The organism is Maricaulis sp., from assembly GCF_039978735.1.
GTDB lineage: Bacteria > Pseudomonadota > Alphaproteobacteria > Caulobacterales > Maricaulaceae > Maricaulis.
This window is the reverse complement of sequence record NZ_JBDWAS010000014.1, coordinates 166,649-211,188: the sequence shown is the minus strand read 5'-3', so window position 1 is coordinate 211,188 and position 44,540 is coordinate 166,649. Positions and strand designations below refer to the sequence as shown.

The following is a 44,540-nucleotide window of genomic DNA, read 5'->3' as shown; positions in this document are numbered from 1 at the left end:
CCGCGGCCCACTCAGGACTCTTTGCAGCGCTGCCGCGCGCCCCTCATCCGCCCTGCGGGCACCTTCTCCCCGGTCGGGGGAGAAGGTGTTTCTAAAATTTTATCCTTGAAATTCAATATTATGATGCCATACCGTGCATGTAAGTAATTATTCACTTGCAATTCTACGAACATCGTTTCATAAAATGTGTGAATGATCGTTCACGCGATCCTGCAACACGGGACGAAAGCGATGACCGGAATGCTGAGGAAAGACCTGTTCGACGGTGTGGATGCCGAAACCGGCGTGACGGCGAAGGCCGGTACGACCAAGGCGCGGATCGAGCGGGCGGCGCTGATGCTGTTCGCCCGCCACGGAATGGACGGGGTGTCGATCAAGCAGATCGCCGGAGCCTGCGGCATATCCGACGGCGCCATGTACCGCCACTTCAAGTCCAAGGATGCGCTGGGCCGGCAGATGTTCGAGGCGATCCATGCCCGCCTGGAAAGCCTGGTGACGGACAATCTGGCCCCCGGCGCCTCGCTGGAGGATATCGCCCGCGCCCTTACCCGGGCCTATTGCCACCTGGCAGAGACCGATCCGGCGCAATTCGCCTTCCACCTCACCCACCGCAACTACTTCATCGCGGCGTCGGGCGATGGCGGGGCCGACCCGTCCGACCTGATGACCGCCTGTGTGGCCGATGCAATGGCGCGCGGCGAAATCCCCCGGGGCGATGCCGAACTGAAATCCGCCATGGCGCTGGGCGTGGTGATGCAGGCGGCGGAGTATTCGCTCTACGGCCGGATCGCCAGACCGCTCACCCACTATGTGGACGACTTCACCCGCGCGATCATGGCCGTGCTGCACACGGCCTGATCCGCCCGATTTTCCAACCGATTTCCAGCTGCAAGGGAGGCCGTGATGCGGTCCTTCGTGTTCAACTGTGCCTACTGGTTCCTGTCCGGCGTCTACGCCATTGTCTGCGCCATCCTGGCGCTCGTGCCCGGCCGCCGCGTGCTGATGCACGGTCTGCGCTCCTACTGCCGCGCCACGGTGATCCTGATGCGCGTCGTCTGCGGCATCCGCGTGGACGTGCGCGGCACGCCGCCGAAGGACCAGCCGGTGATCATCGGCGCCAAGCACCAGTCCTGGGGCGACGGTATCGTGATGATGGCCAAGTGCGGCGATGTAAATTTCGTGTGCGGCGACCACATGCTGAAATTCCCGCTGATCGGCTGGGTGCTGAAACGCTGCGGCGCGATCGTTCTGTCCAATGGTGGCGGCGCGGAAGCGCAGAAGAGCCTGACCGAGGGCATTGCCCGCTCGCAGGGCGAAGGCCGTCCGCGCCCGGTGCTGATCTATCCGGAAGGCCATCTCACCCCGGTCGGCGAGGGCCTGCGCTACCGGTCCGGCGTGTGGCGCCTGAGCCAGGCGCTGGACCGGCCGATCGTGCCCGTCGCCACCAATCTGGGCCAGTGCTGGCCGCAACAGGGCTGGGCCAAATTCGCCGGCACCGCCGTGATCGAATTCATGGACCCGATCGCCCCCAGTGCCGACCGCGATGCGGTGCTGGCGGAACTGGAAACCCGCGTCGAGGCCCGCTCGCGCGAGCTGGAAGCAGAGTATGCGGCCCGGTTTGCGCCGCGTGAAGAACGCGCGCAGTCTTCCAGCCGTCAGGTCCGGAGCTGCGCGTGAGACGCCGCCAGGGCCCGGCCACACCCGGGGAGTGTCATGCGATCGACCGTGTTCAACATCCTGTTCTATGCCTGTCTGGCCGTGTTCGTGCTGATCGCGGCCGTCCTCACCCTGCAGCCCTCGCCGCGGCCCATTCGCGCTGTCATGCGCACGGCCTGCCGCACGGTGCGCGGCCTGATGCGATGGGTGATGGGGATCCGGATCGAGGTGCGCGGCACGCCGCCATCGGGACAGCCCGTGATCATCGCCTCGAAACACCAGTCCTGGGCCGACGGTTTCATGATGATGGCGGTGACCGGCGACATCAATTTCATTATCGGCACGGCGATCGCCAAGTTTCCGCTGGTCGGCCGCATCGTCGCCCGGTCTGGCGCGACCATGGTCAACTCGCCCGGCGACCGCGCCTCGGACCAGTCGATGCAGGACGTGCTCAACCGTGCCGCCGACGATCCGCGCCCGCTGCTGATCTATCCGGAAGGCCATCTGGCCGCGGTCGGCGAGGCCAAGCGCTACAGGAGAGGCGTGCACCTCATGTATGAGACGCTGAACCGCCCCGTCGTGCCGGTCGCCACCAATATGGGGCTGCGCTGGCCGAAGAATGAATGGATCAAGCACCCCGGCCCGGCGGTGATCGCGTTTCTCGATCCGATCCCGCCCGGCCTGCCGCGCGATGCCTTCCTGCCGCGCCTGATGACCACGATTGAAACCCGCACCCGCGCGCTGGAGGCCGAAGGCCGCGCGCACGGGAAGACCGACACGGAGACAGTGTCATGAGTGCCAAGATTGCCGCACAGCTGGTGACGCAAAGGCGTTTCCTGCCCCTGCTGGTCGCCCAGTCCCTGGGGGCCTTCAACGACAATTTTTTCCGCTATGCCCTGGTCACGCTGATCACCTTCGAAGGCCTGACGATGTTCGGGCTCGACCGGCTGACCCTGGTCTCTGTAGCGGCCTCGATGTTCACCGTGCCGATTTTCCTGTTCTCGGCCATCGCCGGGCGCATGGCCGACAAGTTCGACCGCACGCGCATCATGCGCTTTGCCAAATTCGCCGAGATCTGGCTGATGGCGATCACCGCGCTGGGCTTCATCCTGGAACAGCCTCACCTGTTGATGACGGCGCTCTTCCTGATGGGCACACAATCGGCCTTCTTCACCCCCGCCAAGAATTCTGCCCTGCCGACACTTCTGACCGACAAGGAACTGGTGCCCGCCAATGCGCTGATCTCCGGCCTGCTGAACGTTTCGGTGCTGATCGGTATCGGCACCGGCACCTGGCTGATCACACAGTCCTTCGGGCCGCAGGCCGTGGGCGGCGGGCTGGTCGTGATGGCAATCATCGGCTGGCTGGCGATCCGGCAATTGCCGGAAGCGCCGGCCTCACAGCCGGACATGCCGCTGACCGTCAACTTCATCGGCGAGACGTTCCGCGTGCTGGGCTATGCGCTGAAAGCGCCGGACGTGCTGCGGCCGCTGATGGGTGTGGCCTGGTTCTGGATGCTGGCCGCCTCGATCATCACGCTGATGCCGGTCTTCACGGCCTCTGTGCTGGGCGCAGACGAAACCGTTGTGCTGCTCTTCTCGGCGCTGTTCACGGTCGGCGCGGCGATCGGAGCCATGGCATGCGGCGCGCTGAGCGGGGATGGCGATGCCCTGCCCTTCTCGATTGCCGGTGCCTTCGGTGTGGTGATCTTCGCCGGGGATGTCGCCCTGCACACCTGGTCCAACCCGCTGACGCCCGAGGGCGCGCCGCTGGTCTCGGCCAATGCCTTCATGGCCGAGCCGGCCAATCTGCGCATCCTGATCGATCTGGGCATGGCAGCCGTGTCGGCCGGTCTCTTCGTGGTCCCCCTGCAGGCCATGGCCCAGCGCCGCGCACCGGCCGAGCTGCGCGGCCGGCTGCTGGCGGCGGGCGGCATCCTCAACGCAGCCACGGCAACCGCCGGACAATTCGTGCTGGCCGCCATCGCCGCCCTCACCCTGCCGATCCAGACCGCCTTCCTGGTGATCGCCGCGATCAGCCTTCTGGCGGGTCTGTTTATTCTCTGGCGGCAATCCCTGCGCTGGCGCTCTGCCCCCGACTCGCCTTCGAGATAGTCAAAACGCTCCCACCACGCTAAACGGCGACTCCATGAATATAATCACGACGACAAAGGGCCTGGAAAAGGCCTGTGACGACCTCCTCCAGAATCCCTACATGGCTGTCGACACCGAGTTCATGCGCGAAACGGTGTACTGGCCGCAGCTCTGCCTGATCCAGGCAGCCGGCGGCCCGACGGAAGTCATCATCGACCCGCTCGCCGACGGGCTCGATCTGGAACCCTTCTGGGAGCTGATGGCCGACGAGCGGATCATCAAGGTGTTCCATGCCGCACGGCAGGATCTGGAGATCTTCTTCCATCGCGGTGGCGACAGCCTGATCCCGCATCCGATGTTCGACAGCCAGGTCGCGGCCATGGCGCTGGGCCTGGGCGACTCGATCGCCTATGACGCGCTGGTCAAGGCGCTGCTGAAACGCCCGATCGACAAGGGTCCGCGCTTCACTGACTGGTCGCGGCGCCCGCTGAGCGATGCCCAGCTGGAATACGCCATGGCCGACGTCACCCATCTGCGCGATCTCTATCCGATCATGCAGGAGCGGCTGGAGAAGAAGGGCCGGGCCGAATGGCTGGCCGAGGAAATGAGAATCCTCACCAATCCGGAGACCTACCGGCTCGATCCCGAGGAGAGCTGGCGCCGGATGAAGCTGCGCAAGAATTCGCCCAAATGGCTGGCGGCGCTGCGCGCCGCTGCCGCCTGGCGCGAGACCGAGGCCCAGACCCGGGACATGCCGCGCCAGCGCGTGATGAAGGACGATGCGATCTACGAGATCGCCAATGTCGCGCCGACAACGCCGGACCAGCTCACCGGACTGCGCGCCGTGCCCAAGGGCTTCGAACGTTCCTCGCCGGCCCGCCGCCTGTTCGAGAAAATGTCGGCGGCGCTGGCCGAGCCGGAGGCCTATGCCCCGAAGTATGAAAAGTCCGCACCGCAGCCGCAGGGCACGGGCCCGACGGTCGAATTGCTCAAGGTGCTGCTGAAATTCGTCGCCGAGGATGCCGGTGTCGCACCGCGCCTCATCGCCACCGTGCCGGATCTGGAAAAGATCGCCAGCGGCGATGACGAGGATGTCGCCGCGATGACCGGCTGGCGGCGCGACGTGTTCGGCGAACCGGCCCGCCGCCTCAAGCGGGGCGAGCTGTCGCTGACGCTGAAGGACGGCAAGGTCTGCGTCACCGAGGTGAAAGCCTGAGGCGATCGGGTGATCGAGCCGGTGAGCCGGTTTTCACGTCACCTGATCACGCTTTAGTCCAAAGGCTTGAGCCGCGCATCCCAGGTACTGCCGCCATTGGCATAGAGCGGCAGGCCCGGCGGTAGCAGCAGGATGTTGTTCCAGTAGACATGCACCAGATCGCGCGCGGGGTCGTCGAGACGCTCGATGAGACCGCGCGCCAGCTCCGGCATGGCAAAGAAGACGAACTCGCCCAGCGAACAGCACAGCCAGCTCTCGAACCCCGATGCCGTGCCTTCCGGATCATAGGGGTTCGGCACAGCCGTGGTGCAGAGTGTGTAGAAGCGGACATGGTCCTCGACGTCCCAGCTGGAAAAATCGAGACAGTCTGAGGGTGTTCGCAGATGGTGGTGGATCGCCTTGCGCCACCCGGCTTCGGCTGCACGTTCCGGCCAGGTCTCGCGCAGGAATTCCGCCACCGCACCAGCCGGATCGCGAAGCACGAGACCGGGGTGTTCGCCACTGCCGCCGCCGATGACCAGACCGCCGCGCGGACAGGAAAACTCCTGCTTGGGCCCGTCAATATCCTCAAGCGGGCGGTAAACCGGCAAATAGCCGAAATAACCCACAAGCTGGTGTTTGTAGCCGTCGATAAAACTCACGCCGCCATCCCCTGCGATCCGTCTCGTCCCAGATAGCGTGCAGCGCGTGCTGTGGCGAGCCCGGTCAGCCGGCGCGGCTCATTCTCAAAGCGCCCTCGCGGCGCTCGGCCTCGACATGTGCGACCAGCGCGTCCAGCGTGAGTGGCCTTGCGAAGAGATAGCCTTGGGCCTGGTCGCAGCCGATAATGCGCACGGCCTCGAACTGGCGTTCGGTCTCGACGCCCTCGGCGACCGTCGTCATCTGCAGGGCCCGGGCGAGCGCGTTGATCGACCCGACGATGGAGATGGATTGCGGCTCGCGGTCCAGCGGTTCGACGAAGGAGCGGTCGATCTTCAGCTTGTCGAAGGCGAATTTGCGCAGATAGCTGAAGGAGGAATAGCCGGTGCCGAAATCGTCCAGGCTGATCTTCAGGCCGATTTCGCGCAGCTTCTGCAGGACGTTCAGATTGGCATCGGTATCCGCCAGCAGAACAGATTCGGTGATCTCCACCTCGATACGGCCCGGCTCGACCCCGTAGCGCGTCAGCGCCTCGATGAAGACGGCAGGCAGGTTCGGATTGCGCAATTGCACCGGCGACACGTTGACGGCCAGGCAGATATCGCGATCGATCCGCGCCGCCGCCGCGACAACCGACCGGATTACCCATTCGCCCATCGGCACGATCAGCCCGCTGCGCTCGGCCAGCTCGATGAACCGGTCAGGCGGTACATTGCCGTGTTCGGGATGTGTCCAGCGCAGCAGCGCCTCACAGCCGGTGGTCCGGTTCCGGTCGATATCGATCAGCGGCTGGTACAAGAGATGGATCTGATTGTTGTCGATCGCGGCCTTCAGGTCCCGCTCCATCTGCATCAGCGCCTGGGCCTCGATATCCATCGTGTGATCGAACTCGACCACATTGCCCTGCCCGCTCGCCTTTGCGCGATACAGCGCAAGATCGGCCTGGCTGAGCACCGCCTGAACGCAGGTGTCACCGGCGCCGAGCTGGCGGATACCGATACACGTCGAACAATCCAGCACGGCATCGTCGATCGTGATCGGCAATTCGATCGCATCGACGATCTGACGCCCGATATACTGGGCTTCGCGGCCCGGATCGGTGAGGACAATGGCGAACTCGTCGCCACCCATCCGGCACACAGTGCCGGCCCGGCCCACGACATGGCGCAAACGGCTGGCAATCGTCACCAGCACGCGGTCGCCAGCCCCGTGCCCCATCGTGTCATTGATGACCTTGAAACGGTCCAGATCCAGCAATAGCAGGCTCGTCCGGCTGTCCGGCAACTGCATGCGCTGATCGAGCAGTGCCGAAAGCGTGGCCCGGTTGGCCAGGCCGGTCAGGGTATCGTGCGAGGCCATATACTCGATCTGTTCAGCGCTCTCGCGCGTCGCAGTGATATCCGAGGCCACGCCCTGATAGCCGGTAAAGCACCCGTCCTCGTAGCGCGGCTTGCCGGTCAGGCTGACCCAGCGCACCGTGCCGTCACCCTTCAGCCGCAGCTCTCGATCGGAGAACGCCTCCTCGCCGGCCATCAGATGCGCCAGCTCGCTGGCGGCCACATCCCGCTCGAACAGCGACAGCAGCGCGGGCGCTGGCTGATTATCCGAGTGGATACTGTCAGGGTCGAAGCGCGGCAGGCCGGAACGGATCCGGCCGGAAGTATCGGTACGCCACAACCAGTCGGACGCGGCTTCCTCGAAATCGTGCAGCAGGAGACCGATCAGCTCGGTCTGCTGTTGTGCAACACGCTCGCCCAGCAAGCGGCGGACAAATTCGGAATAGGACCAGCGGACCGATTGCGCCAGCACGCCAGAATAGACCAGCAGCAGTGCGGCGACATAGAGCTCGACCGGATCCGGGTTCTGGAACAGGGCGACAAGCGATCCTGCAGTGATGATGCCGATCCACGCCATCGCCGCGCGCGGCAGGCTGGACAGCATGAAGGCGCCGCCGCACAGCATGCCCACCGTCACAGCCACGACGGCTGCCTGAAACGAGCCTGACATGGAGTTATAGAACAGGATCGGAAAAGCGGCCCAGACCAGCGCCAGGATCGAACTGTCGCGCAGATTGCGGCTGATCGACCGTTCCGAAGCCGCGGGGCGCAGCGGGCGCCGGCGTTTGCGCAGCCAGCCGTAGAGCAGGAAGAGATTGGGCGCGGTGATGGCGAGCGCCCAGAACAGGCCGGACCACATATGGCTGGTCTGTATCATCACACCCGCAACCAGTACCGCATTGGCGATATTGGCCGCGGCCGCGACCGGGCTGAAGCGCTGAAACGCGTCCAGCTGCCGCGCCCGCACCCAGCCTGCCACGTCCTGCGGCACCGGTACCGGCGCGAAAAGATATTCCCCTAAACGCTTGAACATATGTCCGCAGAGCCGGTTTATCCCGCGACCATACTGTCGGACAAACCTTACGCCACTGTAAGAAATCGCCGGCTTTTGCAGTCCGCGGCGAGGATAAATTATAACCGGCCCGCTGCGTCCTAGACGTACTCGGCACGCCCTTCGCGGCCGATCGCGCCGGCCAGATTGTCCAGCAGGGACAGGGATCGCTCGACATAGAGATCGCGCACGCTCTCATCGACCGCCAGGCGGACCTCGGCCGGTGTGACGGTCAGGGTGAAGCGATCCAGCAGGCGCGGCGCCCGGCCGGACAGTTTCGCGCCCAGACGCAGAGCACAGCCCATCATCTGGGCGATATTGTGCTGCACCTCGCTCAAGAGCTCGAACTCGGCATGCGGCTCCAGCTCGCTTCTCTTGCCGGCATAGCGATAGTGCAATGCGGCAGCCAGGAAGGCCCGTTCGGCATGGGTGACGCCCGCGAATGGCGCATACAGCACGGTATCACGGGCCAGTTCGGCCCGGTGGTCGGGATGGAAGCGCGCACCCAGATCGGTCAGCCGTGCACCGGCCTCCTGCAGCACGCGGTCGCGCGCCGGATCGAAGGCCGTCTCCACCTCGCGCATCGCCGGTGCGATCCAGGCGGCGAGCGCCCGGCCAAAATCCGGTGAGGGCGAAGACGGACGGGCCATCGTCTCGGCCCCCGCGATCAGCGGATCGGTCGCCAGAAGGTCAGGCGGCAGGCCCTCGGCGAGCACACCTTCGCGCACACCATAGGCCGAGAACACGACGCGCCCGAACCCGCCATGCCGGATCACCCGCCGCAGGAGAAGTGCAGCATAGGGCAGCGTGGTCACCCGGCGCGAGGACAGTCCGGGCACACCGGTCAGGGATGCCGCACTGAGACGGGTCGCCAGACGCGCCAGTTCCAGCGCTTCGGCAGCCGACAGCTCGAACTGGTGCACGACATGCAGCGGATGGTCGAACCGGGCAAAGGCCAGCTGCGCCATGGCACGCCAGGCACCGCCGACGGCATAGAAGGTGCCGCCCTGCCCCGTCAGGATGCCGCCTTCGGCCAGACGTTCGTCGATCACGGCCTGGGCCGCCGCACTGTCGAACGGATCACCGGACAGCACGGCCTGCGGGCCGAGCTCGAAGGTCTTGCCCGCGCTCACAGCACCGTCGGCGATCGGTGTGAGTTCCAAGCTGGAACCGCCCAGATCGCCCATCACGCCGCGCGCATCGGGGATCCCGGTCAGCACACCCATTGCAGACAGGCGTGCCTCGTCCTCGCCGGACAGGATCCGGATGTCCAGCCCCGTCAGTTCGGCCGCCTCTGCCACGAACGCGCGACCGTCCACCGCATTGCGGACGGCAGCCGTGGCCACGACATGGCGCTCGCGCACGCCCTTGGCGTCGAGCAGGCGCTGGAAGCGTTTTAGTGCGCGCAGGGCGATGTCCCGGCCTTCGGCATGCAGACGCCCTGTCTCGCGAACGCCGCGGCCCAGACCGGCCATCACTTTCTCGTTGAAGATCGGCCAGAGCGCCCGCCCCTCGACCCGGAAATGCACCAGGCGCACCGAGTTGGAGCCGACATCGATCACCGCGATGTCACGATGAATGGCGGTTTCCGCGATCAGCGGCTCGATCGGCTGGGCGGGCTCGTCCAAGGCGGTCAGCTGCCGGTACTGCCGGTCAGGGTCGGCGGCTGGTCGTTCTTGAGCGCGTGGCCGCGGCCGGACAGGCTGGGATTGGTCATGAAATAGGCGTGCGCACTGAACGGCTTGTCGACATTGGCCGTGTCGACACGGTGATAATCGCCCTCTGAATCCATGTACCAGCTCTGATCGGTATCATTGAGATTGGCAACCATGATCTGGTCCAGAACCTGCCGGTGCACGGTGGGATTCTGGATCGGGCAGAGATGCTCGACCCGGCGGTCCAGATTGCGCGGCATCCAGTCGGCCGAGGAGATGAACACCTTGGCCGCGGGCGATGGCATCGCTGCACCATTGGCAAAGCACACGATGCGCGAATGCTCGAGAAAACGGCCGACGATGGATTTGACGCGGATGTTTTCCGACAGGCCCTTGATCCCCGGACGCAGGCAGCAGATGCCGCGGACCACCAGTTCCACCCGCACGCCGGCCTGGCTGGCGCGGTAGAGCGTATCGATGATCTCCGGATGCACGAGCGAGTTCAGCTTGGCCCACACGGCCGCCGGCTTGCCGGCTCGGGCATTCTCGATCTCGCGCTCGATATGTTCGAGAATGAATTCCTTCATGCCGATCGGCGAGACCGACAGGCGTTCCAGATTCTCCGGGCGCGCATAGCCGGTGACATAGTTGAACACCCGCCCTGCATCGCGCCCGAAAGCCGGGTCGGCGGTGAACAGGGACAGGTCGGTATAGATCCGCGCCGTGATCGGGTGGTAGTTGCCGGTGCCGAAATGGGCATAGGTGCGCAGGTCCGAACCCTCGCGCCGCACCACCAGCGATATCTTGGCGTGGGTCTTGTACTCGATGAAACCGTAGACGACCTGCACACCGGCGCGTTCCAGGTCGCGCGCCCATTTCAGATTGGCTTCCTCGTCGAAACGCGCCTTCAGCTCGACCAGGGCGGTGACATTCTTGCCGCTCTCGGCCGCCTCGATCAGAGCGGCCACGATCGGACTGTCCTTGGAGGTGCGGTAGAGCGTCTGCTTGATGGCGATGACGTCCGGATCGGCGGCGGCCTGGCGCAGGAATTCGACCACCACATCGAAGCTCTCATAGGGGTGGTGGACGATGATGTCCTTCTCGCGGATCGCCGAGAAGCAATTGCCGCCATGGTCGCGGATCCGTTCCGGATAGCGCGGCTCATAGGGTTTGAACATGTGGTCCGGCCGGTCGTCCGGAATCAGCTGGCCGATCTGGGCGAGGCCCAGAAGCCCGTTCACCGGCACGATGTCCTGCGGACCGGCATGCATGTGCTGGACGATCAGATCGCGCAGCGCCGGCGGCATGCCGGTTTCCATGGTCAGGCGGACCACGGCGCCGCGGCGGCGCTGTTTCAGCAGGTTCTCGAATTCCAGCATCAGGTCTTCGGACTCTTCCTCGACCTCGATATCGCTGTCGCGGATCACCCGGAACACGCCCTTGCCGACCACTTCATGGCCCGGGAAAAGCGTGTCGACGAACAGGGTCAGAACCGCTTCCAGCGACATGAAGCGCCGGTCCGGCCGGCCGCCATCACGGCGCGCGCGCGTCGGCAGTTCCACAAAGCGCTTCACACCGCTGGGCAGCGGAATCAGCGCATTCATCAGCTTTCCGGCCTCCCGCTTGCGCAATTGCAGCGCCAGCGCGAAACCCAGATTGGGAATGAAGGGGAAGGGATGCGCCGGGTCGATCGCCAGCGGCGTGATCACCGGCAGGGTGTGTTTGAGAAACTCGCCGCGCAGCCAGGCCTCGTCGGTCTTTGAGATCTGGTGCGGTTCGAGGACCTTCACCCCGGCCTTGCCCATCTCCGTCTTCAGCTTGCGCCAGAGATTCTGCTGCTTGAGCATCAGCTCGCCGGCCAGGGCGTGGATCTGCTCCAGCTGCTCGGCCGGTGTCAGCCCGTCGATACTGGTCGCAGTGACGCCGGAATGCATCTGGGCGCGCAGGCCCGCGACGCGGACCATGTAGAACTCGTCCAGATTGCTGGCCGAGATCGACAGGAAGCGCAGGCGTTCGAATACCGGATGGTTCGGATTCTCCGCCTCCTCGAGGACACGCAGATTGAAGCGCACCCAGGACAATTCCCGGTTCAGATAACGCGCAGGCGACTGCATCAACGCGTCGATGTCGGCGATGTCCCGGGCCGGGAGGTTCATTCCGTCTCTCCACTGTCCTGGCAGGTTTCCAGCACTTCCCGCGCAATAGCACGTGTTATTGGCGTTTTCTTCACGAGCGCCAGCTTGTCCATCCGCTCCACCATGCGGCGTACCGCCGTGGCCGAACGCTCCATGCGCGGAAGGAGATAGTCTATCACGCCGGGCCGGATCGGGGCGCCCCGGTCCTGCAGCTGTTTCTCGATCAGCCGGGTGAGCAATTCATCGTCGGCCTCGTGCAGATCCGCATGCGGCAGCGCCCGCAGCCGCGACACCAGATCGGGCAATTGTGCGGGCCACAGGACCGGCGGTTTGCGGGCGGTCAGCAACAGCGCCGGAATATCGCCCTCGGCGGCACGGTTAAGCGTGTGGAAGAGCGCGTCATCGTCCAGTGCGCGGTCGATGTCTTCCACCAGAACACGGCGCCCCGGCGCAATGTCCGCCAGCCGTTCGGCCAGGTCCGCGGCCTCGACGATCTCGGCATCGCAGCGCAGCGCCCAGACCGTCGCCAGGTGCGACTTGCCTGCCCCTTCCGGCCCGATCAGCGCCATGACATTGCGCGGCCAGTCCGGCCAGCGGCCAAGTGCGGCCAGCGCCTCGGCATTGGACGGGCCGAGGATCAGGCTGGACGCGCTGAAATCCTCGCGCGCCGGCAGATCGAGTGCCAGTTGGGGTGTCATGTCGGCCCGCCGGTTCAAGGGGTCACCGGGTAGCCAGCACCACCCAGCCCAGTTCCGGGTGTTCTTCCAGTGCGGCACCGCGTTCGGCAAGTTCCGAGACCAGCTGATCCAGCGCACCGCGATACTGCACCGTCATGCGTGCACCGTCGCGCGACAGGGCGTCGAGCTGGGCATTGCGCACCAGGGAGGCACGCGCCAGCGCGGTCTGCAGGCGGCGCCATTCGTCGATCCCGCTGTAGAGCACGGTGACCCGCAACTCGGTTTCTTCCATATCGCGCACAATGCTCTGGCGCTTCCAGGCATCCTCGCGCTCGATCACGAAGAAGTCCGCCGCCTCGGCCCAGCCGCCATAGAAACTCATCGGCCCCCAGGTATCGACGGCCATCGTCCCGTCCTGGGCAAACTCCACCATATAACCACCGGCCCGCACCGCCTCGGAGGGCTGTTGAGCCGCGCGCAGGATCGCGATCCGGGTGACGCCATGCTGCATGGCCAGCGCCGAAAGCGCGGCTTCATCCAGCTGCAGCGCCTGGCGCGCCGTGATCGGTGCCATGGCCGGGTCGGCCGCGGGCACAGTCATCGGCGTCAGCGCATGACGGAAGCGCCGGCTCTGCCAGGCCTGACGCCAGGGATTGTCACGCCACAGCACCAGATCGCCGCCGGCATCCAGCACCGGCAGGACGAGCGTGGCCCGGGCGGGGCTGTCGACAAAGGGAATGCCGTAATTCTCCAGCACCCGCGACACCGAGCGGCGATGGAAGCCGACATCCAGCTTGGCGAGATAGCGGGTGCCGCTGCGCTGCTCGTCGCGAATCTGCAGACCGGAGATCATTTCCGCGATGATGGCATCGTCCAGGGTAAACGCGCCGCTTTCGAGCGGCGTGCCGACCCGGTCCTCGGCGAGGGTCAGACGCTCGATCAGCCGGCGGGCAGCAACGCGCTGGCCCTGCTGCATCGCCCGGGTTTGCGCCTGCAGCGCATTGTCGGCGGTCGCATCGATCTCCACGCCGGTGACCGTATAGGGGTCGTCCGCCTGCGCCGCTGCCAGCGGAACAAGGCTCAGACACAAGGCAGCGAGAAGGAATCGCACGGCAGGCTCCTGTCAGGTTCGGATGTCGCGCCACTATAACCGGACGCAGTCCCGCGTGAAGCCCGTGGCTTGCGTCTGGAGCGGGTTTCGACTGTACTCCGCCGCACTTTGACAGAAGGCTGGGGAATCGGCATGGCCGGAACCGATGATAGCGGACGCAAGAACGGGCTCACCTATGCAGACAGCGGGGTCGACATCGACGCCGGCGATGCCCTGGTCGACCGCATCAAACCGCTTGCTGCCGCGACGCGCCGGGCCGGTGCTGCGGCCGATCTGGGCGGTTTCGGCGGCGCTTTCGACCTCAAGGCCGCCGGCTATCACGACCCGATCCTGATTTCCGGCACGGACGGTGTCGGCACCAAGCTGAAACTGGCAATCGCGACGGGCATTCTCGATACGGTCGGCATCGATCTGGTGGCGATGTGCGTCAATGACGTGCTGGCCCAGGGCGCCGAACCGCTCTTCTTCCTGGACTATCTGGCGACCTCCAAGCTCGACCCGGCGCGCGGCGAAGCCATCGTCAGGGGCATTTCCGAGGGCTGCAAACAGTCCGGCTGCGCCCTGATCGGCGGCGAGACGGCGGAAATGCCCGGCATGTATGCCGAGGATGATTTCGACCTGGCCGGCTTCGTTGTCGGGGCTGCCGAACGCGGCCGCCTCCTGCCCGATCATGACGCCATGAAAGCCGGCGATGTGCTGATCGGTCTCGCCTCCTCCGGCGTGCACTCCAACGGTTTCTCGCTGGTCCGCAAGGTGATGGAAGTCGCCGGGCTGGACTGGTCCGACCCGGCCCCGTTCGAGCCGGGCAAGACGCTCGGCGAAGCCTTCCTGACGCCGACGCGGCTCTATGTGAAATCCTGCCTGCCGTTGATCAAGTCCGGCCTGGTGAAGGGCCTCGCCCACATCACCGGCGGCGGTCTGGTCGAGAACCCGCCGCGCATGATGCCGGACGGTCTGGAAGCCCGGATCGACTATTCCGCATGGACCCTGCCGCCGATGTTCCAGTGGCTCGCCGAGACCGGCGGGATCGAGGTCCACGAAATGCACCGAACCTTCAATTGTGGCGTCGGCATGCTGCTATGCGTCGCACCGGAGACTGCGGATGCGGCCCTCGAGGCGCTTGCCTTGACCGGCGAGCGCGCCATGATTGTCGGGCAAGTCGAGACAGCCTGACCCAGGATAATCCCGATGGCGAAGACCAAGATCGCCGTGCTCATTTCCGGGCGCGGCTCGAACATGCAGGCGCTGCTGGAAGCGGCGAAGGACGAGGATTTTCCGGCCGAGATCGTGCTGGTCGCCTCGAACCGGCCCGACGCGCCCGGCCTCGCCGTTGCCGAGGCAGCGGGTATCGCGACCGAAGTCGTCGATCATCGCGACTATGATGGCCGCGAAGCCTTCGAGGAAGCGCTCGATTCGACGTTGAAGATGTATGGTCCGCGCATCGTCTGCCTGGCCGGCTTCATGCGCATCCTGACGCCCTGGTTCACCGAGCGCTGGCGCGACCTCCTGATCAATATCCACCCCTCCCTGCTGCCGGCCTTCAAGGGGTTGCACACGCATGAGCGGGCGTTGGAAGCCGGTGTGCGCATCCATGGCTGCACGGTGCATTATGTGCGTCCGGAAATGGATGACGGCCCGATCATCGGCCAGGCCGCCGTGCCGGTTCTGCCCGGCGATACGCCCGACACGCTGGCCGCACGCGTGCTGGAAGCCGAGCACAAGCTCTATCCGCAATGCGTCGCTCTGGCCTGCTCGGGCAAGGCCCGGGTTGCCGGCGAACGCGTCCGGCTGCAGGTTCGCGAATTCGGCGCCGAATTGCTGATGAACCCGCACGATTGACGGCCCGAGCCGGGGCTCAGCACCTTTCCGTCAGATAGCCGGCAATATCGAGCGCCTGGAAGAAACGGACCGGCGGGGCGAAGCCAGCAGTTTCAAGCAGCTCTGCCAGACGCGCCTCGCTGACCGGGTGAAAATCCTCCGCCATGCGTTCCACGGTGCGTGCGGCAAGCGATGGATCCGGCGCAACCGACTCGATCCAGCGGCTGAAGGCCGGGCGTGTTGCGTCTTCGAACAGCAGTCCGAGATCGGCGAGGATCAGCGGCGCACCGGGCCGGAGACGGTCGGCCAGATCGGCGAAATAGCGCGCCTTTTCGCCGGTGTCGGGCAGGAAATGGGCGACCAGAACGCTCAGCGCTGCGTCATGCCGGTGGAGCGGGGTGTATTCACCCAGCGTGCTGACCCGGAAATCGACCTGTTCCAGACAGCCCAGCATTTCTGCCCGACGGCCGGCAATGGCCAGCATGTCGGCGGCCGGATCGACGGCGGTAAAACACCATTGCGTCGACTGGAAAGCCAGTTCGGACAGTTCGGCGCCGGTACCCGCCCCGCTCAGCAGGATGGATGCCGCACCGCGTCCGATCCGTGCCGCCAGGACCGGCGCGATCAGTTCCTGCAGAACCGAATAGCCCGGTACAAGGCGCCGGATCCGCGCATCGTAGGACTTGGCGCCCGAGCCTGAGAAACGCCCGGTTCCCGGGGCGGCCAGGCCTGCCGCCGCGCGGGCAGCGGCAGGCGGGATTTCGATGGAGTGTGTCATGAGCTCCGGATAGCATTATTGCGAATGTGTCGCAATTGCATTTCTTCAACTTGCCCTTTCCGTGCGCAGCGCCGAAACACGGGCGCAGGAAAGGAGGCGAGCGGTTCCATGCGCATCACCGACACGCTGAGCATCGACGAGAGCGAGATCGAGGAACGCTTCCTGCGCGCCTCCGGTCCGGGCGGCCAGCACGTCAACAAGACCGAGAGCGCCGTCCAGCTGCGCTTCGATGTCGCCCGTTCGAGCCTCGAACCGGGAGTGAAGCAGCGGCTTGTCCGGCTGGCCGGCTCGCGCATGACCCGCGAGGGTGTCCTTGTGATCCGGGCGGAAAATCAACGCTCCCAGGAGCGCAACCGGGCCGAGGCCCGCGCGCGCCTGCGCGTGCTGATCGAACGCGCCCTCACCCCGCCCAAGCCGCGCAAGAAGGCCCGCCCGTCACTCTCCTCCATCCGCAAGCAGAAAGAGGCCAAGGCCCGCCGCTCCCAAACCAAGGCCATGCGTCAGAAGCCGGCACCGGACGGCTAGTTTTCAGAGCCTGCACAGAGCTCCGGATCCCCCGTCCGGGCGGCGCCCTCCGCGCACAGCGCGTCGGCTGCGGCCGGATCGCCGGTTTCGCGCAGGAGCGTGGCGAGTTCGGTGGTGGCGGCGCGGTTATAGGGGTCCCAGTAGAGCACGCGGCGATACCAGAGTTCGGCCGTCACAGCGTCCTCGCGCAGGGCATGGCCGCGCGCGATGCTGAGCCCGGTGGGACTGTACCAGGGCCGGATCAGCACGGTCTGCTCGTCATAGACCCGGCTCATGGCCTCATAGGCCCGCTCCAGATAGGTCAGCGCCAGATCGGCCTCGCCCTTGAGATCGTGCAGATCCGACAGGTTGACCCAGGCTTCCCAGGCATCCGGATCGAGGGTCAGGGCGCGATTGTGCGCCTCGATCGCGCCGTCGAGATCGCCCTGTGCCGACAGGGCCAGTCCCAGCGCCCGATAGCCCAGCGGGTATTCGGGATCCGATGCGATGGCCTGCCGCGCCAGGGCCTCCGCCCGTTCCAGCTGCCGGGCGGCCGCGGTTTCGCGTGTCTGACCGGAGGCCAGCGCCGCACCGATCCGCGACTGCCCCGCCTCGCCGGGCCAGTCGTCCGGCCGGGCGCGGATGACGCGCTGGGTGATCGTGTTGGCGAGCCCGGCGAGCGCACGCGGACTGTCGGGCTCGAGCGCCAGGGCGGCCTCGTAGAGCCGCATGGCCGCGTCATTATCGCCAGGCTGGAACTGGTAATAGAAATCGTCCGCGCGGTCGGTCAGGCTTTCAGCGCGGTCTTCTGGTGCACCGGGCGGGGCGATACGCTCGCGCACCAGCCAGAAGACGGGAAATGCCGCCAGCAGCACCAGCGCTCCCACGACGCCGCGCACCCAGGCGGGAACGGCGCGCACCGGCGCCGGCAGGGTTTCCGGTTCGGCCGGCACCAGCAGGCGATAGCCGCGCTTGGGTACGGTCGCGACATAGCGCGGCGCACGCGCCGGATCGCCCAGCGCCCGCCGCAGCTTCCAGACACAGCGCCCGAGTGCGTCGTCATTGACGGTGACGCCGGGCCAGATGCGCTCGGCGATGGTCTCGCGCGAGACCACATCGCCTTCGGCTTCGGCGAGCAGGCACAGCAGGTCCATCACTTTCGGCTCGACATCCTGGCTGCCGCCGGGACCGGTAATCCGGCCGGCCCGCGGTTCGACACGCCAGTCTGCGAGCTTGAATGCCCTGCCGTACTTCATTGATTTTACAGTCCCCTTGCCCCGGTCAGAAAAAGGTCAGACGATCAGGAAGATTGGGTCATGGCCTTTTGTCAGGCGGCGCCCCCAGTGTCCGGGCAGCCCCACCTGAAAGAAGACACGGGAGACCGGAATGCTCAAGAGCCTGACCCTTTGCACCGCACTGATGACAGCCCTCGCGGCACCGATCGCCGCGCAGGCCCCGACGCCGGACACGGTCTATGAGGCCGACGTGGTCCGCGCTGACTTCGACCGGCTTTATGCCGGCTTGCGCGCCGCGCATTTCGACCTGTTTGCCGTCACGCCGCAGGCCGTGTTCGATCAGCGGCATGCGGAAATGCGGGCCGGTTTCGACCGGCCGATGACCCGCCTGGACATCCGCCGGGAGTTCCAGGAATTCACCGCGCTGGCCCGCCATGCCCATGCGCGTATCGATTTCCCGATGGAAGCCTATGGCGCCTTCCGCGCAGCGGGCGGCCGCGTCCTGCCGCTGACGATCTCGATCCGCGAAGGCCGGGTCTTCGTGGAGACGCGGGCGGCGGACCTTGAAGGCCTGGAGCCGGGCGACGAGATCCTCGCTTTCAACGGCCAGCCGAACACGGTCTGGATCCCGACCCTCACCCGGCACCTGTCGGCCGAGACGCCACGCTTTGCGCATACGCTGCTGGAAACCTATCTGCGTGGCCTGGTCTGGCTGGAATGGCCGGATATGGCCGAAGTCACGCTCCAGGTGCGTCATGCCGACGGATCGGTGGAGACGCTTACCCTGCCCTTCCTGAGCGGAGACGCACTGGCGCCGGCTGAAGCGGGCGAACAGCCTTTCAGCCTCGATGGCCGCGAGGCCCACATGATCGGCAGCGATATCGCCTATCTGCGCCCGGGTCCTTTCTACAATACCGAGCCGGACGGGAATGTCTGGGACCCGTCGGCGTTCACGGCCTTTGTCGATAACAGTTTCAATGAGTTCCGGGCAGCCGGCGCGGAAGCGCTGATCCTCGACCTGCGCGACAATCCCGGTGGCGACAATTCCTTCTCCGACCCGGTCATGGCCTGGATCGCGGACCGGCCCTTCCGCTTTGCCTCGCGTTTCACCGTGCGGGTCAGCGAGGAGACGACCGCGGCGAACCAGGCCCGCCTGGACACGCTGCCGGACGGTGAAGGCGGCATGTCGGCGACCTATGCCGAACTCTATGCGGCCCATGCACCGGGCGAGACCATTGAGATCGACCTGCCCTACGCTCAGCCGCGCCCGGACGGAGACCGGTTCGAGGGACAGGTCTTTGTGCTGATCAACCGCTACAGCTTCTCCAATGCGGTGACCATGGCGGCGCAGATCCAGGACTATGGCTTCGGTGTCGTGACCGGCGAGACGACGGCCGACATGGCCACCACCTATGGCGCGATGGAGCAGTTCACCCTGCCCCATACCGGCATCATAGTGGGTTATCCCAAGGCCCATATCGTGCGCATAAATGGTACATTGGAGTCACATCCGGTGACACCGGACGTCGCCCTCGACTTCCCCGTCCTGCGCGGATCGGAGGATGTCGTCCTCGACCAGCTGGTGACCCGCATCCGTACCGCGCTCGACGGCTAGCCTTTCAGGATGATGGCGATCGTGGCGAGCAGGAGAAGCGCGATCGCGAAATTGAGGATGCGGGCGTGGCGGCGATCGGTCAGGAAGCCATTGATCACGCCGCCCGCCAGCACCCACATCAGCCCGCACGGCGCACCGAAGAGCAGGAAGGTCGCCATGAACAGCATGGCCCGCTCGCCGGCGGTGTCGGCCAGGGCGATATAGGCGCCCGCCGTCGAGATCGTCATCAGGAGCGCCTTGGGATTGACCCACTGGAAGAGCGCCGCCTCCCAGGTGCGGAAGGGCCGCGAACGGCGCTTGGGCGCCTTGGCCTCGCCCGGCTCGGCCGGACGCGCCAGCCCGGCCCGCACGAAGGCCAGGGCCATCCAGGCCAGCCACAGCGATCCGCCGATCTTCACCACGTCCAGCGCCACCGGATAGCGGGCCACAAGTGTGCCCAGACCGAACACGGCCGCGACCAGCAACAGGTTGAAACCGATCTGCACGCCCAGGAAATGCGGCACGGTACGGCGCACCCCGAACAGCGCCGAGGAGGACATCAGCATGAGATTGTTGGGGCCCGGCGTCGCTGACATGGCAATGACAAAGCCGACCAGGCTGAGATAGAGGGCCATGTCCATGAAGCTTCCCCGCGCGACGTGCAGCGCAGGTAGGGGGCGGAACGCACAGGATCAATGCCGCAGAGACAAAAAACGGTGCGCAAAAAGAAAGGGCCCGGCGATCGTGCCAGGCCCTGTCTGCAATCCGGTCTGGAACGTCCGGCCTAGCCGACGATCTCGTCGTCGGAGAAGAAGAACTTGATCTCTTCGGCAGCTGTTTCCGGCGCGTCGGAACCGTGCACGGAGTTTTCGCCGATCGACAGGGCGAATTCCTTGCGGATGGTACCTTCGGCGGCTTCGGCCGGATTGGTGGCGCCCATCACTTCGCGGTTCTTGGCAATGGCGTCTTCGCCCTCCAGCACCTGCACGACGACCGGTTCGGAGATCATGAAGTCGACCAGTTCACCGAAGAAGGGACGCTCCTTGTGCACCGCGTAGAAGCCTTCGGCCTGCTCGCGGGTCATGTGGATGCGCTTGGACGCAACGACGCGCAGGCCGGCCTCCTCGAACTTGGCGATGATCTTGCCGGTCAGGTTACGCTTGGTCGCGTCGGGCTTGATGATGGAGAAGGTGCGTTGCAGCGCCATGGGAAAGGTCCTCGAAGACTTTTGTGACTGTCCGGGCAAACCGGCCTCTGGGATTCGCGCGGCTTATAGCGGCGCTTGCCCCCCGCCACAAGCCGCGCGGCAGGGCGCCGTCAGGCCACGCGCACTTGCGGTGTCACGTCATCAGCCTCGTTGAGCGCCCGCAGCACGCCAAGCAGGCTGTTGAGCCCCGGATTGCCGGACGGGCTGAGCATCCGCATCAGGCTTTTGCGCGGTGTGCCGGTCAGGGTTTCAAGCCTTTCAAACCCTACGGTCGCGTTGACGTAGTCGCGCAGCAACGCTTTCCCGGTCGCTGCATCGCCAGCCAGCATCGCCTCCAGCGCTTCGCGATACATCGCCCTTCGAAAAGCCGGATCGCTCTGGACCCGCGCTTTCACCATCATCCTGAAATCCCGGGTGAGTGGCATTGAACTGCTCCGCGTATTCATAGGCCCGCCCGCTGCTTGCGGGCCCTGTAGTCAGCCCATAGCCGCTTCGCGCGCTCGATATCCGCCTTCTGGCGACGCTTGGTGCCGCCACACAGCAGGATGACAATTTCCGGCCCGTCGAACCCCATATAGACCCTGTAGCCCGCTTGCCAGTGTATGCGCAGCTCGGTGACTCCGCTGCCGACCGGCTCAAGGTCACCCAGGCCGCGGGCCAACCGTACCAGGGCCGTCGTCACCTTCGCAGCAGCATCGGGCTTCAACGAGTCAAACCAGTGCTGGAACGGGCACGCCCCCGCGGAGTCTTCGTAGACGACCAGTTGTCGACCGTTCCCGACGCTCATATTGGTACCGCATAAGTTACCATTACTCAATACACCATATGAGAGCTTTTTCGATAATACTATTTATACGTGTATTTTGATATATGAAAGCCTGCGGACCAACAGCCCCACCCATCAGCCTTTCCGGATTGATCGGCTCGCCGCTCCGCGCTAACGGCCTTCCCATGTTGCACATCAATGACCTCACCTACCGCATCGAAGGCCGGATGCTGTTCGACCAGGCGACGCTCTTTCTGCCGGCCAAGGCCAAGATGGGTCTGGTGGGGCGGAACGGCACCGGCAAGTCGACCCTGTTCCGGCTGATCCGCGGCGAAGCCGTTGCGGAGAGCGGCGATGTGCGTGTGCAAAAAGGCGTGCGCGTCGGCTCGGTCGCCCAGGAAGCGCCCGGCGGCGAGGAAACGCTGATGGATGTAGTGCTGGCCGCCGATAGCGAGCGCGCCGCCCTGCTCGCCGAAGCGGAAACGGCAACGGATCCCGACCGGATCGCCGAGATCCAGACGCGGCTGGCCGATATCGAGTCGCACACGGCCGAGGCCCGCGCCGGCTCGATCCTGTCGGGTCTGGGCTTTACCGGCGAGGAACAGCAGCGCCCCTGCCGCGAATTCTCCGGCGGCTGGCGCATGCGCGTCGCGCTGGCAGCCACCCTGTTCGCCCGCCCCGACCTCCTCCTGCTCGACGAGCCGACCAATTATCTCGACCTGGAAGGCGTGATGTGGCTGCAGAGCTATCTGAAAACCTTCCCCGGCGCCGCCCTGGTGATCTCGCACGACCGCGACCTGTTGAACGGCGCGATGCAGAAGATCGCCCATCTCAAACAGGGCAAGCTGTCCGTCTATGAAGGCGGCTATGACGATTTCGAAAAGGCGCTGGCCGAGAAACAGCGCCTGCAGATGAAGCTGGTGGAAAAGCAGGAGGCCGAGCGCCGCCACCTGCAAAGCTTTGTCGACCGGTTCAAGGCCAAGGCCTCGAAGGCGAAACAGGCCCAGTCGCGGGTGAAGCGGCTGGAAAAGATGCAGGTCGTCGCCACCCAGGTGGAAGACCCGGTCGCCCCGTTCGACTTCCCCAATCCGCAGCGCCGCATGGCGCCGCCCATCGTGCGCATGCTCGACGTGTCGGTGGGCTATGAGCCGGGCAAGCCGGTGCTGCGCGATATCAGCCTGAATATCGACACCGAGGACCGGATCGGCATTCTCGGCCGCAATGGCGCGGGCAAGTCGACCCTGGCCAAACTGCTCAATGACCGGCTGGACCCGCTCTCGGGCCATCTCAGGAAGCACAAGAAGCTGGAGATCGCCTTCTTCGCCCAGCACCAGATCGACGATCTGTCGCCGGACATGTCGGCCTATCAGCACGTGATCGAGCTGATGGAGGACGCCACCGAGGCCCAGCGCCGCGCGCGCCTGGCCCGGTTCGGCCTGCCCGGCGACCGCCAGGAAACGCCGGCGAAAAACCTCTCCGGCGGCGAGAAGGCGCGCCTCCTGTTCAACCTGATCACGTTCGGCGGCCCGCACCTGCTCATCCTCGACGAGCCGACCAACCACCTGGACATGGACAGCCGCGCCGAGCTGATCAACGCCATCAATGCCTATGAGGGCGCCGTGGTGCTGATCACCCACGACCGCCACATCATCGAAAGCTGTGTCGACCGGCTCTGGGTGGTCGGCGACGGCACGGTGACGCCCTATGACGACGATATCGAGACCTATCGCCAGTCCCTGCTGGGCCGCGTCGCTCGCGACGCCCGGGGCAAGAAGCCTGCGCCCGCCGACGAGAAGTCGCAGCGCCGCCGCGACAAGGCCTCGCTGCGCGAGACGCTGAAACCGCTGAAGACCGCAGCCGCCCGCTGGGAAAAGGAAGCCGAACGCCTGCGCGGCGTCATCGAGATCATCGACAAGGGCCTCGCCGCCCCCGGCCTCTACGAAAAAGACCCCAAGACCGCCACCGACCTCCAGATCAAGCGGGCCAGGGCCGTCGACCTCCTCGACGCCGCCGAACTCAACTGGCTGGAAGCCGCCGAAGCGCTGGAGACGGCACAGGCGGAGTAGCGCTCGCGGGCGAAGCCCCACTCAACGTCCGATTGACCCGCCCCGTGAACCACGCGAACCTCGAGCCCTCACAGCTCAGGATCGCAGGGCAGCGCATGACGGGGACAGGGGATAAGGAAGCGGAGAAGGCGGCGCGCGAAGCGGCGTGGTGGAAGCGCTGGTGGGCGCATGATTTCAGCTGGGAGGGGTTGGCGGGAAAACGCTGGATTGGCTGGTCCGTGTCGTCCAACGGTCAGTGTGTGGAGACGCAATCGGCGCCTGACGGATCCAGGCCCGCCACGCTGCAGGATTACTTCCGCTGGGATCCGGATACGAAATGGCTGCGGCCGGATGAGTATCTGTTCAGAGCCGGACTATTGATCATCAGACCACGTCAACCCGACTTTCATATTCTGCACCTGCCCCAAGCCTATGAAGATGGCACCGCAACCTTCAAGGCCGAACTAGATGCCGGCGCGTGGGCCGAGCTGGAAACCGAAATATCCCGCCTCCTGTCCAAGAGCGGTCCGACCGACAAAGCCATCGGCGGCGAAAATTGCGCCGCACCCGACCTGCGCGCGCAAGTAACAGGCGCCATCCTGCGCGCTTTCCCCCGTCCGCCTGCCCCGGAGAAAGACCCGTCCCTGCACCTCGCCGCTGCGTTTTCGGCTTTCTTGGTAAGAGCAAACGCCGAAGGCCTTGAGTTTGGATCGCTGGCTGACTTTTCCAGAGCACTATTCTGCTCGCAGGCCAGCTTTTCCAGAGCGCGATTCTCCGGCGGAAACGCCGACTTCGCAGGCACTCAATTCTTAGGTGGAGACACTTACTTCGCAGGCGCGCAATTCTCCGGCGGAGACGCCAGCTTCGTTGACGCGGAATTCCCCGGCGGACGCGCCGACTTCTCCAACACGCAGTTCTCCGGCAGAGATGCCAACTCCTCTGACGCGCAATTCTCCGGCGAAACGGCAAGTTTCATCAACGCGAAATTCTCCGGCGGAGACGCCAGCTTCTACAGCGCGGAATTCTCCGGCGGAGATGCCGACTTCTCCGATGCGCAATTCTCCGGCGGAAACGCCGACTTCTATTGCGCGGAATTCTCCGGCGGAAATGCCAACTTCTCCAGCGCACAATTCTCCGGCGGAGACGCTGACTTCTACGGCGCGGAATTTTCCGGCGGAGACGCCAATTTCGTCGACGCGAAATTCTCCGGCGGAGATGCCAACTTCGTCGAAGCGCAATTCTCCGGCGGAGATGCCAACTTCTTCGACGCGCAATTCTCCGGCAAAATCGCCAGCTTTATCAATGCAGAGTTCTCCGGCGGGGATACCGACTTCTCCGACGCGGAATTCTCTGGTGGAAACGCAATTTTCTTAGGTGCATTCTTCTCGCACGAGGCGAGTTTCAGGGGCGCCCATTTTCTCCGATCCTGCGAATTTGGTCGGTCGGATCAACCACGCGCCAGGAAGCCGCAACCCGGCGCCCAATTTCGCGGACGGCTGAACCTGCGCGGCGCCTATTTCAAAGGCTTGGCGGATTTTTCGTACGTCCGGTTTCCGGAGAAGGCCGAGGATCGGAACAGCGCCTTTGAGGGCGCGCGGTTTTTCGAGCCGCTGGATCTGAAAGGGGTCGAGCGCCTGCCCTTTTCCGCCTTTCACGGCATCCGGCTGGACAAGGGTCTGCTGCTCGACAGTCACCATCCCGAACGCGACCAGTTCGATCAGGCGCTCGCCGACGCCGAAGCGGCGATTGCCCGTGATAGCGCGCGTGATCCAGAACATGCTGATCACGACGCCGAGCGCTCCGGCGCGGATGCGCGCTATGCGGCGCTGGAGGCTGGCTGCCGGGCACTCAAGGAAGCCATGGCAGCCGATGGCGACCGCAAGCGGGAGCAGGAGTTTTTCAGCCATGAACTCGCCGCGCGGGAAAGGCGAGTACGCCACCGGCTTGAAGAATTGAAAGCTGGAATCACGGGATTGCGCAGTTGGCTCAAGGCCTGGTCGGTTCGCGCGGAACTGACGGCCTCGCAGGCGTATCGCTTCTTCAGCGGTTATGGCGGCTCCATCCTGCGGCCGCTGGTGACACTGCTCGCAAGCTTCCCCTTGGTGGCAGTGACACTGGGCTTCCTCACATGCGCATTCGCACTCGCCGGGAACGCTCAGCTGTCCGATGTATGCTTCGGCTTGGAGTGCGGGCCGACTATGCACCCGATTGCAAGCAATACGCTGGAAGCCGCCTTCCGCGGCATGCTGGGCCCTTTCCGCTTGCTGCTGGGCCGGGGCGAGCCCTTCGCCTATCTCGGCGACACCGCCCCGGTCTTCCGGGGGCTTGTGACCCTGGTCATGCTGCTGCACGGCCTCGTCTCGTCGGCGTTGATTTTCCTGTGGCTGCTGGCCTTGCGGCGGCAATTCCAGATCAACTGATCCGGCGAAGCGGCGCTAACCCCTTGTTGCGCCAAACGCCTATCCGGTTAATCGATCCTTAAGAGTCGATTTATACAATATTACCCGAAATCAGCCGAGGTGCCTGAAACCATGCCTGCCGACTGCCTGTCGAGCCCTGTGAACGGTGAACCGGTCTGCGTGAGCGGACGGGGCGGCGTGTGCCGGGCGGGAGGTGCGGCATGAAGATCGATCCGCCGGTTGCGGCCCCGATCTCGCTGGCCCGGGTGCGCAAGATGCGCGCCCGCACGCATCCGCGCGGCGGCGATTTCCGTCAGGAAGTGCCCACCCATGCGCCCGAAGTGATGCATGTCGATGCGCTGGCCCCGGCCGATCCGGACAGTCATGAGCCGCCGGAATTCGACGATGTCGAGATCACGCGCGACGATGCGCTGGAAACCGCCCGCGACATCGCCCACGAACTCGCCGCCCTCACCCTGCCCATCGCCAACTGGCAGGCCAGCCGGGTGCACCACCTGTTTCATCCGTAAGAGCCGGAGCGCGTCCTAGTCCGGCATGTTGGCCGGGTCGAAGAAGAGGGCGAGCACGATGGCGGCGAGCGTGACCGGTTCGCGCAGCGTGTCGTCTTCGCCGGGCAGATACATGCGCGACTGCATCACGCCGTAATCCATGCCGCCGACATCCACACCGTCATGCCGGATGACATAGCCGGGCACGCGGCCGGACGGGAAGGCCACGCCGGACAGGCGCTGGGTCTCGAAGGTCAGCGTGGTGCCGTTGTGATGGAATTCGCCGGCGCGCTCATTGCGCCCCAACCCCATCAGACCGCGCCGTTGCAGCGCCAGCTCGAAACGGCTGTCCAGCGCTTCGCCATTGCGGGTGAAGGTGCACGAATAGACGAGGTCCTGCCTGTCGAAGGTGATCCAGGCCAGGCGCAGCTCGCTCTCCCCGCCGGAACAGGAAATCTCCAGCGGCACCTCGCCGAAACTGCCGCCGGTCACGGTGAGGTCGGCGCGGGTGCGGCGGCGTTCGGAGACGCCGAACAGGTTGCGATAGGAGCCCATGCCCGACCAGGTGCCGCCCAGCTCGTCCGCCTGCCAGCGATTCTGGCCGTCCTGGCGGCTGTAGCGGATCTCGACTTCCTCGGTGCGCCCGGTGATCGGCGTGTCGTCGGCCTGTGCGCCCATCAGGGCTGCCGACGCAATCAGTGTGTGAAGCAAAGCCATGATATCCCCCCGGTCCTGGCCAAGGGGATCATAGCGCCGCTGCTTACGGGTTCAAAGCCGGCCCGGATCAGCCGCAGGCCATGCTTTCCACGATGTCGTTCTCGTTGACGCGGATGGTCAGCCGGTCGGGGCGGTAGTCCATCGTCACCGGCGTGTCCGGGCCGACGACGCGGTAGTTTTCCGGCATCGCGTTGCGCGGGACATTGACCCGCGGCTCGCCGACAAAGTGCTGCAGGTCTTCCATGCCGCAATCGCCGGTGATCGGCGGGCGCACGGGATTGGCGTCGACATCGCCGGCATCTTCCAGCGGCGGCAGGGCCGGCGCGGCATTGCCTGTGTCTGCGGACGGGTTGCCGGCGATCTCGGGATAGGGTGCAGGCGCCGGTGTTTCACCGCCGCGCGTTGTCAGGGCACAGCCCGCCAGGAAACAGGCAATCAGCAGGGAAAGACGGGTTTTCATCGCACGCTACTCGACCGGGTCAGCCACACCAGGGGCGTAGAATGACGCCCGATTCGGTCAGGTCAAGGTTGAGCCGCGCCGGACGGTAGTCTTCGGTCACGGCGGTGTCGGGATAAATCAGCCGGACATTGCCGGACAGGCTGGCCAGATCGACCTCCTCGACCTGCTGGCCGACGAGATAGCCCATCTGCGTGGCACCGCAGGGGCTGGTGTCCGGCGCGGCGATATCGCCGTCCATGTCCCCATCCATATCCGGCGGCGGCAGGGCCGGGCCGGACGGCCCCATCCCGCTGCCCCCGCTGGAACAGGCGGTAACGGCCAGGGCGGCGAGCGCGGCGAGGACGATATGTTTCATGCCTTTTTCTCCCATCTGCCCTCGGGAGACTGGCGCCAGTAGGACACGGTGCGTCCGTCGGCGGCCGCCTTCTTCCAGAGCGCGCGGGCATCCTGGACCGAGGCCTCGTCATGCCCGTCGAACATGACAATCATGCGTTCGAACCCGTCCGGATTTTCCGGTTCGGCTCCGTCGAGCAGGAAAAGGCACTGGGCGCCGTTGGGATTGGCTTCGTCCTCGGCCAGCAGGACGGGCTGTCGTGCCTCCTGCCCCGCCCCCGCCTGGCCATGCGGCGTGAAACTGTCATCGCGCCAGCTCCACAGCCACTGGTCCAGGGCTTCCAGACGCCGCGCGTCCGGCGAACGCACCAGCGCCCGCCAGCCCCGCGCCAGGGTCTTTTCCAGCAGTTCGGGAAGAACGTCTTCCAGGGCGGAACGTTCCAGATGGTAGAACCAGAGTTCGCCGCTCATCGCCCTCTCCTGCATCTGAACCCGGGGTCCAGTGGACAGTATAACAATGCCGGTGTCATCCCGGCCCCCCGCCTACGCGGGCACAAGCTTCTGGCCCGCACAGGCGGGCCGCAGGGCCGGGACCCATAACCGCCGGACGTGGGAAAGCGTGGCTCCGCTGCCGGCGTCAGCTGGTCAAAGTGCGGGCGTATAGGTCCCGGACTTCCGCCCGGCACAAGGCCGGGCATCCATCCGGGATGACATGAAAGCCGGGCCTAGCCCTCGTGATTGTCGCGCACGAAGCGGTCGAGGATGCGCACGCCCCAGCCGGTGCCCCAGCTCGGCTGGCGCGGATCGTCCTTCGGGCTCATGCCGCCCATCGCCGTGCCGGCAATGTCGATATGGCACCACGGGCGCTCATTGACGAAGCATTTGAGGAATTCCGCGGCCGAGATCGAGCCGGCCAGGCGGCCCTCGCCGACATTCCTGATGTCGGCATTCTTGGTCTCGATGTGCTTTTCATAGTCCGGGCCCAGCGGCATCCGCCACACCGGCTCGTCGCTGTCATTGCCCGCCTTGGACAGGTGATCGGCGATCTCGTCGGAATTGGTGAAAATGCCGGCGCGGGTATTGCCCAGCGCGATCAGCATGGCGCCGGTCAGCGTCGCCAGGTCGATGATCAGCTTCGGCTTGAACCGGTCCTGGGAATACCAGAGCACATCGGCCAGCACGAGACGGCCTTCCGCGTCGGTATTGAGGATCTCGATCGTCTGGCCGGACATGGAGGTGACGATGTCGCCCGGGCGCTGGGCATTGCCGTCGGGCATGTTCTCGACCAGGCCGACAATGCCGATGGCATTGACGTTGGCCTTGCGGCCGGCCAGGGCGCGCATCAGGCCGACCACGGCGGCCGAACCGCCCATATCGCCGCGCATCTCGTCCATGCCGGCACCCGGCTTCAGCGAGATACCGCCACTGTCAAAGGTCAGGCCCTTGCCGACGAAGAGCAGCGGGGCATCGCCCTCCTTGCCGCCATTCCACTTCATGATGGCGATCTTGCTCTCGAACTCCGACCCCTGGCCGACACCCAGAAGCGCGCCCATGCCCAGCTCGGTCATGTGGACCTCGTCGAGGATCTCGATCTCGAGGCCGAACTCGGCCAGGCCCTCGATCTTCTTGGCGTAGGTTTCCGGGTTCAGCACGTTCGGCGGCAGGTTGGTGACGTCGCGCGCCAGGTCGACCCCGTCGGCCACAGCGCCCCAGCTCGCCCATTCCTTGTCCGCCGCAGACGTGTCGTCGACGACGATGGAGACGGTTTCCAGCGAGGGCTTCTGGTCGTCCTTCAGCTTGGTGCGGAACTGGTCGTAGCGATAGGCGGCCAGACGGGCACCCAGCGCAGCGCGGGCCGCGCCCTCCGCATCGGTCTCGCCATTGAGCGCGACGGCGACATTGGTCTCGCCGCTGGTCAGCAGCAGCTTGGCGACGGCCGCACCGGCCTTTTCCAGCGTCGAGGCCGAGCGCTTGTCCTTCTCGCCCAGGCCGAACAGCACGATGCGGCTGTTCTCGACCCCCGACGGCGCCACGATTTCGAGCGTCTGGCCCGGCTTGCCGGAGAAGCGCGAAGCCGCCACGGCCCGCTTCACGGCGCCCGAGGTCGCCCCGTCCAGCGTCTCGGCCGCAGCCGACAGGCTCGCGCCCTCATAGACCGGCACGGCGATCGCTCCGGACGTGCTGGCGGCAGCGGCGAATTCGATTTTCATGGCTTCCCTCTCCGGTGTGGCGAAGGCCCGGACATGTCAGCCGGGCGCAAAAACATATGTCGCGGAAGTGGTATCCGATCACGACGTGAGATAGAAGGCGGATCGCGCAGCACAAGCCGGATCATGATTCTCGTTCAGCGGTATTTCTTCAAGCAATTGCTCTGGCCCTTCCTGACCGCGGTCGGGGCCTTCGCTGCACTGGCACTGCTCACGCAGTCGCTGTCGAATGTCGATCTGGTCTCCGGCTATTCGGAAACTGCACTGACCTTCATCAAGATCACGCTGCTGGCGCTGCCGCATCTGACCGCCCTCCTGGTACCGCTCGCACTGTTCGTCGCCGTGCTGTCGACGCTGAGCCGGCTGTCCGGCGACAGCGAGCTGGTGGTGACGCAGGCCTCGGGTCTCGGCCGGTTCGGCATGATCACGCCGGTGCTGCGCCTGGCGGTCTATGTGATGATCGCCAACCTCGCCATCAACCTCTTCGTCCAGCCGGTTTCCTATCGCGAGATGCGCCGCTCGCTGCACGAGCTGCGTTCGGATGTCGCCGCCAGCCTGATCACGCCCGGCGCCTTCACCCAGCTGGGCGATGGTGTGACCATCTATGCCCGCGACCGCGACCGGTCCGGCCGCATGCAGGACATCCTGATCGACGATACGCGCGGCGAGGAACAGTCGACGCTGACCGCGCGCGAAGGCGTGGTGGTGCGCACCGACGACCGCTCGGTGATGGTGCTGATCGACGGCAATCGCCAGCAGATCGACGAGGCCGGCGAGCTGTTCTACGGCTCCTTCGACCGCACCGAGTTCGATCTGGGCGAGTTCATCGGCCCGGTCGACGCCATGTTCTTCAAGGAAAGCGACCGCTTCCTGCACGAGCTGATCTGGCCCGATGCCGGCACGATCGCCCGTACCGGCGGTCCCGAACGGGCCTGGGCGGAAGCGCATTACCGCCTGTCGGCACCGCTCTACAATATCGCCTTCGCGCTGATCGCCGCGGCCGCCTTCCTGGCCGGCGATCATTCGCGCATGGGCCATTCGCGCCGCGTGATGATCGCTGTGGCAGCCGGCATGACGATGCGCCTGGTCGGCTTCGGCGTGCAGTCGGCCAGTGCCGACGACAGCGCCATGAATGCCATGCAGTACATCATTCCGCTGGCGGGCATTGCCGGTGCGTTGGCCGTGATCTACTGGCCCGCCCGCCGCCGGCCCAAATACCCGCCAGCCGAAACCGCCCCGCTCGCCGGACCGGAGGTGACCGCATGACCGGCGGCCGTCTCAATCGCTACATGCTGACCCAGACGCTGAGCGGGCTGGGTCTGGCGCTGCTGACCATCACCACGGTGATCGTGCTGGTCGATTTCGTCGAACAGTCCCGCGCCATCGGCACGCGGGTCGATGTGTCGACGCTCGACCTTCTGGGTCTGACCCTCCTGAAGACGCCGCTGCTGCTGGAAACCACCCTGCCCTTCATCTTCCTGTTCGGCATCCTGACCTCGCTCTTCCGCCTGAACCGCCGCTCCGAACTGATCGTGATGCGCGCCTCGGGCATGTCGGCCTGGCGGATCCTGACGGCGCCGATGCTGTTTGCCGTCGTGGCCGGCGTGATCGGCGCCACGGCGCTCAACCCGCTGGCCGCCGCCGGCAATGCCGAATTCCAGCGCCGCCGCGACGCCCTGATGAATGTGCGCCAGACACCGGGCGTGGAAGAGCCAGTCTGGCTGCGCGAGACCACGGCCGACGGCTTCACGGTGATCTCCGCCATGGCACTGGAAGAGAACCGCCAGGAAGTCCGGCGCCCGACCTTCTATCACTTCTCGCTGAGCAATGACGGCGTGCCCAGCCTGGAACGCCGCATAGACGGCGCCACGGCGCAGCTGATGGACGGCTTCTGGGAGGTCTCAGACGCGATCGAGCGCCTCCCCAATGAAAGCGCGCTGGAACTCGGCATGATCACCCTGCCCACCCAGATCAACCGCCAGGCGCTGTTCGAGCGGGCACGCTCGCCGCAGGGCGTGTCCTTCTGGGATCTTCCGGGCCTGATTGCCACGGCCCGCGATGCCGGTCTGGCGACCGCGCGCTACGAGCTGCGCTGGCACGGCCTGCTGGCCCTGCCCCTGACACTGCTGGCGGCCACACTGATCGCCGCCGCCGCAACGCTGCGCCTGCACAGGCTGGGCGGTGCCGCGGCCTTTGCACTGGTCGGCGGGCTGGCCGGTTTCGTGATGTTCTTTTTCCAGGAAGTCCTCAGCTCCTTCGGGGCGACGGGCGCCCTGCCGCCGCTGACGGCCGCCTGGGCGGCACCGGCAATCACCGCGCTGATGGCGCTGACCTATATTGCGTCGACCGAAGACGGCTGACGGCATGGACGCGGGCGACGGGTTCGGCTAGTCAGGTTCGATCCGTTCGGCCGGGGTTCGGGACAGATCAAGGGGATGACGCGCATGGCGTCACAGGTTCGCCGCCTCGCGGCAGTTTTGTTGAGCACGACGGCGCTGGCGATGGCGGCTCCTGCCCAGGCGCTGGCGCAGACGCCGGAACCGTCGGACCCGCCCATCTACCTGGAAGCCGACCGGATCGACGATCTCGCCGAGGGCGGCTATGTCGCGCGCGGCAATGTGCGCGTACGCCAGCAGGACCGCACGCTGATGGCGGACGAGCTGGAATACCACCCCGAAAGCAATCGCGTGATCGCCCGCGGTCATGTCGTGATCATCGGCCAGGGCCCCTACCCGCAATACGCCGACGAGGTCGAGCTCGATTCGGCCCTGTCCTCGGGTATCGCGCTGGGCTTTGCATCCAGGCTGGAACGCAATGGCCGCGTCGCGGCCGCCTCGGCGATCCGCGACGAGAATGCGTCGATGACGCTGCGCGACGCCTACTACACGGCGTGCGAGCTGTGCGAGAACGGCGAAGGCAATCCGACCTGGCGTCTGCGGGCCCGCCAAGTGCACCAGAATGCCGAAGAGCAGATGATCTATTACCGCGATGCGCGGCTGGAGATCCTTGGCGTGCCGGTGCTCTACGCCCCGGTCTTTGCCCATGCGGACCCGTCGTCGGAGCGGCGCTCGGGCTTCCTCTTTCCCAAGATCGGCGTCTCTTCGCGCCTCGGTTTCGTCTACCAGCAGCCCTATTACTGGTCGCTGTCCCCGTCGCAGGACATCGTCATCGCCCCGCGCGTGATGACCAATGTGAATCCGCTTCTCTACACCGAGTATCGCAAGCGCTTCTGGTCGGGCTTTACCGAGTTCGAAGCCAGCGTGACGCGCGAAGCGGAAATCGACAGTGACGGCGAACGCTTTGGCGAAGAGGAGTGGCGCTGGCATGTGTTCGGCGGCGGCCGTTTCGAGATCAATGAGGACTGGCGCTGGGGTTTCGGCATCCAGCGTGCCTCCGACGATCTTCACCTGCGCCGCTATGATTTTTCCGAACGCGCCAAGGATCTCGGCCAGCCGATCGAGGCGGTGAACCGCCAGCTGGTCAGCCAGCTCTTTGTGGAAAACCGGACCCGGCACCGCTATGGATCGGTACTGGCGGCGACCTATCAGTCGCTGCAGACCGTTGTAAACGACGACACCCTGCCTCATCTGGCGCCGCAGATCGATGTGACGCAGATCGTCGATGCGCCAGATGGCTGGGGCCGTGTCTCGCTCAATGGCAATGCGACGCACCTGACCCGCGAATTGGGTTCAGACTATACCCGCGCCAGCGCGACGGCCGACTGGCGCACGCGCTGGATCGCCCCCGGCGGCGTGGTGGTCGAGCCCTTCGCGCTGGGCCGTGTGGACTATTACAATCTCGCCGACCTGCCTGTGCAGGCAGGCCAGGACGACACCGACAGTTTCACGCGTGCGCTGGGCCTGGTGGGTACAGAATTCAGCTGGCCCTTCTATCGCCCCGGCGAACAGGTCGACTGGGTGATCGAACCGGTCCTGTCGCTTGTGGCGGCGACTGATGACCCGGAGCGGAACCGAATTCTCAATGAGGATACGCTGTCGACCGATCTGGACGAGAGCATGCTGTTCGAGCCGGTCCGGGCATCGGGCTACGACATCTGGGAAGAAGGTACGCGCGCCAATTACGGCCTGCGCGCCACGGCTTTCTGGGGTGAAACGGGCCGTTTCCGCGCCTTCGCCGGCCGCAGCGAGCGTTTCGACGGCGACGCCGCCTTCGGCCCGACCAGCGGGCTGTTCGAGGAAAGCTCCGATTATGTCGTCGCCGGCGAGATCGACATCGCCCAGTTCTCGGCCGAGATCCAGACCCGCCTCGACACCGAAGACTACGACGTCAACACGCTGCAGGCGGCGGTATTCTACCGCGGCGACCGGTTCAGGGCCATGCTGGGTTATCTGGATACCAGCGATGACGCCGCCATTCGAGGACCGCAGCGTGAACTGCGTGCCGATGTGCTCGTGCGCATGACCGACCGCTGGAGTGCGGTGGCGCGTGTGACCCGCGACATCGACCTCGATCTGTCGCGCCGCCAGGAGACCGGCTTCATGTATCGTGACGAGTGCACCCAGTTCGAGATTGTCTATCAACGCGAGGATCTGGGAATCCAGAGCCTGGGCCCCTCGGAATCGATCCAGTTCCGGATTACCCTCTTCACCCTGGGCAGTCTGGATCCCGACCAGTAACGGTGTCCCGTGATTGCGCCCCTGCCGAGTTTGAGTAATGTTCCGCGCCGAACCGAAATGCGATTGCTTATGACCGCCAAGAACTTCGTCTTCGCCCTGTTTGCCGCCCTGACGGTGTTGCCCGCCATGGTGCTTGCCGGTGGCGCACATGCCCAGTCGACGACGGAGGGCGTCGCCGCGCTCGTCAATGACGAGCCGATCACCACGGTCGATGTGCGCAACCGGATGCGCCTGATCATTTCGAGCTCCCGCATTCCCCAGATCGACGAACAGACGCTGGCCCGGATCCAGGACGATGCCCTGCGCGGCCTCGTTGACGAACACCTGCAGATGCAGGCCGCCCGGCAATACGAGATCGAGATCGAAGACGAGGAAATCAACAATTCGCTTCTGGATCTGGCGGCCCGGAACAATACAACACTCGACGAGATCCTGGCCGATCTGCAGAATTCCGGTATCGATCCGTCGACCCTGCGCAGCCAGATCGAGGCGGAAATCGCCTGGCAGATCCTGGTCAATGGCCGCTATGGCTCACGCATCCGGATTTCCGAACAGCAGATCGAACTGGCACTCGAACGGCTCGTCGCCAGCGCCTCGCAGCCGCAATACTACATCTACGAGATGTTTTTCGAGGTGCGCCGTCCCGGTCAGGAACAGGAAACCCTGCAACGGGTCATCAATGTGATGAACCTGCTGCAGCAAGGCGCGTCCTTCCCGGAACTGGCCCGGCAGTTTTCCGATGCGAGCTCGGCCGCCGCCAACGGAGAGATCGGCTGGGTCGCGCTGTCCGAATTGCAGCCGGAAGTCGCCGCCATCATGCCGCAAATGCAACGGCAGTTCGAGCAGTCCGGCGGCCGTGGTGCCCTGTCAAATCCGGTCCAGGTCCCGGGTGGCTTCATGGTCATTGCACTGGTCTCCGTGCGCGACGGCACGACCTCAGTGCAATATGATCTCGTGCAGATCACCGTGCCCCAGAGCGCAGCAGCGGACGATACGCGCAGCCGCCTTGAGCGGGCGCTGCAGGACAATCCGCAGTGCGAGGCCAGCGAGGCAATCGCCGAGCGTATCGACGGTGCCATCCACACGCCCCTCGGCAGCATCGGCGCCGACGCCATGCGCGACGAAATCCGCCAGGCGCTGGAACCGCTTGATGCCGGCGAGAACACCGGGGTGATCGATACGCCCGCCGGCCTTACCGCACTGATCGTCTGTGACCGCTCGATCACCGGCCCCGGCGTGCCCAGCCGCGACGATGTCGAATCGCAGCTGCGTGGCCAGCAACTCTCCCTGCTCGCGCGCCGCTGGCTGCGCGATCTGCGCCGCGACGCGACCATCGAGATCCGCGAGTGATGACAGCGCGCTCACCCATCGTCGTTTCGATGGGTGATCCGGCCGGGATCGGCCCCGAGATCATCCTGAAAGCCCGGGCAGAGCTGGGAACATCCATTCCGCTGCTCGCCCTCGGCGACCCGGGCGTTTTCGCCAGTACCGCTGCCCGGCTCGGCCTTCCGGGGCCGGCCATTGTCGACGCTCCGGACGCTCAGCTTCCCGGCGACCGTCTCGCCGTTTTCCCCACGCCGCACACCTGTTCCGCACCCGTCACGCCCGGCCAGCCCGATGCGGCCCATGCGCGCGCGATCACGTCCGCGATCGAGACCGGTGTCGCCCTGTGCCGCGACAGCAAGGCTGCAGCCCTTGTCACCGCGCCGATATCCAAGGCCGTGCTCTACGAGGCCGGCTTCAGCTTTCCCGGTCACACCGAATATCTCGCCGAACTGACCGCCGAGGCTCCCGTCGAGGGCCCGCGCGGCCCCGCCATGATGCTGTCCGGCGGCGGGCTGCGCGTGGTGCTGGCGACGATCCATCTCTCCCTGCGTGACGCAATTGCGGCGCTGACGCCCGAGCGGATCGCCGGGATTGCCCGCCTGACCCATCATGCGCTCATCCGCGATTTCGGGATTGCCGCGCCGCGGCTGGCTCTGGCCGGCCTGAACCCGCATGCGGGCGAAGGCGGTGCCCTGGGCCGCGAGGAGATCGAGATCGTCAATCCGGCCGCCGCCGCCCTGCGCGCCGAGGGGATCGACATCACCGACGCCCTGCCGCCCGACACAATGTTCCACGCCGAGGCCCGCGCACAATATGATGCCGCGGTCTGCCTTTATCACGATCAGGGCCTGATCCCGGTGAAGACGCTGGACTTCCATGGCGGGGTGAACATCACGCTGGGCCTGCCGATCGTGCGGACCTCGCCGGATCACGGCACCGCCTTCGCGATTGCCGGACAGGGCGTGGCACGTCCCGACAGCCTGATCGCGGCGATCCGACAGGCCGCAGAGATTGCGGAGCACCGCCGATGAACCTCGACGCCCTGCCCCCGCTGCGCGACGTCATCGCCGCCCACGGGCTGGGCGCCAACAAGGCGTTCGGCCAGCACTTCCTGCTCGACCTCAATCTGACCGGCAAGATTGCCAGCCTGGCCGGCGACATGTCGGCGGCCCACGCCGTCGAGATCGGTCCCGGCCCCGGCGGACTGACCCGCGCCATCCTGGCAGCCGGGGCGAAAACCCTGACCGTGATCGAGAAGGACAGCCGCTTCCTGGGCGCGCTGGGCGAGATCGGCACGGCCAGTGGCGGGCGTCTCGACATCATCGAGGCCGATGCGCTCAAGGTCGACGAGGATGCCAGCCTGCCGCGCGACGGCGCGCGGATCATCCTGTCCAACCTGCCCTACAATGTCGGCACGCTGTTGCTGATCAAATGGCTCGAAGCGGAGCCGGTGTGGTGGTCGCGCGCGGTGCTGATGTTCCAGCGCGAGGTCGCCGACCGCGTCGTCGCGGCGCCGGGCACAAAGGCCTATGGCCGCCTCGCCGTGATCTCCCAGGCGCGCTGTGATGTGCGTATGGGGCTGAAAGTGCCCGCACGGGCCTTCACCCCGCCGCCCAAGGTCGACAGCGCTGTCGTGGTGCTGGATCCGCTGCCGGACGACAAGCGCTTCGCCGATGTCGAGGCGCTGGGCATTGTCACCGCCTCGGCCTTCGGCCAGCGCCGCAAGACGCTGCGCCGCAGCCTGGCACAGGCCGCCGGGCAGACGAACGCCAGCGCGGAAGATCTGCTCATCGCAGCCGGCATCGATCCGGGCGCACGGGCGGAAACGGTGGATGTGGCCGGGTTCCGGCGGCTGGCCGAGGCCTGGCGCGCCGCGAAGGGCTGAGGCCCTGTCGCCTATTCTTCATCCATGATCGCGTCGACGAAATCGTCGAGCCAGGGATGGCGGGTGCGCTTGAGGCGTTCGGCGTGCAGGATCAGGCTGAGCTTTTCCAGCGCACGGGCGAAGTCGTCATTGACGATGATGTAGTCGTATTCGTGCCAGTGCGAGATCTCGTCCTTGGCGCGGTCCATGCGGCCCTTGATGATCTCCGGCGTGTCCTGGCCGCGCTTGCGCAGGCGCTCTTCCAGCAGTGCCAGCGAAGGCGGCAGGATGAAGACACGCACCGTGTCTTCCGGTGCCTGTTCGGCGATCGCACGGGCGCCCTGCCAGTCGATGTCGAAGACCACGTCGCGGCCCTCTTCCACGGCGTCCATCACCGGTGTTTTCGGCGTGCCGTAATAGCGGCCGAACACTTCTGCCCATTCGAAGAACGCGCCCTCGGCCGCCTTCGCCTTGAAGTCGTCGACGGACATGAAGTGGTAGTCCTGACCGTCGACCTCGCCCGGGCGCGGATCGCGGGTCGTCGCCGACACGGACAGAATGACATCGGGATTCTGGCTGATCAGGCGCTTGGACAGCGTCGTCTTGCCCGCCCCCGACGGGCTGGACAGCGCCAGAAGAACACCCCGGCGGCGGCCGCGGAAAATCGGTCCGGAATGGCCGTCACTCGACATTCTGTACCTGCTCCCTGAACTGATCGACGGCGTTCTTGATCGCCAGGCCGATCTGCGTGAGTGAAGAATCGGAAGACTTGGAGCATAGAGTGTTCGCTTCGCGATTAAACTCCTGCGACAGGAAGTCCAGCTTGCGGCCGGTCGGCGAACCGGCGGCCAGAAGTTCGCGGGCCGAGGCGATATGCGCCTCCAGCCGGTCCAGCTCCTCACGGACATCCATCTTCACGGCGAGCGCGGCGGCTTCCTGGGCCAGCCGGTCCTCCGGCAGATCCCCTTCGATCAGCTCGGCAAACTTGGCCGCCAGACGGTCGCGGATCGTATCGATGCGCACCGCGGCGCTCGCAGCGGCTTCACGGGTGAGCTGTTCGATCGTGTCGATATGGCCGCTCAGCACGGTTTCGAGCGTCCGCCCTTCATCGTGGCGGGCCGCCTGAAGCGCGTCGAGTGCGTCCGCCAGCCCCGCCAGCAGGGCCGTGTCCAGCGCCGGATCTGCGGTCTGGTCCTGCGGACCGCCCAGCGTGCCCGCGAGCGCCACCAGCCCCTCGAAACTCGGCCTGGCGATCACGCCGCGCTCGACATAGGGGGCCGCCGCCGCCAGCAGGGCGTCGATCCGGGCGGTGTCGATATCCAGTCCGGAACCGGACGCGTCGCGCTTGAGGGTCAGGCTCGCCTGCACATTGCCGCGCGTGAAGCGCGCCTTGGCGAGATCGCGCGCCTTGGCTTCCAGACGGTCATGGCCGGGCGGAAAACGGAAACGGGCCTCCAGCCCCTTGCCGTTGACGCTGCGCGCCTCCCAGGCCCAGCGCCAGTCGCCCGTCACGCCCTCGCAGCGGGCAAACCCCGTCATGCCGGAGAGCACGCCCATCACCGCCCCCCGTTCGAGCGGCGTTCGCGCTCGATCCGGCGCCATTGCGCCACATTGCGCAGATGCTGGGCATAGGTGTCGGCGAAGACATGACCGCCCGTGCCGTCGGCGACGAAGAAGAGCGCACTCGTCTCGGCCGGGTTGAGCACGGCGGCCAGGGATTCGCGGCCCGGATTGGCGATCGGCGTCGGCGGCAGGCCGGCGATCTGGTAGGTGTTCCAGGCGTTTTCGGTGTTGTCGATTTCCGACCGGCGCAGGCCGCGGCCCAGCGGCTCGCCATGCGAGATACCGTAGATGATGGTCGGATCGCTCTCCAGCCGCATGCCGCGGTTCAGCCGGTTGACGAAGACGGAGGCCACTTCGGGCCGTTCGGACGCGATACCCGTCTCCTTCTCGACGACCGAGGCCAGGATGATCGCTTCCTCGCGCGTGTCGAAGGGCAGGTTTTCGGCGCGGGCCGGCCACAGCTCATCGAGCAGCGCCGTCTGGGCAGCCGCCATGCGGTCGATGACCTCCTGACGCGATGTGCCGCGGGTGACCAGATAGGTCTCCGGCAGGAGCGTGCCTTCAGCCGGAATCTCGGCGATCTCGCCGGTCAGCACCTCGACCTCGTTGAGCACGGCCACGATCATCGCGCTGGTCAGCCCTTCCGCGAAGGTCACGGGGTGCTGCACGGTCTGGCCGGAGCGCAGGAGTTCGTAGATCTGGGCCATGGAGGCGCCGGCAGGGATGCGGTACTCGCCCGCACGCAGCGCCCGGTCGCCCTCGTCCAGGGTGACGGCGACGCGGAAGATGCGGCGATCGGTGATCACACCCTCGTCTTCCAGCTGCTGGGCAATGCGGATCAGCCCGGCACCGCGCGGCAGGAGAATAACGGTCTCTTCAGCGGCCGGTCCCGGTTCGGCGAACTCGGCCTCGAGCCATTTATAGCCGCCATAGAGCGCACCCAGCGCACCGAGCGCCAGCACGACGAGAACCACCAGCAATCCGATAAAGAATTTCGCCAGCCCGTTTCCGGACTTCGGCGCAGGCGTCTCGCTCATTCACATTTCCCCGACAGGCGTCACTCTGCGGCGACGAATACCACGGACGCGTTGGTCCCGCCGAATCCGAAAGAGTTCGACAGGGCGGCGCGGACCGGCTTTTTCACGGCGGCCTTGGGCGCCAGATTGATCGCGGTCTGAACCGATGGATTGTCCAGGTTCAGCGTGGGCGGGCAGATCCCGTCTCGGATCGCCAGGATCGAGAAGATCGATTCGACCGCACCGGCCGCGCCCAGAAGGTGGCCGATCGCCGATTTGGTCGATGACATCACCAGCCCGTCGGCACTGTTACCGAACAGGCGCTCGACGGCCCGCAGCTCGATCTCGTCGCCCAGGGGCGTCGAAGTGCCGTGCGCGTTGACATAGTCGATATCGCCCGGCGCGAGCCCGGCATCCTTCAGCGCGGCGGACATGGAGCGGAAACCGCCATCGCCATCCTCGGCAGGCGCCGTGATGTGATAGGCGTCGCCGGACAGGCCATAGCCCTTCACTTCGGCGTAGATTTTCGCGCCGCGCGCCTTGGCGTGTTCATAGTCTTCCAGCACGACAATGCCGGCGCCCTCGCCCATGACGAAACCGTCGCGGCCGGTGTCATAGGGGCGCGAGGCCTTTTCCGGCGTGTCGTTGAAACCGGTGGAGAGCGCCTTGCAGGCGACGAAGCCGGCAATGCCCAGACGGCACACGGCGGCTTCGGCACCGCCGGCCACCATCACATCGGCATCGCCGCGCGCGACCAGGCGGGCCGCATCGCCGATGGCGTGGGCGCCGGTCGAACAGGCCGTCACCACGGCGTGGTTCGGACCTTTCAGGCCATGACGGATCGACACCTGGCCGGAGACCAGATTGATCAGCATGGCAGGAATGATGAAGGGAGAGAGGCGCCGCGGCCCCTTCTCATAAAGGTCGACCGAAGCCTGGTAGGTGGTCTCCAGACCGCCGATCCCCGACCCGATCATGACGCCGGTGCGCTGCTTTTCGTCTTCCGTCCCGGGTGTCCAGCCGCTGTCGGCAATCGCCTCGTCGGCGGCGGCAATCCCGTAGAGGATGAAATCGTCGACCCGGCGCCGGTCGCGGGCGCTCAGGACGTCGTCGGGATTGAACACCCCGGCATCGCCCTCGCGGCCGCCGCCGCGTCCGTCGCTGCGTGGAACAAGTCCGGCGATCCGGCAGGCCAGATCATCCGTTTCGAAATGTTCGATCGGACCCAGCCCCGACTGACCGGCGAGAAGACGTTCCCAAACGACTTCCCGCCCGCAGCCCAGCGGCGTGACGAGCCCGATGCCTGTGACAACGACGCGACGCATGAAGGGGTCGTTAGCCCACCTTCTCGGAGATGAACTTCACGGCATCGCCGACCGTCTGGATGTGCTCGGCGGCATCATCCGGAATTTCGATGTCGAACTCTTCTTCGAACGCCATCACCAGTTCGACATTGTCCAGGCTGTCAGCGCCCAGGTCGTCGATGAAGCTCGCGTTTTCCGTGACCTTTTCGGCCTCGACATCGAGATGTTCGACAACAATTTTCTTAACGCGCTCGAGAACGTCAGACATTTCAGACCCTCATAATGAATCACCGCGAGACTATAGCGGTGCAGGAGAAGACGGGAAGTGCCCAATTACAAGGCCCCTCCCCAAGATGCGCGGGCACGTAGCACACATAATGACGGGACGCCAGAATGTGACACCGTGTCCGCAGGCTCGGATATTGCCGCTAGATCATCGCCATGCCGCCATTCACATGGACGGTCTGGCCGGTGACATAGTGGGCTTCGGAACTGGCGAGATAGACCACGGCGGCGGCAATGTCGTCGCCCGAACCCAGATCGCCGGCAGGAATTTTCGTCAGGATGGCCGCCTTCTGGTCGTCGGTCAGTGCATCGGTCATCGGCGAGGCGATGAAGCCCGGCGCGACACAATTCACCGTCACACCGCGCGCTGCGACTTCCTGGGCCAGCGACTTGGAAAAGCCGATCATGCCGGCTTTGGAGGCGCAGTAATTCGTCTGGCCCGGATTGCCGGTGACGCCGACGACGGAGGTGATGCCGATGATACGGCCCCAACGCGCCTTCATCATGCCGCGCAGGGCGGCACGGGACAGGCGGAAATAGCTTTCCAGATTGATGCGCATCACCGTGTCCCAGTCCTCATCCTTCATGCGCATGAGGAGTTGGTCCTTGGTGATGCCGGCATTGGCAACCAGGATGTCCAGCGCGCCCATCGCCTCGGCGGCCTGCTTGGGCAGGGCGTCGACGGCTTCGGCGTCGGACAGGTTGCAGGACAGGACATGGGTGCGCTCGCCCAGCTCGCCGGCGAGCTCCTGCAGCACGTTTTCGCGCGTGCCGGACAGGGCGACGGTCGCGCCTTGGGCATGCAGCTTGCGGGCAATCGCATTGCCCAGACCACCGGTGGCACCGGTCACGAGGGCAGTCTTGCCGGTAAGATCGAACATCATGCGTTCTCCTTGAGAGCCGCCGCGAAGGCTTCCAGATCGTCGGCGGAATTGAGGGCAACGCCATTGGCGTCCTTGGTGGTGCGCTTGAGCATGGTGGTGAGCACCTTGCCCGAACCGGCCTCGGCCAGCGTAGTGACGCCCGCCTCCTCGACCATCCACAACACGCTTTCGCGCCAGCGTACGCGGCCGGTCACCTGTTCGACCAGCTGACGGCGGATTGTCTCGACATCATCGGTCGGACGCGCAGTGACATTGGCGACCACCGGCACGACAGGCGCCTTGATCGTCGCCGCGGCGAGCGCTTCGGCCATCGCGTCGGCGGCCGGCTGCATCATCGGGCAATGGAAGGGCGCGGAGACCGGCAGTTTCATCGCCTTTTTCAGGCCCAGCTCGCCGGCCCTGGCGATGGCGGCATCGATGGCCGCGACGGAACCGGAGATCACGATCTGGCCCGGCGCGTTGTCATTGGCGATCGCGCAGACACCCGCCTGGGCGCCCGCTGCAACGGCCTGGGCTGCCAGATCCTCGTCGGCGCCCAGAAGCGCCGCCATCGTGCCCTCGCCCACCGGCACGGCCTTCTGCATGGCCTGACCGCGCAGCTTGAGCAGTTTTGCGGCATCGCTGACCGACAGCGCGCCGGCGGCCGCCAGGGCCGAATATTCGCCAAGACTGTGACCGGCGACGAATTCGGCGGCGTTGACGTTTACGTCAAACTCGCTCTTCAGCACCGCCATCACGGCCAGGCTGGCGGCCATCAGGGCCGGCTGGGCGTTCTCGGTGAGGGTGAGTTCTTCGATGGGACCATTGGCCATCAGACCCGACAGGTCCTGGCCCAGCGCCGCATCGACTTCGTCCAGCACCGCCTTCGCGCTGGCAAAGCGCTCCGCCAGTTCCTGGCCCATGCCGACGGCCTGGCTGCCCTGACCGGGGAAGACAAAGGCAAATTTCATGGAGTATTCCCTTCCCGACTCTCAAATGGCCGATCTGTTCGGGTTCGCTCGATACCTCCTGCGGGAGGCCGCGCGCAAGGGCGCTTGCGCCTTGCGCTGTGCATTCAATTCGGGTAAGGCCCGCGCTTCGCCTGGTTGCGGTCCGTTCTTCCGGTCGATCCTGCATGGTGCAGGGTCAGGGATTTCGGAGCCGCCGCAGACCTGCCCGACCCTTCGGCATGGTGTGCGCCGCAACCGCTTATGAAGGGAGCCGACATGGCACTTTACGAGCACATCTTCATTGCGCGTCCGGACATTTCCCCGGCGCAGATGGAATCTCTCATCGAAGAGACCAAAGCCCTGATCGAAGAGAAGGGCGGCAAGACCGGCAAGACCGAATACTGGGGTCTGCGCAACCTTGCCTACCGCATCAACAAGTCCCGCAAGGGCCATTACGGCCTGATCGACATGGACGCTCCGGCGGATGTCGTTGCCGAACTGGACCGTATCCAGCGCCTGTCCGAAGACGTGATCCGTCACATGACGGTCCGTGTCGAGGACCACAGCGAAGAGCCGTCCGCGATCCTGTC

The 44,540-nt window shown here is 65.5% G+C and carries 43 protein-coding genes (1 of these 43 cut by a window edge); 19 read left to right on the top strand and 24 right to left on the bottom strand.

Annotated elements, in window-relative coordinates; genetic code table 11:
* Positions 1-231 precede the first annotated feature (231 nt).
* The 5 genes from ABJO18_RS04695 to rnd are packed head-to-tail and all read left to right on the top strand — an operon-like array spanning position 232 to position 4,965.
* A complete protein-coding gene (locus ABJO18_RS04695; RefSeq protein ID WP_348515750.1) occupies positions 232-858 on the top strand; it encodes a TetR/AcrR family transcriptional regulator in 627 nt (208 codons plus the stop codon).
* Positions 859-903: 45 nt separating this feature from the next.
* A complete protein-coding gene (locus ABJO18_RS04690; protein ID WP_348508018.1) occupies positions 904-1,677 on the top strand; it encodes a lysophospholipid acyltransferase family protein in 774 nt (257 codons plus the stop codon).
* 36 nt (positions 1,678-1,713) lie between these two features.
* Positions 1,714-2,451, top strand: a complete 738-nt coding sequence (locus tag ABJO18_RS04685) for a 1-acyl-sn-glycerol-3-phosphate acyltransferase (protein WP_348508017.1) — start codon at positions 1,714-1,716, stop codon at positions 2,449-2,451.
* Entirely contained in the window at positions 2,448-3,770 is a 1,323-nt protein-coding gene (locus ABJO18_RS04680; RefSeq protein ID WP_348508016.1) for an MFS transporter, read from the top strand. Before ABJO18_RS04685 ends, ABJO18_RS04680 begins: the two co-directional genes overlap by 4 nt.
* A 34-nt stretch (positions 3,771-3,804) precedes the next feature.
* Positions 3,805-4,965, top strand: a complete 1,161-nt coding sequence (rnd, locus tag ABJO18_RS04675) for a ribonuclease D (protein ID WP_348508015.1) — start codon at positions 3,805-3,807, stop codon at positions 4,963-4,965.
* 53 nt (positions 4,966-5,018) lie between these two features.
* On the opposite strand, the gene ABJO18_RS04670 is transcribed toward rnd, so the two are convergent.
* The 6 genes from ABJO18_RS04670 to ABJO18_RS04645 all read right to left on the bottom strand — a co-directional run bounded on the left by ABJO18_RS04670 (position 5,019) and on the right by ABJO18_RS04645 (position 13,570).
* The gene (locus ABJO18_RS04670; RefSeq protein WP_348508014.1) at positions 5,019-5,606 is read right to left on the bottom strand and encodes a hypothetical protein; all 588 of its coding nucleotides are present in this window, start codon (positions 5,604-5,606) and stop codon (positions 5,019-5,021) included.
* 64 nt (positions 5,607-5,670) lie between these two features.
* Complete coding sequence (locus ABJO18_RS04665) at positions 5,671-7,974, bottom strand: bifunctional diguanylate cyclase/phosphodiesterase (RefSeq protein WP_348508013.1); 2,304 nt, start codon at positions 7,972-7,974, stop codon at positions 5,671-5,673.
* A gap of 119 nt (positions 7,975-8,093) precedes the next feature.
* Positions 8,094-9,620, bottom strand: a complete 1,527-nt coding sequence (locus tag ABJO18_RS04660) for a Ppx/GppA family phosphatase (RefSeq protein WP_348508012.1) — start codon at positions 9,618-9,620, stop codon at positions 8,094-8,096.
* A gap of 5 nt (positions 9,621-9,625) precedes the next feature.
* On the bottom strand, positions 9,626-11,803 hold the full coding sequence (locus tag ABJO18_RS04655; protein WP_348508011.1) for an RNA degradosome polyphosphate kinase: 2,178 nt from the start codon (positions 11,801-11,803) through the stop codon (positions 9,626-9,628).
* On the bottom strand, positions 11,800-12,480 hold the full coding sequence (locus tag ABJO18_RS04650) for a hypothetical protein (protein WP_348508010.1): 681 nt from the start codon (positions 12,478-12,480) through the stop codon (positions 11,800-11,802). The genes ABJO18_RS04655 and ABJO18_RS04650 overlap by 4 nt, the downstream gene beginning before the upstream one ends.
* Positions 12,481-12,502: 22 nt before the next feature.
* Positions 12,503-13,570 (bottom strand): DUF2066 domain-containing protein, encoded by a 1,068-nt coding sequence (locus tag ABJO18_RS04645; RefSeq protein ID WP_348508009.1) that lies wholly within the window; start codon positions 13,568-13,570, stop codon positions 12,503-12,505.
* A 132-nt stretch (positions 13,571-13,702) separates the two neighbouring features.
* On the opposite strand from ABJO18_RS04645, the gene purM reads away from it, so the two are divergent.
* Positions 13,703-14,743: a phosphoribosylformylglycinamidine cyclo-ligase gene (gene purM / locus ABJO18_RS04640; RefSeq protein ID WP_348515749.1), complete on the top strand. Its 1,041-nt coding sequence runs from the start codon at positions 13,703-13,705 to the stop codon at positions 14,741-14,743.
* A gap of 15 nt (positions 14,744-14,758) precedes the next feature.
* Positions 14,759-15,409: a phosphoribosylglycinamide formyltransferase gene (gene purN / locus ABJO18_RS04635; protein ID WP_348508172.1), complete on the top strand. Its 651-nt coding sequence runs from the start codon at positions 14,759-14,761 to the stop codon at positions 15,407-15,409.
* 16 nt (positions 15,410-15,425) lie between these two features.
* On the opposite strand, the gene ABJO18_RS04630 is transcribed toward purN, so the two are convergent.
* Complete coding sequence (locus ABJO18_RS04630) at positions 15,426-16,166, bottom strand: class I SAM-dependent methyltransferase (protein WP_348508173.1); 741 nt, start codon at positions 16,164-16,166, stop codon at positions 15,426-15,428.
* A gap of 108 nt (positions 16,167-16,274) precedes the next feature.
* On the opposite strand from ABJO18_RS04630, the gene arfB reads away from it, so the two are divergent.
* Positions 16,275-16,691: an alternative ribosome rescue aminoacyl-tRNA hydrolase ArfB gene (gene arfB, locus ABJO18_RS04625; protein WP_348508174.1), complete on the top strand. Its 417-nt coding sequence runs from the start codon at positions 16,275-16,277 to the stop codon at positions 16,689-16,691.
* Here arfB and ABJO18_RS04620 read toward each other — a convergent pair.
* On the bottom strand, positions 16,688-17,926 hold the full coding sequence (locus ABJO18_RS04620; RefSeq protein WP_348508175.1) for a tetratricopeptide repeat protein: 1,239 nt from the start codon (positions 17,924-17,926) through the stop codon (positions 16,688-16,690). The genes arfB and ABJO18_RS04620 overlap by 4 nt on opposite strands.
* Before the next feature lie 130 nt (positions 17,927-18,056).
* Here ABJO18_RS04620 and ABJO18_RS04615 point away from each other — a divergent pair, with 130 nt between their 5' ends.
* On the top strand, positions 18,057-19,520 hold the full coding sequence (locus ABJO18_RS04615) for a S41 family peptidase (protein ID WP_348508176.1): 1,464 nt from the start codon (positions 18,057-18,059) through the stop codon (positions 19,518-19,520).
* On the opposite strand, the gene ABJO18_RS04610 is transcribed toward ABJO18_RS04615, so the two are convergent.
* The 4 genes from ABJO18_RS04610 to ABJO18_RS04595 form a co-directional block, all read right to left on the bottom strand.
* On the bottom strand, positions 19,517-20,140 hold the full coding sequence (locus tag ABJO18_RS04610; protein WP_348508177.1) for a LysE family translocator: 624 nt from the start codon (positions 20,138-20,140) through the stop codon (positions 19,517-19,519). The two genes, ABJO18_RS04615 and ABJO18_RS04610, sit on opposite strands and share 4 nt — an antisense overlap.
* 143 nt (positions 20,141-20,283) lie before the next feature.
* Positions 20,284-20,706 (bottom strand): nucleoside-diphosphate kinase, encoded by a 423-nt coding sequence (gene ndk / locus ABJO18_RS04605; RefSeq protein WP_271187692.1) that lies wholly within the window; start codon positions 20,704-20,706, stop codon positions 20,284-20,286.
* Positions 20,707-20,816: 110 nt separating this feature from the next.
* Positions 20,817-21,131: a transcriptional regulator gene (locus ABJO18_RS04600; protein WP_348508178.1), complete on the bottom strand. Its 315-nt coding sequence runs from the start codon at positions 21,129-21,131 to the stop codon at positions 20,817-20,819.
* 17 nt (positions 21,132-21,148) lie between these two features.
* Positions 21,149-21,493, bottom strand: coding sequence for a type II toxin-antitoxin system RelE/ParE family toxin (locus ABJO18_RS04595; protein ID WP_348508179.1), 345 nt, complete (start codon positions 21,491-21,493; stop codon positions 21,149-21,151).
* A 164-nt stretch (positions 21,494-21,657) separates the two neighbouring features.
* Here ABJO18_RS04595 and ABJO18_RS04590 point away from each other — a divergent pair, with 164 nt between their 5' ends.
* The 3 genes from ABJO18_RS04590 (at position 21,658) to ABJO18_RS04580 (ending at position 26,446) form a co-directional block, all read left to right on the top strand.
* On the top strand, positions 21,658-23,538 hold the full coding sequence (locus ABJO18_RS04590) for an ABC-F family ATP-binding cassette domain-containing protein (protein ID WP_348508180.1): 1,881 nt from the start codon (positions 21,658-21,660) through the stop codon (positions 23,536-23,538).
* A 95-nt stretch (positions 23,539-23,633) separates the two neighbouring features.
* On the top strand, positions 23,634-25,937 hold the full coding sequence (locus tag ABJO18_RS04585; RefSeq protein WP_348508181.1) for a pentapeptide repeat-containing protein: 2,304 nt from the start codon (positions 23,634-23,636) through the stop codon (positions 25,935-25,937).
* Positions 25,938-26,137: 200 nt separating this feature from the next.
* A complete protein-coding gene (locus ABJO18_RS04580; protein WP_348508182.1) occupies positions 26,138-26,446 on the top strand; it encodes a hypothetical protein in 309 nt (102 codons plus the stop codon).
* Between the two features lie 15 nt (positions 26,447-26,461).
* Here ABJO18_RS04580 and ABJO18_RS04575 read toward each other — a convergent pair whose 3' ends face one another.
* The 5 genes from ABJO18_RS04575 to ABJO18_RS04555 form a co-directional block, all read right to left on the bottom strand.
* On the bottom strand, positions 26,462-27,142 hold the full coding sequence (locus tag ABJO18_RS04575) for a hypothetical protein (protein ID WP_348508183.1): 681 nt from the start codon (positions 27,140-27,142) through the stop codon (positions 26,462-26,464).
* A gap of 67 nt (positions 27,143-27,209) precedes the next feature.
* Positions 27,210-27,602, bottom strand: a complete 393-nt coding sequence (locus ABJO18_RS04570) for an I78 family peptidase inhibitor (RefSeq protein ID WP_348508184.1) — start codon at positions 27,600-27,602, stop codon at positions 27,210-27,212.
* Between the two features lie 19 nt (positions 27,603-27,621).
* Positions 27,622-27,957: an I78 family peptidase inhibitor gene (locus ABJO18_RS04565; RefSeq protein ID WP_348508185.1), complete on the bottom strand. Its 336-nt coding sequence runs from the start codon at positions 27,955-27,957 to the stop codon at positions 27,622-27,624.
* Positions 27,954-28,406, bottom strand: a complete 453-nt coding sequence (locus tag ABJO18_RS04560; protein WP_348508186.1) for a DNA polymerase III subunit chi — start codon at positions 28,404-28,406, stop codon at positions 27,954-27,956. The genes ABJO18_RS04565 and ABJO18_RS04560 overlap by 4 nt, the downstream gene beginning before the upstream one ends.
* A 254-nt stretch (positions 28,407-28,660) precedes the next feature.
* Positions 28,661-30,145, bottom strand: coding sequence for a leucyl aminopeptidase (locus tag ABJO18_RS04555; RefSeq protein ID WP_348508187.1), 1,485 nt, complete (start codon positions 30,143-30,145; stop codon positions 28,661-28,663).
* A gap of 123 nt (positions 30,146-30,268) precedes the next feature.
* Here ABJO18_RS04555 and lptF point away from each other — a divergent pair, with 123 nt between their 5' ends.
* The 6 genes from lptF to rsmA all read left to right on the top strand — a co-directional run bounded on the left by lptF (position 30,269) and on the right by rsmA (position 37,990).
* Positions 30,269-31,408 (top strand): LPS export ABC transporter permease LptF, encoded by a 1,140-nt coding sequence (gene lptF, locus ABJO18_RS04550; protein ID WP_348508188.1) that lies wholly within the window; start codon positions 30,269-30,271, stop codon positions 31,406-31,408.
* Entirely contained in the window at positions 31,405-32,502 is a 1,098-nt protein-coding gene (locus ABJO18_RS04545) for an LptF/LptG family permease (RefSeq protein ID WP_348508189.1), read from the top strand. The genes lptF and ABJO18_RS04545 overlap by 4 nt, the downstream gene beginning before the upstream one ends.
* An 84-nt stretch (positions 32,503-32,586) precedes the next feature.
* On the top strand, positions 32,587-34,779 hold the full coding sequence (gene lptD, locus ABJO18_RS04540) for an LPS assembly protein LptD (protein WP_348508190.1): 2,193 nt from the start codon (positions 32,587-32,589) through the stop codon (positions 34,777-34,779).
* A gap of 69 nt (positions 34,780-34,848) precedes the next feature.
* The gene (locus tag ABJO18_RS04535) at positions 34,849-36,129 is read left to right on the top strand and encodes a peptidylprolyl isomerase (RefSeq protein ID WP_348508191.1); all 1,281 of its coding nucleotides are present in this window, start codon (positions 34,849-34,851) and stop codon (positions 36,127-36,129) included.
* Positions 36,129-37,136 carry a 4-hydroxythreonine-4-phosphate dehydrogenase PdxA gene (pdxA, locus tag ABJO18_RS04530; protein ID WP_348508192.1) on the top strand — a complete coding sequence of 336 codons (1,008 nt, stop codon included), beginning with the start codon at positions 36,129-36,131 and terminating at the stop codon, positions 37,134-37,136. Before ABJO18_RS04535 ends, pdxA begins: the two co-directional genes overlap by 1 nt.
* Entirely contained in the window at positions 37,133-37,990 is an 858-nt protein-coding gene (gene rsmA, locus ABJO18_RS04525) for a 16S rRNA (adenine(1518)-N(6)/adenine(1519)-N(6))-dimethyltransferase RsmA (RefSeq protein ID WP_348508193.1), read from the top strand. The genes pdxA and rsmA overlap by 4 nt, the downstream gene beginning before the upstream one ends.
* A gap of 11 nt (positions 37,991-38,001) precedes the next feature.
* Here the strand turns inward: rsmA and gmk are convergent, their stop codons facing one another.
* The 7 genes from gmk to fabD all read right to left on the bottom strand — a co-directional run bounded on the left by gmk (position 38,002) and on the right by fabD (position 43,971).
* On the bottom strand, positions 38,002-38,661 hold the full coding sequence (gmk, locus tag ABJO18_RS04520) for a guanylate kinase (RefSeq protein WP_348508194.1): 660 nt from the start codon (positions 38,659-38,661) through the stop codon (positions 38,002-38,004).
* A complete protein-coding gene (locus tag ABJO18_RS04515; RefSeq protein ID WP_348515748.1) occupies positions 38,651-39,526 on the bottom strand; it encodes a YicC/YloC family endoribonuclease in 876 nt (291 codons plus the stop codon). Before ABJO18_RS04515 ends, gmk begins: the two co-directional genes overlap by 11 nt.
* Positions 39,526-40,569 (bottom strand): endolytic transglycosylase MltG, encoded by a 1,044-nt coding sequence (gene mltG / locus ABJO18_RS04510; protein WP_348507688.1) that lies wholly within the window; start codon positions 40,567-40,569, stop codon positions 39,526-39,528. Before mltG ends, ABJO18_RS04515 begins: the two co-directional genes overlap by 1 nt.
* Before the next feature lie 20 nt (positions 40,570-40,589).
* Positions 40,590-41,873: a beta-ketoacyl-ACP synthase II gene (gene fabF, locus ABJO18_RS04505; protein WP_348507689.1), complete on the bottom strand. Its 1,284-nt coding sequence runs from the start codon at positions 41,871-41,873 to the stop codon at positions 40,590-40,592.
* A gap of 10 nt (positions 41,874-41,883) precedes the next feature.
* Positions 41,884-42,120, bottom strand: a complete 237-nt coding sequence (locus ABJO18_RS04500) for an acyl carrier protein (protein WP_271187710.1) — start codon at positions 42,118-42,120, stop codon at positions 41,884-41,886.
* Between the two features lie 160 nt (positions 42,121-42,280).
* Positions 42,281-43,018 carry a 3-oxoacyl-[acyl-carrier-protein] reductase gene (gene fabG / locus ABJO18_RS04495; RefSeq protein ID WP_348507699.1) on the bottom strand — a complete coding sequence of 246 codons (738 nt, stop codon included), beginning with the start codon at positions 43,016-43,018 and terminating at the stop codon, positions 42,281-42,283.
* Positions 43,018-43,971 carry an ACP S-malonyltransferase gene (fabD, locus tag ABJO18_RS04490; protein ID WP_348507690.1) on the bottom strand — a complete coding sequence of 318 codons (954 nt, stop codon included), beginning with the start codon at positions 43,969-43,971 and terminating at the stop codon, positions 43,018-43,020. The genes fabG and fabD overlap by 1 nt, the downstream gene beginning before the upstream one ends.
* A 255-nt stretch (positions 43,972-44,226) precedes the next feature.
* Here fabD and rpsF point away from each other — a divergent pair, with 255 nt between their 5' ends.
* On the top strand, positions 44,227-44,540 hold the 5' portion of the coding sequence (gene rpsF, locus ABJO18_RS04485; RefSeq protein WP_291884275.1) for a 30S ribosomal protein S6. 40 nt of this gene lie beyond the right edge of the window; the window shows 314 of its 354 coding nt (coding positions 1-314); it begins with the start codon at positions 44,227-44,229; the stop codon falls past the right edge of the window.

Coding starts and splice junctions, on each gene's coding strand:
- ABJO18_RS04600 (WP_348508178.1), bottom strand. CDS start 21,131: ATGCCACTCACCCGGGATTTCAGGATGATGGTGAAAGCGCGGGTCCAG.
- lptF (WP_348508188.1), top strand. CDS start 30,269: ATGATTCTCGTTCAGCGGTATTTCTTCAAGCAATTGCTCTGGCCCTTC.
- ABJO18_RS04590 (WP_348508180.1), top strand. CDS start 21,658: ATGTTGCACATCAATGACCTCACCTACCGCATCGAAGGCCGGATGCTG.
- ABJO18_RS04610 (WP_348508177.1), bottom strand. CDS start 20,140: ATGGACATGGCCCTCTATCTCAGCCTGGTCGGCTTTGTCATTGCCATG.
- ABJO18_RS04570 (WP_348508184.1), bottom strand. CDS start 27,602: ATGAAAACCCGTCTTTCCCTGCTGATTGCCTGTTTCCTGGCGGGCTGT.
- ABJO18_RS04620 (WP_348508175.1), bottom strand. CDS start 17,926: ATGAAGTACGGCAGGGCATTCAAGCTCGCAGACTGGCGTGTCGAACCG.
- ABJO18_RS04535 (WP_348508191.1), top strand. CDS start 34,849: ATGACCGCCAAGAACTTCGTCTTCGCCCTGTTTGCCGCCCTGACGGTG.
- ABJO18_RS04500 (WP_271187710.1), bottom strand. CDS start 42,120: ATGTCTGACGTTCTCGAGCGCGTTAAGAAAATTGTTGTCGAACATCTC.
- ABJO18_RS04655 (WP_348508011.1), bottom strand. CDS start 11,803: ATGAACCTCCCGGCCCGGGACATCGCCGACATCGACGCGTTGATGCAG.
- ABJO18_RS04680 (WP_348508016.1), top strand. CDS start 2,448: ATGAGTGCCAAGATTGCCGCACAGCTGGTGACGCAAAGGCGTTTCCTG.
- fabF (WP_348507689.1), bottom strand. CDS start 41,873: ATGCGTCGCGTCGTTGTCACAGGCATCGGGCTCGTCACGCCGCTGGGC.
- ABJO18_RS04545 (WP_348508189.1), top strand. CDS start 31,405: ATGACCGGCGGCCGTCTCAATCGCTACATGCTGACCCAGACGCTGAGC.
- ABJO18_RS04665 (WP_348508013.1), bottom strand. CDS start 7,974: ATGTTCAAGCGTTTAGGGGAATATCTTTTCGCGCCGGTACCGGTGCCG.
- ndk (WP_271187692.1), bottom strand. CDS start 20,706: ATGGCGCTGCAACGCACCTTCTCCATCATCAAGCCCGACGCGACCAAG.
- rnd (WP_348508015.1), top strand. CDS start 3,805: ATGAATATAATCACGACGACAAAGGGCCTGGAAAAGGCCTGTGACGAC.
- fabD (WP_348507690.1), bottom strand. CDS start 43,971: ATGAAATTTGCCTTTGTCTTCCCCGGTCAGGGCAGCCAGGCCGTCGGC.
- rsmA (WP_348508193.1), top strand. CDS start 37,133: ATGAACCTCGACGCCCTGCCCCCGCTGCGCGACGTCATCGCCGCCCAC.
- mltG (WP_348507688.1), bottom strand. CDS start 40,569: ATGAGCGAGACGCCTGCGCCGAAGTCCGGAAACGGGCTGGCGAAATTC.
- ABJO18_RS04595 (WP_348508179.1), bottom strand. CDS start 21,493: ATGAGCGTCGGGAACGGTCGACAACTGGTCGTCTACGAAGACTCCGCG.
- ABJO18_RS04690 (WP_348508018.1), top strand. CDS start 904: ATGCGGTCCTTCGTGTTCAACTGTGCCTACTGGTTCCTGTCCGGCGTC.
- gmk (WP_348508194.1), bottom strand. CDS start 38,661: ATGTCGAGTGACGGCCATTCCGGACCGATTTTCCGCGGCCGCCGCCGG.
- ABJO18_RS04615 (WP_348508176.1), top strand. CDS start 18,057: ATGCTCAAGAGCCTGACCCTTTGCACCGCACTGATGACAGCCCTCGCG.
- ABJO18_RS04555 (WP_348508187.1), bottom strand. CDS start 30,145: ATGAAAATCGAATTCGCCGCTGCCGCCAGCACGTCCGGAGCGATCGCC.
- ABJO18_RS04650 (WP_348508010.1), bottom strand. CDS start 12,480: ATGACACCCCAACTGGCACTCGATCTGCCGGCGCGCGAGGATTTCAGC.
- fabG (WP_348507699.1), bottom strand. CDS start 43,018: ATGTTCGATCTTACCGGCAAGACTGCCCTCGTGACCGGTGCCACCGGT.
- ABJO18_RS04580 (WP_348508182.1), top strand. CDS start 26,138: ATGAAGATCGATCCGCCGGTTGCGGCCCCGATCTCGCTGGCCCGGGTG.
- lptD (WP_348508190.1), top strand. CDS start 32,587: ATGGCGTCACAGGTTCGCCGCCTCGCGGCAGTTTTGTTGAGCACGACG.
- ABJO18_RS04565 (WP_348508185.1), bottom strand. CDS start 27,957: ATGAAACATATCGTCCTCGCCGCGCTCGCCGCCCTGGCCGTTACCGCC.
- ABJO18_RS04695 (WP_348515750.1), top strand. CDS start 232: ATGACCGGAATGCTGAGGAAAGACCTGTTCGACGGTGTGGATGCCGAA.
- ABJO18_RS04560 (WP_348508186.1), bottom strand. CDS start 28,406: ATGAGCGGCGAACTCTGGTTCTACCATCTGGAACGTTCCGCCCTGGAA.
- pdxA (WP_348508192.1), top strand. CDS start 36,129: ATGACAGCGCGCTCACCCATCGTCGTTTCGATGGGTGATCCGGCCGGG.
- ABJO18_RS04585 (WP_348508181.1), top strand. CDS start 23,634: ATGACGGGGACAGGGGATAAGGAAGCGGAGAAGGCGGCGCGCGAAGCG.
- ABJO18_RS04630 (WP_348508173.1), bottom strand. CDS start 16,166: ATGACACACTCCATCGAAATCCCGCCTGCCGCTGCCCGCGCGGCGGCA.
- purM (WP_348515749.1), top strand. CDS start 13,703: ATGGCCGGAACCGATGATAGCGGACGCAAGAACGGGCTCACCTATGCA.
- ABJO18_RS04685 (WP_348508017.1), top strand. CDS start 1,714: ATGCGATCGACCGTGTTCAACATCCTGTTCTATGCCTGTCTGGCCGTG.
- arfB (WP_348508174.1), top strand. CDS start 16,275: ATGCGCATCACCGACACGCTGAGCATCGACGAGAGCGAGATCGAGGAA.
- ABJO18_RS04575 (WP_348508183.1), bottom strand. CDS start 27,142: ATGGCTTTGCTTCACACACTGATTGCGTCGGCAGCCCTGATGGGCGCA.
- ABJO18_RS04515 (WP_348515748.1), bottom strand. CDS start 39,526: ATGGGCGTGCTCTCCGGCATGACGGGGTTTGCCCGCTGCGAGGGCGTG.
- purN (WP_348508172.1), top strand. CDS start 14,759: ATGGCGAAGACCAAGATCGCCGTGCTCATTTCCGGGCGCGGCTCGAAC.